The sequence below is a fragment of the Paracoccus methylovorus genome (assembly GCF_016919705.1).
Lineage (GTDB): Bacteria > Pseudomonadota > Alphaproteobacteria > Rhodobacterales > Rhodobacteraceae > Paracoccus > Paracoccus methylovorus.
On the sequence record NZ_CP070368.1, the window covers coordinates 1,786,906 to 1,843,180 of the forward strand.

At 63.3% G+C, this 56,275-nt stretch carries 52 protein-coding genes, 1 tRNA gene, 2 pseudogenes and 1 riboswitch (2 of these 56 running past the window's edge); of the genes and pseudogenes, 21 read left to right on the plus strand and 34 right to left on the minus strand.

All coding sequences use genetic code 11. The features are described from left to right. The 3 genes in view from JWJ88_RS08920 to JWJ88_RS08930 are tightly spaced (at most 60 nt apart) and all read left to right on the plus strand, a layout consistent with a single transcriptional unit that may run on beyond the window. A protein-coding gene (locus JWJ88_RS08920; protein ID WP_205293755.1) for a glutathione S-transferase family protein crosses the window boundary here: on the plus strand, positions 1-570 show its 3' portion. Its footprint begins 63 nt before the window's first position; the window shows 570 of its 633 coding nt (coding positions 64-633); its start codon lies beyond the left edge, outside the window; its stop codon occupies positions 568-570. After that, on the plus strand, positions 570-1,232 hold the full coding sequence (locus JWJ88_RS08925; protein WP_205293756.1) for a glutathione S-transferase family protein: 663 nt from the start codon (positions 570-572) through the stop codon (positions 1,230-1,232). Before JWJ88_RS08920 ends, JWJ88_RS08925 begins: the two co-directional genes overlap by 1 nt. A 60-nt stretch (positions 1,233-1,292) precedes the next feature. Continuing rightward, positions 1,293-4,385, plus strand: a complete 3,093-nt coding sequence (locus JWJ88_RS08930; protein ID WP_205293757.1) for a valine--tRNA ligase — start codon at positions 1,293-1,295, stop codon at positions 4,383-4,385. 63 nt (positions 4,386-4,448) lie between these two features. Here the strand turns inward: JWJ88_RS08930 and JWJ88_RS08935 are convergent, their stop codons facing one another. Together JWJ88_RS08935 and JWJ88_RS08940 are read right to left on the minus strand one after the other, a co-directional pair. Continuing rightward, on the minus strand, positions 4,449-5,141 hold the full coding sequence (locus tag JWJ88_RS08935; RefSeq protein ID WP_205293758.1) for a sirohydrochlorin chelatase: 693 nt from the start codon (positions 5,139-5,141) through the stop codon (positions 4,449-4,451). Then, a complete protein-coding gene (locus tag JWJ88_RS08940) occupies positions 5,134-5,697 on the minus strand; it encodes a DUF4202 domain-containing protein (protein WP_205293759.1) in 564 nt (187 codons plus the stop codon). The genes JWJ88_RS08935 and JWJ88_RS08940 overlap by 8 nt, the downstream gene beginning before the upstream one ends. A 91-nt stretch (positions 5,698-5,788) precedes the next feature. Here JWJ88_RS08940 and JWJ88_RS08945 point away from each other — a divergent pair, with 91 nt between their 5' ends. Beyond that, positions 5,789-6,298, plus strand: coding sequence for an NnrU family protein (locus JWJ88_RS08945; protein WP_205293760.1), 510 nt, complete (start codon positions 5,789-5,791; stop codon positions 6,296-6,298). Here the strand turns inward: JWJ88_RS08945 and JWJ88_RS08950 are convergent. Beyond that, positions 6,282-7,298, minus strand: coding sequence for an NAD(P)/FAD-dependent oxidoreductase (locus tag JWJ88_RS08950; protein ID WP_205293761.1), 1,017 nt, complete (start codon positions 7,296-7,298; stop codon positions 6,282-6,284). The two genes, JWJ88_RS08945 and JWJ88_RS08950, sit on opposite strands and share 17 nt — an antisense overlap. A gap of 49 nt (positions 7,299-7,347) precedes the next feature. Here JWJ88_RS08950 and mnmD point away from each other — a divergent pair, with 49 nt between their 5' ends. Then, positions 7,348-8,004: a tRNA (5-methylaminomethyl-2-thiouridine)(34)-methyltransferase MnmD gene (gene mnmD / locus JWJ88_RS08955; RefSeq protein ID WP_205293762.1), complete on the plus strand. Its 657-nt coding sequence runs from the start codon at positions 7,348-7,350 to the stop codon at positions 8,002-8,004. Here the strand turns inward: mnmD and JWJ88_RS08960 are convergent. Further along, a complete protein-coding gene (locus JWJ88_RS08960) occupies positions 8,001-8,720 on the minus strand; it encodes a rhomboid family intramembrane serine protease (RefSeq protein WP_205293763.1) in 720 nt (239 codons plus the stop codon). The two genes, mnmD and JWJ88_RS08960, sit on opposite strands and share 4 nt — an antisense overlap. 102 nt (positions 8,721-8,822) lie before the next feature. On the opposite strand from JWJ88_RS08960, the gene JWJ88_RS08965 reads away from it, so the two are divergent. After that, complete coding sequence (locus JWJ88_RS08965; RefSeq protein ID WP_205293764.1) at positions 8,823-10,091, plus strand: 4-aminobutyrate--2-oxoglutarate transaminase; 1,269 nt, start codon at positions 8,823-8,825, stop codon at positions 10,089-10,091. 81 nt (positions 10,092-10,172) lie between these two features. Here the strand turns inward: JWJ88_RS08965 and JWJ88_RS08970 are convergent, their stop codons facing one another. The 5 genes from JWJ88_RS08970 to JWJ88_RS08990 all read right to left on the minus strand — a co-directional run bounded on the left by JWJ88_RS08970 (position 10,173) and on the right by JWJ88_RS08990 (position 13,025). Further along, positions 10,173-11,129 carry an acetyl-CoA carboxylase carboxyltransferase subunit alpha gene (locus JWJ88_RS08970; RefSeq protein WP_205293765.1) on the minus strand — a complete coding sequence of 319 codons (957 nt, stop codon included), beginning with the start codon at positions 11,127-11,129 and terminating at the stop codon, positions 10,173-10,175. A gap of 80 nt (positions 11,130-11,209) precedes the next feature. Next, complete coding sequence (locus JWJ88_RS08975; RefSeq protein ID WP_205293766.1) at positions 11,210-11,644, minus strand: molybdenum cofactor biosynthesis protein MoaE; 435 nt, start codon at positions 11,642-11,644, stop codon at positions 11,210-11,212. A 1-nt stretch (position 11,645) separates the two neighbouring features. Beyond that, entirely contained in the window at positions 11,646-11,897 is a 252-nt protein-coding gene (moaD, locus tag JWJ88_RS08980; protein WP_205293767.1) for a molybdopterin converting factor subunit 1, read from the minus strand. Beyond that, the gene (gene pgsA, locus JWJ88_RS08985; protein WP_205293768.1) at positions 11,887-12,516 is read right to left on the minus strand and encodes a CDP-diacylglycerol--glycerol-3-phosphate 3-phosphatidyltransferase; all 630 of its coding nucleotides are present in this window, start codon (positions 12,514-12,516) and stop codon (positions 11,887-11,889) included. The genes moaD and pgsA overlap by 11 nt, the downstream gene beginning before the upstream one ends. A 68-nt stretch (positions 12,517-12,584) precedes the next feature. Beyond that, complete coding sequence (locus JWJ88_RS08990) at positions 12,585-13,025, minus strand: MerR family transcriptional regulator (protein ID WP_205293769.1); 441 nt, start codon at positions 13,023-13,025, stop codon at positions 12,585-12,587. An 85-nt stretch (positions 13,026-13,110) separates the two neighbouring features. On the opposite strand from JWJ88_RS08990, the gene JWJ88_RS08995 reads away from it, so the two are divergent. After that, complete coding sequence (locus JWJ88_RS08995; RefSeq protein ID WP_205293770.1) at positions 13,111-15,309, plus strand: heavy metal translocating P-type ATPase; 2,199 nt, start codon at positions 13,111-13,113, stop codon at positions 15,307-15,309. Between the two features lie 86 nt (positions 15,310-15,395). Here the strand turns inward: JWJ88_RS08995 and JWJ88_RS09000 are convergent, their stop codons facing one another. From JWJ88_RS09000 to JWJ88_RS09050, 11 genes are all read right to left on the minus strand, one after another. After that, positions 15,396-16,751, minus strand: coding sequence for a sigma-54-dependent transcriptional regulator (locus JWJ88_RS09000; RefSeq protein ID WP_205293771.1), 1,356 nt, complete (start codon positions 16,749-16,751; stop codon positions 15,396-15,398). Next, complete coding sequence (locus JWJ88_RS09005; protein WP_205293772.1) at positions 16,748-18,640, minus strand: sensor histidine kinase; 1,893 nt, start codon at positions 18,638-18,640, stop codon at positions 16,748-16,750. The genes JWJ88_RS09000 and JWJ88_RS09005 overlap by 4 nt, the downstream gene beginning before the upstream one ends. Next, complete coding sequence (locus JWJ88_RS09010; protein ID WP_205293773.1) at positions 18,640-19,629, minus strand: indolepyruvate ferredoxin oxidoreductase subunit alpha; 990 nt, start codon at positions 19,627-19,629, stop codon at positions 18,640-18,642. The genes JWJ88_RS09005 and JWJ88_RS09010 overlap by 1 nt, the downstream gene beginning before the upstream one ends. A 17-nt stretch (positions 19,630-19,646) precedes the next feature. Beyond that, the gene (locus JWJ88_RS09015; RefSeq protein WP_205293774.1) at positions 19,647-20,417 is read right to left on the minus strand and encodes a TorD/DmsD family molecular chaperone; all 771 of its coding nucleotides are present in this window, start codon (positions 20,415-20,417) and stop codon (positions 19,647-19,649) included. Between the two features lie 8 nt (positions 20,418-20,425). Next, complete coding sequence (locus JWJ88_RS09020) at positions 20,426-21,097, minus strand: 4Fe-4S dicluster domain-containing protein (RefSeq protein WP_205293775.1); 672 nt, start codon at positions 21,095-21,097, stop codon at positions 20,426-20,428. A gap of 17 nt (positions 21,098-21,114) precedes the next feature. After that, on the minus strand, positions 21,115-23,670 hold the full coding sequence (locus JWJ88_RS09025) for a molybdopterin-dependent oxidoreductase (protein WP_205293776.1): 2,556 nt from the start codon (positions 23,668-23,670) through the stop codon (positions 21,115-21,117). Between the two features lie 11 nt (positions 23,671-23,681). Continuing rightward, complete coding sequence (locus JWJ88_RS09030) at positions 23,682-24,941, minus strand: hypothetical protein (protein WP_205293777.1); 1,260 nt, start codon at positions 24,939-24,941, stop codon at positions 23,682-23,684. A 66-nt stretch (positions 24,942-25,007) separates the two neighbouring features. Then, a complete protein-coding gene (locus JWJ88_RS09035) occupies positions 25,008-25,238 on the minus strand; it encodes a hypothetical protein (protein WP_205293778.1) in 231 nt (76 codons plus the stop codon). 132 nt (positions 25,239-25,370) lie between these two features. Then, a complete protein-coding gene (locus JWJ88_RS09040) occupies positions 25,371-26,153 on the minus strand; it encodes a hypothetical protein (protein ID WP_205293779.1) in 783 nt (260 codons plus the stop codon). 77 nt (positions 26,154-26,230) lie between these two features. Beyond that, complete coding sequence (locus JWJ88_RS09045) at positions 26,231-26,539, minus strand: hypothetical protein (RefSeq protein WP_205293780.1); 309 nt, start codon at positions 26,537-26,539, stop codon at positions 26,231-26,233. 228 nt (positions 26,540-26,767) lie between these two features. Then, the gene (locus JWJ88_RS09050; RefSeq protein ID WP_205293781.1) at positions 26,768-27,358 is read right to left on the minus strand and encodes an alpha-hydroxy acid oxidase; all 591 of its coding nucleotides are present in this window, start codon (positions 27,356-27,358) and stop codon (positions 26,768-26,770) included. On the opposite strand from JWJ88_RS09050, the gene JWJ88_RS09055 reads away from it, so the two are divergent. Beyond that, positions 27,357-27,665: a dihydrodipicolinate synthase family protein gene (locus tag JWJ88_RS09055; RefSeq protein WP_205293782.1), complete on the plus strand. Its 309-nt coding sequence runs from the start codon at positions 27,357-27,359 to the stop codon at positions 27,663-27,665. The genes JWJ88_RS09050 and JWJ88_RS09055 overlap by 2 nt on opposite strands. Then, on the plus strand, positions 27,637-28,956 hold the full coding sequence (locus JWJ88_RS09060; protein ID WP_205293783.1) for an NAD(P)/FAD-dependent oxidoreductase: 1,320 nt from the start codon (positions 27,637-27,639) through the stop codon (positions 28,954-28,956). Before JWJ88_RS09055 ends, JWJ88_RS09060 begins: the two co-directional genes overlap by 29 nt. A 66-nt stretch (positions 28,957-29,022) precedes the next feature. Here JWJ88_RS09060 and JWJ88_RS09065 read toward each other — a convergent pair whose 3' ends face one another. Both JWJ88_RS09065 and JWJ88_RS09070 read right to left on the minus strand, forming a co-directional pair. After that, positions 29,023-29,790, minus strand: a complete 768-nt coding sequence (locus tag JWJ88_RS09065; RefSeq protein ID WP_205293784.1) for an SDR family oxidoreductase — start codon at positions 29,788-29,790, stop codon at positions 29,023-29,025. Continuing rightward, entirely contained in the window at positions 29,791-30,489 is a 699-nt protein-coding gene (locus JWJ88_RS09070; protein ID WP_205293785.1) for a GntR family transcriptional regulator, read from the minus strand. Positions 30,490-30,616: 127 nt separating this feature from the next. On the opposite strand from JWJ88_RS09070, the gene JWJ88_RS09075 reads away from it, so the two are divergent. The 7 genes from JWJ88_RS09075 to JWJ88_RS09105 all read left to right on the plus strand — a co-directional run bounded on the left by JWJ88_RS09075 (position 30,617) and on the right by JWJ88_RS09105 (position 39,315). Then, positions 30,617-31,861, plus strand: coding sequence for an ABC transporter substrate-binding protein (locus JWJ88_RS09075; protein WP_205293786.1), 1,245 nt, complete (start codon positions 30,617-30,619; stop codon positions 31,859-31,861). Between the two features lie 97 nt (positions 31,862-31,958). Then, positions 31,959-32,834 (plus strand): branched-chain amino acid ABC transporter permease, encoded by an 876-nt coding sequence (locus JWJ88_RS09080; RefSeq protein WP_205293787.1) that lies wholly within the window; start codon positions 31,959-31,961, stop codon positions 32,832-32,834. Positions 32,835-32,850: 16 nt separating this feature from the next. Beyond that, positions 32,851-35,343 (plus strand): branched-chain amino acid ABC transporter ATP-binding protein/permease, encoded by a 2,493-nt coding sequence (locus JWJ88_RS09085; RefSeq protein ID WP_240200141.1) that lies wholly within the window; start codon positions 32,851-32,853, stop codon positions 35,341-35,343. 11 nt (positions 35,344-35,354) lie between these two features. Then, a complete protein-coding gene (locus JWJ88_RS09090) occupies positions 35,355-36,302 on the plus strand; it encodes a 3-hydroxyacyl-CoA dehydrogenase (protein WP_205293789.1) in 948 nt (315 codons plus the stop codon). Between the two features lie 3 nt (positions 36,303-36,305). Then, on the plus strand, positions 36,306-37,238 hold the full coding sequence (locus tag JWJ88_RS09095; RefSeq protein WP_205293790.1) for a BKACE family enzyme: 933 nt from the start codon (positions 36,306-36,308) through the stop codon (positions 37,236-37,238). Between the two features lie 11 nt (positions 37,239-37,249). Continuing rightward, complete coding sequence (gene hisD / locus JWJ88_RS09100; RefSeq protein WP_205293791.1) at positions 37,250-38,560, plus strand: histidinol dehydrogenase; 1,311 nt, start codon at positions 37,250-37,252, stop codon at positions 38,558-38,560. Next, positions 38,557-39,315, plus strand: coding sequence for an SDR family NAD(P)-dependent oxidoreductase (locus JWJ88_RS09105; RefSeq protein WP_205293792.1), 759 nt, complete (start codon positions 38,557-38,559; stop codon positions 39,313-39,315). The genes hisD and JWJ88_RS09105 overlap by 4 nt, the downstream gene beginning before the upstream one ends. A 368-nt stretch (positions 39,316-39,683) precedes the next feature. Here JWJ88_RS09105 and JWJ88_RS09110 read toward each other — a convergent pair whose 3' ends face one another. After that, positions 39,684-40,133: a cell wall hydrolase gene (locus JWJ88_RS09110; protein ID WP_240200223.1), complete on the minus strand. Its 450-nt coding sequence runs from the start codon at positions 40,131-40,133 to the stop codon at positions 39,684-39,686. 743 nt (positions 40,134-40,876) lie between these two features. Here JWJ88_RS09110 and JWJ88_RS22145 point away from each other — a divergent pair. From JWJ88_RS22145 to JWJ88_RS09135, 4 genes and pseudogenes are all read left to right on the plus strand, one after another. Next, positions 40,877-41,332 (plus strand): annotated as a pseudogene (locus tag JWJ88_RS22145) (SUMF1/EgtB/PvdO family nonheme iron enzyme); the annotation flags it as partial. A 10-nt stretch (positions 41,333-41,342) separates the two neighbouring features. Beyond that, on the plus strand, positions 41,343-41,570 hold the full coding sequence (locus JWJ88_RS22150) for an SUMF1/EgtB/PvdO family nonheme iron enzyme (protein ID WP_407673845.1): 228 nt from the start codon (positions 41,343-41,345) through the stop codon (positions 41,568-41,570). A 347-nt stretch (positions 41,571-41,917) separates the two neighbouring features. Then, positions 41,918-42,109 (plus strand): hypothetical protein, encoded by a 192-nt coding sequence (locus JWJ88_RS09130; RefSeq protein ID WP_205293796.1) that lies wholly within the window; start codon positions 41,918-41,920, stop codon positions 42,107-42,109. Between the two features lie 170 nt (positions 42,110-42,279). Then, positions 42,280-43,752, plus strand: a complete 1,473-nt coding sequence (locus JWJ88_RS09135; RefSeq protein WP_205293797.1) for a hypothetical protein — start codon at positions 42,280-42,282, stop codon at positions 43,750-43,752. A 490-nt stretch (positions 43,753-44,242) separates the two neighbouring features. Here the strand turns inward: JWJ88_RS09135 and JWJ88_RS09140 are convergent. The 11 genes and pseudogenes from JWJ88_RS09140 to JWJ88_RS09190 all read right to left on the minus strand — a co-directional run. Continuing rightward, a pseudogene (locus JWJ88_RS09140) lies at positions 44,243-45,033 on the minus strand (transposase); the annotation flags it as partial. A gap of 317 nt (positions 45,034-45,350) precedes the next feature. Next, positions 45,351-45,426, minus strand: a tRNA-Ala gene (locus JWJ88_RS09145). Positions 45,427-45,555: 129 nt separating this feature from the next. Then, a complete protein-coding gene (gene gcvP, locus JWJ88_RS09150; protein WP_205293798.1) occupies positions 45,556-48,384 on the minus strand; it encodes an aminomethyl-transferring glycine dehydrogenase in 2,829 nt (942 codons plus the stop codon). A gap of 218 nt (positions 48,385-48,602) precedes the next feature. Beyond that, positions 48,603-48,959 (minus strand): glycine cleavage system protein GcvH, encoded by a 357-nt coding sequence (gcvH, locus tag JWJ88_RS09155; RefSeq protein WP_205293799.1) that lies wholly within the window; start codon positions 48,957-48,959, stop codon positions 48,603-48,605. A gap of 10 nt (positions 48,960-48,969) precedes the next feature. Further along, positions 48,970-50,082: a glycine cleavage system aminomethyltransferase GcvT gene (gcvT, locus tag JWJ88_RS09160; RefSeq protein ID WP_205293800.1), complete on the minus strand. Its 1,113-nt coding sequence runs from the start codon at positions 50,080-50,082 to the stop codon at positions 48,970-48,972. A gap of 132 nt (positions 50,083-50,214) precedes the next feature. Further along, positions 50,215-50,304: riboswitch (glycine riboswitch) on the minus strand. A 56-nt stretch (positions 50,305-50,360) separates the two neighbouring features. After that, entirely contained in the window at positions 50,361-51,143 is a 783-nt protein-coding gene (locus JWJ88_RS09165; protein WP_205293801.1) for an SDR family oxidoreductase, read from the minus strand. Positions 51,144-51,201: 58 nt separating this feature from the next. Further along, on the minus strand, positions 51,202-51,540 hold the full coding sequence (locus JWJ88_RS09170; RefSeq protein WP_205293802.1) for a hypothetical protein: 339 nt from the start codon (positions 51,538-51,540) through the stop codon (positions 51,202-51,204). Next, positions 51,537-52,151: a hypothetical protein gene (locus JWJ88_RS09175; RefSeq protein WP_205293803.1), complete on the minus strand. Its 615-nt coding sequence runs from the start codon at positions 52,149-52,151 to the stop codon at positions 51,537-51,539. The genes JWJ88_RS09170 and JWJ88_RS09175 overlap by 4 nt, the downstream gene beginning before the upstream one ends. Before the next feature lie 84 nt (positions 52,152-52,235). Further along, a complete protein-coding gene (locus JWJ88_RS09180) occupies positions 52,236-53,561 on the minus strand; it encodes an ATP-binding response regulator (protein WP_205293804.1) in 1,326 nt (441 codons plus the stop codon). 3 nt (positions 53,562-53,564) lie between these two features. After that, positions 53,565-54,758 carry an FIST N-terminal domain-containing protein gene (locus JWJ88_RS09185; RefSeq protein ID WP_205293805.1) on the minus strand — a complete coding sequence of 398 codons (1,194 nt, stop codon included), beginning with the start codon at positions 54,756-54,758 and terminating at the stop codon, positions 53,565-53,567. Next, positions 54,755-55,465 (minus strand): response regulator, encoded by a 711-nt coding sequence (locus tag JWJ88_RS09190; RefSeq protein ID WP_205293806.1) that lies wholly within the window; start codon positions 55,463-55,465, stop codon positions 54,755-54,757. The genes JWJ88_RS09185 and JWJ88_RS09190 overlap by 4 nt, the downstream gene beginning before the upstream one ends. Before the next feature lie 187 nt (positions 55,466-55,652). Here JWJ88_RS09190 and JWJ88_RS09195 point away from each other — a divergent pair, with 187 nt between their 5' ends. Next, on the plus strand, positions 55,653-56,275 hold the 5' portion of the coding sequence (locus JWJ88_RS09195; protein WP_205293807.1) for an ABC transporter substrate-binding protein. Its footprint extends 367 nt past the window's final position; 623 of the gene's 990 nt are visible here — the first part of the coding sequence; its start codon is at positions 55,653-55,655; its stop codon lies off the right edge, out of view.

Sequence of the window (56,275 nt, forward strand, 5' to 3'; positions counted from 1 at the left end):
CTGCGCATCCGCTGGGCCTGCGAAGAGGCCGGCCTGCCCTATGACGTAGAAACCACCAGCGTGCGCGAAAAAACTCCGCAGCATTTCGCGCGCCAGCCCTTTGGTCAGGTGCCGATCCTGCGCGACGACGCGCTGTCACTTTTCGAAAGCGGCGCAATCCTGCTTTATCTGGGCGAACGCTCCGAGGTGCTGATGCCGCTCGACACCGCCGCCCGTGCCGATACTCAGCAATGGCTGATCGCCGCCCTCAATACGCTTGAGCCGGTGGTGATGGACATGGCGTTGGTGCGATTTTTCGACCACGACGCGCGGACGGAAGAACTGGCCCTGCCGCGCCTGCATGTGCGGCTAAAGCAGCTCGCCCCCCTGCTGAAGGCGCGAGACTTCATCGCCGCCGGGCGCTTTACCATCGCTGATATCATGCTGGCGGATGTGCTGCGGATCGTGGACCGCATGGGGGAACTGGCGTCTTATCCAGCACTTGCCGATTACATGAACCGCATGACCGCGCGTCCGGCGTTCCGACGCGCACATACTGCGCAGGTCCACCATTTCGCTCAGGCCGTGTGATGTTGACGCTTTATTATCACCCGCTGGCCGCCTTCTGCTGGAAACCGCTGGTGGCGCTTTACGAGGCTGGCACGCCATTTACTGCGCATATGGTCGACCTGTCCAAGCCCGAGGACGCAGCGGCGCTGGAAAGCCTTTGGCCCATGCGGCTGTTTCCGGTGCTCAAGGATGGCGAGACCGTGTTGCCTGAAAGCTCGATCATCGTCGAATATCTGGACCTGCATCGCCCCGGCCCCCGGCGCATGGTCCCTGCGGATCCCCATGCGGCGCTGCAAGTGCGGTTGTGGGACCGATTTTTCGACATGCATGTGCAGGCCGCGATGCAAGAGATCGTGTGGGACGCGTTGCGCCCCGAACCTCGCCGCGACCCGCAAACGGTGGCCGAGCAAAAGGCAAAACTTGACCGCGCCTATGCCACGGCCGACCGGCATCTGGCCGGCCGCGATTGGGTGGCGGGCGATTTCTCGATGGCCGACTGTGCGGCCATGCCGGCGCTGTTTTATGCCGGCGCTATCCATCCCTTCGATGCCCATCCGGCGCTTTCGGCCTATTTCGCGCGGCTGATGGACCGCCCCTCGGTCAGCCGGGTGATCGATGGCGCGCAACCGTGGTTCCAGTATTTTCCCTTTCACGACCGGATTCCGGCACGGTTCCTGACCTAGCGCCTCTTGGCCTTTTGCCCGCGCTTCGCTATCCCCTTTTCGATTCAAGGGGTGAGCGACATGGCCATGGACAAGAATTTCGACGCGCAAACCGCCGAGGCGCGGATCGCGCGGGAATGGGCGGCAAAGAATGCCTTCGCCGCGGGCGCCAACGCGAAACCGGGGGCGGAAAGCTTTTCGGTCGTGATCCCGCCTCCCAACGTGACCGGCAGCCTGCATATCGGCCACGCGCTGAACAACACGCTTCAGGACATCCTTGTTCGCTGGCACCGGATGCGCGGTTTCGACACGCTTTGGCAGCCGGGTCAGGACCACGCCGGCATCGCCACCCAGATGGTGGTCGAACGCCAGATGGCCCTGCGACAAGAGCCCGGCCGCCGCGATATCGGACGCGAGGCGTTCCTGCAAAAGGTCTGGGCCTGGAAACAGGAATCGGGCGACACCATCATCGAGCAGCTAAAACGGCTTGGCGCGTCGTGCGATTGGTCGCGCAATGCCTTTACCATGTCCGGCGCCCCCGGCGCGCCTGCAGGCGAAGAGGGCAATTTCCACGATGCCGTCATCAAGGTTTTCGTGGACATGTATGACAAGGGGCTGATCTATCGCGGCAAGCGGCTGGTCAACTGGGACCCGCATTTCGAAACCGCGATCAGCGATCTGGAGGTCGAGAACCGCGAGGTTCCCGGCCATATGTGGCATTTCAAATACCCGCTCGCGGGCGGCGAAACCTATGAATATGTCGAGCGTGACGAGAACGGCAACGTCACCCTGCGCGAAACCCGCGACTATGTCAGCATCGCCACCACCCGGCCCGAAACCATGCTGGGCGACGGCGCGGTGGCGGTGCATCCCGACGATGCGCGCTATGCCCCCATCGTCGGCAAGCTGTGCGAGATCCCCGTCGGTCCCAAGCAGCACCGTCGCCTGATCCCGATCATCACCGACGAATATCCCGATCCCGATTTCGGCTCGGGCGCGGTCAAGATCACTGGCGCGCATGACTTCAACGACTACGCGGTCGCCATGCGCAACGACATCCCGCTGTATGTGTTGATGGACGGCAAGGGTCGGATGCGCACGGACGGCCTGTCCTATGAGGAAAGCGCCGGCATCGCCACCGCCGCCGCGCGGGGCGAGGATGTGGACGATGTGTCGAACGTGAACCTCGTCCCCGAGGAACTGCGCGGCCTTGACCGTTACGAGGCACGCCAGCGCGTGATCGAGGCGATCACCGACGAAGGGCTGGCCGTCACCTATCTGCACAAATCCATCGACAAGGAAACCGGCGCCGAGCATCTGGAGCGTCGGCCGCTGGTCGACAACAAGCCGATCATGCAGCCTTTCGGCGACCGCTCGGGCGTGGTCATCGAGCCGATGCTGACCAACCAGTGGTTCGTCGACACGGCCAGCATCGTCGGCCCGGCGCTGGAAGCCGTGCGGTCGGGCCAGACCAGAATCCTGCCTGAACAGCATGAAAAGGTGTATTTCCACTGGCTGGAGAACATCGAGCCCTGGACCATCAGCCGCCAGCTTTGGTGGGGCCACCAGATCCCGGTCTGGTACGGGCTGGACCTGCGGCTGGAAGGTCAGGTCGAGGACGACCACGACGGCGTGCTGGACGAGGTCGAAATCTTCGCCCTGCTGGAAGAGGGGCTCGTGCATCGCGACGAGATCCATTACGCGGCCTCGGGTTTTGCCGAGGTGGCCGAAAGGTTCCGCGACTCGATCGCCGAACTGCCGCAGCCGCTGGAGATCGCCCGCATCATCGAGGTCGCGGATCGCGAGGCCGCCATCGACGCCTTCGCGCAGGGGCTGGCCGATTACAACCTGACGCAGGACCCGACCAAGCTGGTCTATCCGGTCTGGCGCGATCAGGATGTGTTGGACACCTGGTTTTCCTCGGGGCTGTGGCCCATCGGCACGCTGGGGTGGCCCGAGGATACGCCGGAACTGCGCAAATATTTCCCGACCGATGTGCTGGTGACCGGCTTTGACATCATCTTCTTCTGGGTCGCCCGGATGATGATGATGCAACTGGCGGTGGTCGATCAGGTGCCTTTCCGCACCGTCTATGTCCATGGTCTGGTGCGCGACGAAAAAGGCGCCAAGATGTCGAAGTCGAAAGGCAACGTCATCGACCCGCTGGTGCTGATCGACGAATTTGGCGCCGATGCGTTGCGCTTTACCCTGACGTCGATGGCCGCCATGGGGCGCGACCCCAAGCTGGGTCCGAAACATGTAGAGGCGAACCGCAACTTCGTCACCAAGATCTGGAACGCCACCCGCTTTGCCGAGATGAACGGTGTGAAGGGCGGCGTGACCCGGCCCGAACCGCGCCATGTCGTCAACCGCTGGATCATCGGCGAGGTCGCCCGCATCCGCCAGTCGACGGATGAGGCTCTGCAGGGCTTCCGCTTCAACGACGCCGCGACCGGGCTTTACGCCTTTGTCTGGGGCAAGGTCTGCGACTGGTATGTCGAATTCTCGAAACCACTGTTCGACGGCGAGTTCGGGGACGAGACCCGCGCCACCATGGGCTGGGTTCTGGACCAGTGCTACGCCCTGCTGCATCCCATCATGCCCTTTGTCACCGAAGAGCTTTGGGCGCTGACCGGCGAACGCGACGGGATGCTGGTGCATGGCGATTGGCCGGACTGCGGGGTCGAATTGATCGACGCCGAGGCAGACCGGCAGATGAACTGGGTGATCCAGCTTATCGAGAGCATCCGCTCGGCCCGCGCCCAGATCGGTGTGCCGGCCGGCGCCCGTCCTGACCTGATCGTGACCGAGGCCGATGCCGCGGCCCGCGCGGCACTGGCCGCCAACGGACCGCTGATCGAGCGGCTCGCGCGGGTCAATCCGCCCAAGGATGGCGCTGCGGGGCCGGGCATGATCTCGGTCGCAGCACTGGGGGCAAGCTTTGCCTTGCCGGTAGGCGAGATGATCGACGTGGCCGCAGAGACCGCGCGGCTGGAGAAATCGGCGGCCAAGGCCGAGAAGGACGCACAAGGCCTGCGGGGGCGGCTGGCCAACCCGAAGTTCGTCGAAAACGCCGAAGCCGAGGTTATCGAGGAGACGCGCGGCAAGCTTGCCGCGTTGGAGGACGACCTGACCCGGATCCGGGCAGCGCTGGCGCAATTGGCCGCGATGTGACCCCCGGCTTGTGCGGCCCGCGCTTATGGCGCGGCCGCATGGGTATTTGAACAACGAAGAAGGTCAGGGCCGCTCGGACAGGGCGGCCTTGATGCTTTCGGCGATCATCTGGGGCACCTGCGCAGCAAGGCCGACCGGGGGCAGGACAAGGCCGGGAAAGCCCGCTTGCGACAAGGCGGCGGGCAGGTCGTCAGTAACGTGTTCGGCCTGTGTGGCAAAAAGCGGCAGGCAGACCGCCTGCGTCGGTAAGCCGCGGGCGGCGTCGGTGATGAAGGGCGTCTCTTCGATGAAGCCGCAGGTCGTGGCGGCGACATGCGGGGCAAGGTTGGCTGCCATCTGCCGCGCTGCCCGGGCCGGGGCGGGCGAGCGGCCGGAGCCATGGGCAGCGATGAAAAGATGGGTTTGCGCAAGTTGCCAGCCCTGCGTCCCGGCAGCCTGGGTGATGAGGTCAAGGCAGAGCGCGGGCAGGCCCGGATCGCTGCCAAAAGGCGGCAGAACATATGCACCGGGCGCACCGGCCAGCGTCAGGCGGCGCGGCAGTTCGACCTGCGTGAACCAGCCGGTCGCCATGAACATCGGATAGATCAGGGTTTCGTCATCAGCCCGATCCAGTGCGCCGGGCATGGCGAGAGTCGCGCCCCCGACCGCCACCTGGGGTGCGAGGGCGGCGACGCTGGCTGCCAGCGACTCGATGAGCTGTTGCTGCGGAGCGGGGTCGCCGGGCTGGCCATGGGCGACGATCAGCGCCTTACGCACGGAAAGGTGCGGCGAAAGCTTCGGGAATCGCGAATTCCTCCAGCGCCCGGGCACGGGACATGGCGGACATCTTGCGTGCGGTCTTTTCCACGATGCGCTGCAGCTCGTCCGGATCGCGCCCTTCGGCGAAGGGACCCATATACCAGCGGATGAAGGTGAAGCAGGCCACATCCTCGAGCGCCTGCACCTCTTCGTCGCGTTTGATGCCTTGCTTGGTCAGCATCTTTTCCGCATGGGCAATGTCCTCGTCGCCATAACCGGCGTCACGCATGATGCCACTGATGCGAGCGGCGTGGCGGCGACCCTGCTCGGTCCGCCATGCCAGATAGCCGGCGCGGTCCATGGGATAGGCGTTGCGCGGCAGCAGGAAACGCTCGATATGCTGGCCGCGGCAGGCGATGCGCAGCGGCTCTGAGGCGTCGGGATAAAGCGCCTGCTGCTCGGCCGTCATGCGCTGGCCGTAGAGCAGCGCCTCGGGCTGGTCGTCGGCGCTCAGTTGCGGATCGGCGGAATTGGCCTTGTCGATGGCGTCGAAAGCTTTCTGAAGGCTGGTCATGCTGTCCTCGTATTTTGGGCCATCATGCCGCAGCGGCGCGTGGCGTCAACGCGGATTGCCGTCGCTGGCGCGCGAGGCTAGGGTTTCGCCCATGGAATGGGGTGAATTCGCATTGGCGCTGGCGGTCTTTCTGGGCTCGCATGTGATCCCGGCACGGCTGCGCGGGCCGCTGGTCGCACGGCTTGGGAAACGCGCCTATATCGCGGGCTACAGCCTGCTGTCGCTGGGGTTGCTTTACTGGCTGATTCTGGCGGCAGGGCGGGCACCCTTTGTCGAAATATGGCCGCAAGAGCCGTGGATGCGCTGGCTGGTCAATCTGGTGATGCCGGTCGCAGTGCTGGCGGCACTGACGGGCGGCATGGCGGGACTGATGGCCGCATTCGCGCTGTGGGGTGCGGCGCATCTGATCGCCAATGGCGATCTGGCGCATGTGATCCTGTTCGGGTTGCTGCTGATCTACGCCTGTTTCGGCCTGGCGATCAGCCTGCGGCGCGGCATCACGCTGCGGCCGACATGGCAGCGCATTGCCGTCGCCGTGCTGATCTGGGCGGCGCTTTTGCATCTGCACCCGTCCATGATCGGCGTCAGTCCCCTGCCCTGAGTTCAGGGCGGAACCCATCCGGAATACGGTCGTGGCCTTCGACGATCAGATCGGCCAGCATGACGGCAACCGCCGGCGCCATGGCCAGCCCGATCTTGAAGCCGCCGTTGGCTACGTAATGACCGGGACGTCCCGGCCATGCCCCGACCAGCGGCGCGCGAGACAGCGCGCGCGGCCGAAAACCGGCCCAACGGTCGATCACCGGCGCATCGCCCAGCACCGGGCACATCGCGCGTGCCTTTTCAATCAGCGCCTCAAGCTGGCCATCCGTGGCAAGATCGGTCGCATCGCGTTCCGAGGTCGAACCGATGGCCACCGTCCCATCGGCATGGGGCACGATATGCAGGCCATCGGCAAAGACCTGCTGCTCGGCGGACAGGTCCAACGCAAGCAGCGCCGACTGCCCCTTGACGCCATTGCCGCCAAAGGGCGCAAGCCCCGCAACACCCGTCGCCCAGATCGCAGGGGCGTCGGGGGCGGCCTGCCCCTCGATGATCTCGCCACCCTGGGCGCGGATCGCGGCGGCCAGCGCGGCACACGCACGGCGCGGACTGACACGGGCGGTCAGCCGGTCCACCAGCCACAGCCCCGAGGGTGAGGCAGGCACCAGCGCCCCCAGCGGTGCATCGGTCAGCTCCAACCCTGCCCAGTCAGGCCAGTTCGTCCGCGCTGCCTCGACACGCTCGGCCATGCGGGCCTCGGCCCCCTCGGGGACGGGCTGCAGGCGGCCAAGCCGGATATAACCGGGATCGGCCCCGCCCGCCGCCTTGACCCCGGCCCACCAATCCGCGGCCGCAATCAGGGCGTCCAGCTGCACCTGTTTCTTGGCGTTCCAGTTTTCCGGTGAATGCGGCGCCAGCGCACCGACATGGCCGCCCGAGGTCCCGGACCCGATCCGCTCTGCCTCGAACAGGCGCACCTTTTGGCCGCGCCGCGTCAGTTCCCATGCGCAGGCAAGGCCAAAGATCCCGCCGCCCGCCACCGTGATTTCGCTTGCCATTCGATCCCTTTCGCCGCATCTGCCGCTGGAAAAAGAGGAGTTAGCGCGGATGCAGCGGCCTGACCAGAGCAGCGCCGATCTGGACTGGCGCGAGGGGGCGGTTCCCGTCTCGCGCAGGTTCGACGATCCCTATTTCAGCCTGAACGGCGGGCTGGATGAAACGCGCCATGTCTTTCTGGCGGGCAACGATCTACCGCAGCGGCTGCGTCCCGGTTTTCATGTCGCGGAACTGGGGTTTGGCACGGGTTTGAACCTGCTGGCGCTAGCCCGGATCGCAACCGTCCCGGTCCGCTTTACCAGCTTCGAGGCCTTCCCGATGAGCGTTGAAGAGCTTGCCCACGCCCATGCGGCATTCCCCGAACTTGCACCGCTGGCCACCCAGTTGCGCGACGGATGGTCGCAGGGACGCTTTACCGTGGGCACGGTCGAGGTTCAGGTCCTGCAGGCCGACGCCCGTCAGGCGCTGCCCACATGGACCGGCCGCGCCGACGCGTGGTTCCTGGACGGGTTTTCCCCGGCCAAGAACCCCGAACTCTGGGGCGAGGCGCTGATGGCGCAGGTGGCCGCCCATACCGCACCGGACGGCACTTTCGCCACCTATACCGCCGCAGGCCATGTGCGCCGGGCGCTGGCAGCGGCCGGTTTTACCGTCACGCGCGCGCCCGGCTTTGCCGGCAAGCGGCACATGAGCCGCGGCAGGCTCTAACGGCGCACACGCGGAATGCGCGAGGGGGCAAGGTCGACCGGCGCATGCGGCGGGCGCCCCTGACTGCGCAGCCAAAAGGCCGACCCGCCCCGGCGCAGGAACAACGGCAACGTCAACACAACCCCGGCGGCGAAACCGGCGGCATGGGCGACATAGGCCACACCGTCATCGACCATGATGGCGCTGGACAGCAGTTGAATGCCGAACCAGACCAGCAAAAGCACCCATGCCGGAATGGTAAAGCGGCGGATGATGATAATGATGATCGCGATCACATCGACGCGCGCGCGCGGGAACATCAGCAGGTAGCCCCCCATCACCCCGGCGATGGCGCCCGAGGCCCCGACCATGGGGATCTGTCCCATCGGATCGGCAAGGATCTGTCCGGTAGCTGCCGCAAGCCCGCAGGCAAGGTAAAAGACCAGAAAGCCGAAATGGCCCATCTGGTCCTCAAGGTTGTCGCCAAAGACCCACAGAAACAGCATGTTGCCGGCGATATGCATGATCCCGGCATGCAGGAACATATGCGTCCCCAACCCCCACAGCCATTCGCCATGCGTGATCGCCACCGGATAAAGAGCCAGTCGATACCACAGCCCCATCTGCCCGCCCGCCCAGGGGACGGTCAGCAGGAACATCGCCAGGTTCAGGACGATCAGCGCATGGGTGACATATGGCGTGCGCTCAGACGGATTATGGTCACGGATCGGGAACATGGCCGCAGCCTGAAGCATCGGGCGGGGGTGCGCAAGCGGGCCTGTTCGGATCGCCGGGTCGCGTATAGCATCGGCTCCGAATCGCATCGAGAAGAGGGCCAGATGACCAGCCTGACCGACCGCAAGAATGCCGCCATTTCGCGCGGCGTGGGCATGACCACGCAGATCTATGCCGAACGCGCCGAGAACGCCGAGATCTGGGACAAGGATGGCAACCGCTATATCGACTTCGCCGCCGGCATCGCCGTGGTCAACACCGGCCACCGCCACCCCCGGGTGGTCGAGGCGGTGCGCGCCCAGCTCGACCGGTTCACCCACACCTGCCACCAGGTGGTGCCCTACGAAAACTATGTCGCGCTGGCCGAGCGGCTGAATGCGCTCGTCCCCGGCGACGGGCCCAGAAAGACCGCCTTCTATACCACAGGGGCCGAAGCGGTGGAAAACGCGGTCAAGATCGCCCGCCACTACACTGGGCGCGCGGGTATCGTCGCTTTTGCCGGGGGCTTTCACGGCCGGACCTTCCTGGGCATGTCGCTGACCGGCAAGGTCCAGCCCTACAAGGCCGGCTTTGGCCCGATGATGAACGATATCTGGCACCTGCCCTTCCCGAACGAACTTCACGGCACCAGCCAGGACGAGGCGCTGGCCGCGCTTGACCGACTGTTCAAGGCTGATATCGACCCCTCGCGCGTCGCCGCCATCATCGTCGAGCCGGTGCAGGGCGAAGGCGGCTTTTACGAAGCGCCCGCCGGCTTCATCCAGCGCCTGCGCCAGATCTGCGACCAGTATTCAATCCTCTTGATCGCCGACGAGGTGCAGACCGGCTTCGCCCGCACCGGCAAGCTCTTCGCGATGGAGCACCATGGCGTCGCCGCGGATCTTACCACCATGGCCAAGGGGCTTGGCGGCGGCCTGCCGATCAGCGCGGTGACCGGCCGTGCGGATGTCATGGACAGCCCCGCGCCGGGCGGGCTGGGCGGCACCTATGCCGGGAACCCACTGGCGGTCGCCGCCGCCCACGCAGTGCTGGACGTGATCGAGGACGAAGGGCTTTGCGAACGCGCGACCCGTCTTGGCCAGCGGCTGAAACAGCGCCTTGCCGGCATCGCGGAAACCGTTCCCGAGATCGTGGATATCCGCGGCCCCGGCTTCATGAATGCGGTCGAATTCAACGTCGCGGGTACCGACAAGCCGAACCCCGATCTGGCCAACCGCGTCCGGGAAGAGGCGCTCAACCGCAACCTGATCCTGCTGACCTGCGGCGTGCATGGCAACGTGATCCGCTTCCTCGCGCCACTGACCATCCAGGACGAGGTCTTTGACGAAGCTCTGGGCATTCTGGAAACCGCCATCCACGCCGCCCGTGCCTGAAATGCCAAGGTCCGACCCCAAGGCCGGACCTTTCGGATTTCTTCGTTGCCCAAATACCCATGCGACCGGGCAATGGGTAGCCTAGGCCAGCATTTTCGAACCCATGGCCAAAAACTTCTGCCGGCGATCCTTGATCAGTTCCGCCGGCTTCTTGCCCTCAAGCTCGCCCAGCATGACGGTGACCGCCTCACCCACGGCCTCGATCGCCTCCGCAGGCGCGCGTTGCGCGCCGCCCACCGGCTCGGTGATGATGCGGTCGATCACTTCCAGCTTTTTCAGATCCTGCGCGGTCAGCTTCAGCGCATGGGCGGCCTCGCGCATCTTCTCGGCATCCTTCCACAGGATCGAGGCGCAGCCCTCGGGCGAGATTACCGAATAGATCGAATGTTCCAGCATGGCGATGCGATTGGCAGTGGCAAAGGCCACGGCACCACCGGACCCTCCTTCGCCGATCACGACCGAGACCAGCGGGACACCGATCTGCAGACATTTCTCGGTCGAGCGGGCGATGGCTTCGGACTGGCCCCGTTCCTCGGCCCCCTTGCCCGGATATGCGCCGGGAGTATCTACCAGCGTGATTACCGGCAGGCGAAAGCGGTCGGCCATATCCATCAGCCGGATGGCCTTGCGATACCCCTCGGGCCGGGCCATGCCGAAATTGTGAAAGATCCGCGATTTTGTGTCGTTACCCTTTTCATGGCCGATGACGACACAGGGCTTGTCCTTGAATCGCGCAAGCCCACCCATGACCGCGTGATCCTCGCCAAAGGCGCGGTCGCCGGCCAGCGGCGTGTATTCGGTGAAAAGCTGCTCGATATAGTCGCGGCAATGCGGGCGTTCCGGGTGGCGGGCGACCTGCGTTTTGCGCCAGGGATCAAGCTGCTTGTAAAGATCGCGCAGCATTTCCTCGGCCTTGCGGTCCAGCGCCGTCGCCTCTTTCTCCAGATCGACGCCTTCGCCCTTTCGGGCCAGGGCCCGCAGTTCCTCGGCCTTGCCCTCAAGATCGGCAAGGGGCTTTTCGAACTCCAGGTAAGTCATGCAGGGCTCCGCGCTGTCATCCGGTCGGGTCAGGTCCGCGCCCTATATGATCGCCGAAGCCGGGGATTGCAACTTTTGCCTTACCACCGCGACAGCGCGTCCTCGTCCTCGGTCCGTGCCTCAACCCAGACGCCGGGGCCTTCCGGTCCGATCTCGCGCTTCCAGAACGGCGCGCGGGATTTCAGCCAGTCCATCAGATATTCCGCCGCCTGAAAGGCCGCTATGCGGTGACGCGCGGCAGTGGCGACCATCATGATCGGCTGGCCCACTTCCAGCCGGCCATGGCGATGTATGATGCGCCAGTCATCCAGCTCGAAACGCTCGGCCGCCTGCGCGCCATAGGCGGACAGCGCCTTTTCGGTCATGCCGGGATAGTGCTCGATCTCCAGCGCCACCAACCGGCCGCCCTCATCGCGCACCAGTCCGGAAAAGGTGACGACGGCCCCCGAACCCGCGCCGAAGCCCGCCAGTTCGGCGGCAAGGTCGAAAGGCGCGCTTTGAACCCGGGCGGCCATCTCAGCCCCCGGTCATGGGCGGGAAAAACGCGACCTCGCGCACCCCGGCCAATGGCGCATCCAGATCGGCCAGTTCCTGATCGAGTGCGACACGCACCGCCGACAGATCCGACAGCGCATGCGCATGCCATTCGTCCATTCCGGCCAGTTCCGCAACCAGATCGCGCACGGTGGCGGCCTCGGTCTCGATCCGCTCGCGCGGCTGGCCGATGCGTTCGCGCAGCCAGGCAAAGTAAAGCACGTCAAGCGCCATGGTCATCCCTCAGGAAAGGCCGGGCCTTGGCGAAGTAATCCCAGCCGGTGATCGCCGTCAGCACCGCCGCGATCCAGATCAGAATCAACCCGACCTGCGTCGCCAGATCCGACCAGTCGTCGGACCAGGGCAGGCTGGTTTCGCCGACCAGCGGCGGGCGGCCGGTTTCATAATAGTTCAGGCCGGTGCCCAGGAAAAGCACGGCGATGGCGACCATCTGCGCCGTGGTCTTCCACTTGGCCAGTTTGGTGACCTGAAGCAGCCTTGCCTTATCGCCCAGGAATTCGCGCAGACCGGACACGAAGACCTCGCGGAACAGGATCACGGTCGCAGGCAGGATCAGCCACGGGTTCATGCCGGAATAGCCGGTGATGACGACCACGGCGATGATGACCATGGCCTTGTCGGCGATCGGGTCCATGGCGGCGCCAAAGCGGCTTTCCTGCCCCCACGCGCGGGCCAGATAGCCGTCGAACCAATCGGTTATCGCGGCAATCATGAACAGCGCCAAAGCCGCGAAATCGGCAAAGGGCCGGCTGAGGAAAAAGAACATCAGCGGAACCAGCGGCGCGGCCGCAAGTCGCAGAACGGTCAGGAGATTGGGCAAGGTCCAGCGCATGGCGTCAATCTAGGACGTCGGCGCGCCGGGGGGAAGGGGCGACCGAAGCCAACGGCCAAAGCACGCCCCTAGACCGCCTGACCGGCCGCCTGCGCATCATGGTCATGGGCGCAAAGCGCATGATTGCCGAGCACCTCGATAACCCGGCATTCCGCGATGGTGTCGCTGGCGCAATGATCCAGCATACGCTGCAATTCGTCGCGCAGCACCGTCAGGCGGGCGATCCGGGCCTGGATCTCGGCAAGCTGGCGCCGGGCGATATCGTCGGCAGCAGTGCAGGGTTGGTTCGGGCGATCCGACAGGCTTAGAAGTTCACGGATCGCCTCCAGCGGAAAGCCCAGATCGCGGGCGTGACGGATAAATGCCAGCCGTTCCAGCGTGCTTTGCGCGTAAAGCCGCTGGTTGCCTGCCGTGCGTTCGGGCTCGGGCATCAGGCCGATCTGTTCGTAATAGCGAATCGTCGGCACCTTGACGCCGGTGGCCTTGGCCAGCTTGCCGATGGGGAACATAAAAAACCTCTTGAAGCTCTAGTCGCTATAGGAATTAGGTTCCGAATCACCAAAGACAAGGCCCGCCGAGGGCAGGAGAAGGGTGATGAACACAGAACAGGCGCAACGGCACGAATGGACGGTGACGGGCATGGATTGCGCGTCCTGCAGCGCCAAAGTGACGCGGGCCGTCGAGCGGCTGCCCGGCGTCGGCGACGTCAGCGTCGCGCTGATGGCCGAGCGGCTGTCGCTGACGCTGAAACCCGGCACCACCGCCAGCGAAGAGATCGAGGGCATCGTCCGAAAGCTGGGCTACGACATCATGCCCAAGGGACAAAAGCCATCCGCCGGGAATACTGCGGTCCCCCAATCCGCCGCCACACATAATCATGACCACGATCATCGCCACCACCATGGCGACGCCAGACATGACGAACGCTGGTATCGGTCGGGCAAGGGCCGGCTGGTGATCCTGACCGGCGCGTTGCTGGTGGTGGCATGGGGGTTTGAGCTGCTGACCTCGGCCGAGGCGGGCTATTGGGCGTTTCTCGCGGCCTGCCTGATCGGGGTGGTCCCGGTCGCAAGACGCGCCTGGGCCGCGCTGCGCATGGGCCAGCCCTTTACCATCGAGGCGCTGATGACCATTGCCGCACTTGGCGCGCTTATCATCGGCGCGGCGCAAGAAGCGGCCTTGGTGGTCTTTCTGTTCGCCGTGGGCGAGGTGCTGGAAGGCGTCGCCGCCGGCAAGGCCCGCGACGGCATCCGGGCCTTGGCTGACCTAGTGCCCAAAACCGCGCTGCTGGATGACGGCGGCACCATCCGCGAAGTCCCCGCCAGCCTGCTGGAGATCGGCCAGACGGTGCTGGTCCGGCCCGGCGACCGCATCCCCGCCGATGGCGATATCGTCGAGGGCATCAGCGGCATCGACGAAAGCCCCGTGACCGGCGAAAGCGTGCCGCAAAGCAAGGGACCGGGCGAGCCGGTCTTTGCCGGCTCGATCAATACCGAGGCCGCTCTGCGCATCCGCGTGACCCGGCAGCCCTCGGACAACACCATCGCCCGCATCGTCCGACTGGTCGAGGAAGCCGAAGAAGCTCGCGCCCCGACCGAGCGTTTCATCGACCGTTTCAGCCGCTGGTACATGCCCGCCGTGGTCGCGGGGGCCGCGCTGGTCATGCTGGTGCCACCGCTGGGGTTCGGCGCCGACTGGGATACGTGGATCTATCGCGGGCTGGCCCTGCTGCTGATCGGCTGTCCCTGCGCGCTGGTGATCTCGGTTCCTGCCTCGATCGCCTCGGCGCTGTCATCGGGCGCGCGGCACGGCCTGCTGATGAAGGGCGGCGCAGTGATCGAGGCGGCGGCGAATGTTCGCCACGTGGCGCTGGACAAGACCGGCACGCTGACCCATGGCCAGCCGGCCGTGACCTGCCTGCTGCCCGTGCCCGACGTTACCGAAGCCCGGCTGCTTGCCACCGCGGCCGGGGTCGAGGCCGGGTCCAGCCATCCGCTGGCCCAGGCTATCCTGCGCCGCGCCGCCGAGGCGGGTATTGCGCCTCTACCTGCCCGCGACGCCCGCGCCCTGCCCGGCAAGGGGGTCGAGGCGGTGTTGGGCGAATCCCGTGTCTGGGTCGCCTCACCCCGCCATGCCGCCGCACTGGGCGGGCTTCACGACGAGGCCGCGGCAGTGGCACTGGAGGCAAAGGGCATGACGGTGGTGGCCGTCCTTGACGAACGCCAGCCCCTTGGCCTGATCGCCATGCGCGACGAGCCGCGCCCGGACGCTGCCGAAGCCATGCGCCAACTGACAGCCATGGGCGTGACACCCCTTATGCTGACCGGCGATAACCCCCGCACCGCTCAGGCCATCGCCGGCACGCTCGGAATCGACTTCAGGGCCGGGATGCTGCCCGAAGACAAGCTGGCCGCAATCCGCGAAATGGCCGCCAAGGGGGGCGTGATGATGATCGGCGACGGCATCAACGACGCCCCTGCGCTGAAGCAGGCAAGCGTCGGCGTCGCCATGGGATCGGGCACGGATGTCGCGCTGGAAACCGCGGATGCGGCTATTCTGCGCAACCGGGTCGGCGACGTGCCGGCGCTCATCCGGCTGGCGCGCGTCACGATGGGCAACATCCGGCAGAACATCACCATCGCGCTGGGGCTGAAGGCGGTGTTTCTGGTGACCTCGGTGCTGGGGATCACCGGCCTGTGGATCGCGATCCTTGCCGATACCGGGGCCACGGTGCTGGTCACGCTGAATGCGCTGCGCCTGCTGGGACATGACCCCAATGCCTCTGCCCGGTGACATGCGCAGCAGCCTTTCCGTGCGATCATGCCGTCAAGGACACAGGCGGGGCTGTTTGCCCCGCTTGCCAAAGCGTGATCCTTGGGTCAGTCCGCATCGCCCTTCGTGATCCCGGGCAGGAGCCGATAGAGGTTTCGTTCGGAAATCCCCAGTGTTTCTGCCATTTCCCGACGATTGCCGCCCGTGGTTTCCAGCAGCAGGCGCAGATATGCATCGCGCAGGCTCTCCAGCGTGGGGGCTTGTGGGAAACGCAGCACCACCTGCCCGTCCTTGACGGCGACCGCCCCGGTATCCAGACCCAGATGCGCGGGCTCGATCCCGTCGGCGCCGGCAGAAAGGATCAGCGAGCGTTCGATCGCATTGGACAGTTCCCGAAGGTTGCCGGGCCAGCTATGGGCAAGCATCGCCTTTTTCGCAGCATCCGAGAAATGTTTCGGCGTATTGCGCTGAAAGCTGCGGTTTTCCAGGATCTCCTGTGCCAGCAGCAGGATGTCCTCGGGCCTTTCGGCAAGAGACGGCAGGCGGATGGTAAAGGCCAGCATCCGAAACAGCAGTTCGGAGCGTTGCGGCCCGGCCTTTGCGATCTCTTCCGGCGAAAGGGCGCTGCCAAGGATGAAACGCGCCCTGCATGGCAGTTGGGTGGTCGTGCCCACCGGCCGGTAAGAGCCGCTTTCGATCACCCGCAACAGCCTGACCTGCAAATCCAGACTTAGCCGGTCGATGCCTGAAAGATAGATCGTGCCGCTGTCCCCTGCGGCCAGCAGCCCTTCGGTCCGCGCCACTCCCTTTCCTTCGGGGCGGACCAGACCAAAGATTTCCTCGGCATCCAGTCCTCCTTCGCAATCCGCGGAAACGAAGCGGCCGTTCGAACGCGGCGACAGGCTGTGCAGCGCCAGCGCCACGCGTTCCTTGCCCGCCCCCGCCGCACCAAGAACCAGAACCGGCGTTTCGGCCCCGGCAAAAAGCGAAATCAGGCGCTGCACCTCTAGGATCTGGGGGGAGCTTCCGCCGACAGGCTGGTTTTTCCCGGCCAAGGCGCGGCTTTGCCAGAAGGCCAGATCGCGGCGCAGGTCGGCCGCATCGAAAACCCGGCGCAGCGCCAGCTCCAGCGTCTGCGACGTGGCGGGCTTTACAAGGAAATCCAGCGCGCCGGCCCTGACCGCCTGCACGGCCTGATCAATCGTGCCCACCGCGGTCAACACGATGGCGGGGCAGTATTCGCGCAGTTCAGGCAGAAAGCTCATTCCATCGCTGTCGGGCAGGCGCAGATCAAGAATAGCAAGATCGGGCCTGAAATAACCAAGAGTTTCCAGCGCTACGGCACGGGAAAGCGCACCAAGCGCCTCATACCCCAGACGGCCAAGCTGTTCGACCAGAAGCCGGTTTAGGGTCTGATCATCCTCGATCACCAGAATGCGGCGTCTGTCGGGTAACTGTGTCATCGCGAGCCTTCTTCCTGGCGTGCATCTGGATCGGGAAAGCGGATCGTAAACACCGTGCCTTGGCCAAGCGTGCTTTCCACCGCGACGCTTCCGTTCCAGCGCGTGATGATGCTTTGCACGATGGCAAGGCCAAGGCCGCGACCGGACGTGCCATCGGCCCGGCGGGTCCAGAACGGCAGGAAGATGCGCGTAAGATCCGACGGCGCGATACCAATACCTTCGTCGGCAATGACAAGCACGACGTCCCTGCCGTCGGATCGGGCCGTGATATGGACAGTGCCGCCGTCAAGCATGGCATGGAACGCGTTCAGCACAAGGTTCGTCACCAGCATCCGCAGATCGCTTTCCGAGCCAAGGAACCGCAGGCCCGGCTGGATATCGACGACCTCCTTCGCGCCCGCCTGCCTGGCCTGAAAGGACAGGATCGCCAGCGCCTCGGGCACGATCCGGTCGATCTCGACCAGGATCGGCTCTTCAGAAGGCGGCATGCTCAGCAGCATCAGGCTGTTGGTCAGGGTCAGCGTCCGGCGCATTTCTTCGCCGATCATCCTCAGCCGCCCGGCGGCTCCGGGATTGTCGCCCGCGCCCAGATCGCTCTGCGCGGCATCGACCAGCAACGAGATCGAGGACAGCGGGTTGTGGATTTCATGGGCCAGTCCGGCAGCCAGCAGACCGATTTCAGAAAGCCTTTGTTCCTGACTAAGCCGGGCCTGCTGGTCAAGATCACGGATCGCCTCGACGACGCAGGCGGTGCTGCCGCCTTCCCGCACCAGCACAAGCGTCGCGGCAGCAAGTTCTACATGCCGTTCCTCGCCCCCCGGTGCCTTATGGATCTGCCGGCAATTCAGTGGCAACCGCCCGTTTGCCGCCTCGGCCACCGGGCAAATCACCAGCGTATCAGGGCACGGGGAACTACGTTGATGGGAAAGCTTGTAGCAAGGCTGCCCGATGACACCTGCATGAGAAAGCCCCGATTGCGCTACATAGGCCGCATTGGCCATCAGGACGCGATAGTCCGGCCCAATGACGCGAATGCCATCCGGGATCGCGTCGATCACCGATTGCAGTGTTTGCCCCGCGGCATCCAGCCGGCCCATCGCCTCTTGCAGTCGGGCTGCCATCCGGTTGAAGCCTGCGGAAAGCGTCGCGATCTCGTCCTGCCCCGTAACCGGCAGCCTGTGGTCCAGATGGCCTTCGGCAAGGGCGCGGGTTCCGGCCTCGATCCGGGCGACGGGGTTGATGACGGTGCGTCGCAGCACCCACCAGCTTGCGGCAAGGCTGGCAAGGGTGACGGCAAGCCCTGCAAATGCAAGAACCACGGCGGTTTTACGCGATTCCGCCTGAAGCTCGCCTTTGGCAAAGTCGATGACGAGAATGCCGTTGACGGGATGCTCTTCGACAGGGCCGTGACAGGATTGGCAGGCCGCGCGGTTGGGAACGGGCCTGATCGCCCGCAGGATGTCGGGCTGGTCAGGCAGCGCTTTGGCCGAGGGTATGCGGTCGGCAAGCGCGCGGCGAATCTGTTCGGTATCCAGAACTTCGCTGGCCAATGCGGGCGGCGAGGCAAAGCGGACCTCAAGCTCGGGGTTCAATACGCGAACAGCACTTATGTCGGGCTCGTGCCCCAGAGCCGAGATGATCGCGGCAAGTCCAGGCAGGTCGCGCTTGAGCATCGCATTTTCCAGCGTGGCATGGAAAAGCGCCGAAAGCTGGATCGCCGCTCGCTCCTGTTCGGCTGTGATCCGCGTCCGGTAAAGGCCCGAAAGCACAACCAGAAAGATCAGCGACAGGATCAAAAGCACCATGGCCAGCGTGCCGACCATCCGCCGCTGAAGGCCGCCGACCCTTCGGGATATGCCGGTCATCGTCGTGGAAACCTGCCCTGCCATCACTCAAGAACCTGAAACAGCCGTTTGTGATGGCCGGTGCGGTCGCAGACGGGGCAAATTCCGTGCGCCGCATAAGGGCCAAGGGCAGGAACATGCACGTTCACGCCGCAGCCCCTGCAGCGAAAACCGACCAGCGCCACTGGCTGGGGCGCGGCAGACAGATGACCAAGCCGGATCGCATTTTCGCCGCATAAATCACAACATAGCCCGCAGTCGTTACAGGTGGCCGGGTCGACAACATACTGCATTTCGCCGTCCCCCGACTTGACACGGCTCAAGCTTGCGGTCGGACACAGCGAAATACAGGCGTCACAACCGGTGCAGCGGCCCGGATCTATCAAGGGGACGTTGACGTAAAGCGTATCTGGCCCACAGGACAGCGATTGCAGCCGGGCCAGCGGCGGTGCACTCGCCGCCCCCATGGGCAAGGCGGAAAGGCCGAAAAGCCTGCGGCGACCGGCATCGGTCGCAGTACCGGGGCCTATCCGCGTTGTGCGGCGGGGTGGTTCCCCGGCCCGTTCAAGCAGCAGCCCCGGCAGTTTGCGCGACGCCAGCAGGGCATTCAGCGCAGCAACATGGCGGTGAACGGACAGCCCCGCGCCATCGGGACATGCGGCGCAGTCGCCGGTAAGGCAGGTGATCCGCCGCAACCCCTGCAACCAAAGGCGCGTCAATGCCGCAAGACCCAAAGCCTGAAGGCAAAGCGCATCGCCGCCCTTGCCCTGCGCATGACGGGAACAGGCAAGCCACCCCTCGGCCCCCGGTCGTGACAAAGGCTCGGGACACTCGGCACCGTCAAGCGTGACAGCCCCGCTGGGACAGGCGGCACCACAACCCCCGCAGCCGGAACAGGCAGCGGCATCCAGTTCCAGACCATCCTCTCCAGTCGTCAGGGCCTTGCTTGGGCAGGCCTCGACGCAGGCCGAGCAGGTCGAGACGTCAAACCGCGACAACACGCATAATTCAGCGTCGATCTGGGGAATGGCCACGGCCCGGCTTTCTGCGATCACCAGCTTGCAGCAAGACCGGGAACGAAGGGCCGGTCCTCGTCAGCCTCGGCCTGCCGCGCCGCGCGCGCGCCTTCCGTCGTCCAGGCATGGGGCAGGATATCCGGCGCGATCCCGGTTGCGCGGGCCACATCGTCACGCAACGCGAGCAGCAGGGTCCGCGTTACCAATGCCACCCCCGCAAGGAACGGGTGGCGGGCATTGGCAGCGATCTTCACGCAATAATCCGGCACCCAAGGCAAGAGGTGATGGTCAAGGAAGAAAGCCGCGTCCTGCAACGCCGTCAGGGTCCCCACCCCAAGAAGATGGGTGACGAATTGCAGCTCGTGAACGATGTGATCCTCCGACCGCAACCGCCAGTCCGGCACGGACAGCCCGTAATGGGCATAGAAATCACGAACCGCGAACATGGGCTCCTGTCGTTCCAGATGATCCTCGGTCATCCAGACCGATCCGGTGGGTGCCGCGCGAAAGCCATGGGTCAGATAGGCATCGGTGTAATCGGTGGCCAGTTCGTCAAGCACCGCCTCGGGCACGGGCCGCGGCAACCCGGAAAGCACCCGGGCAAAGCTTAGCGTGACGGAAGCATCCTCGCGCCCCTCGGTCAGCACGCCGATCACCGCAGGGAAATCGGCATCAAGCAGGGCGTCGATCAGCGGCTGATCCGGTTCCCGGTCATGCAACCGGATCAGCGGTGCCAGCACCTCGGCCCATAGCGCAAAGCGCCATGCCTCCTCGGAGGCAAGAGCGATCGGGGTTGCAGTGGTCATGTCTGCCATCACTCAACCCGCCCCTTGGAATGCGGCACAAAGCGGATCGACGGGTTGGTCAATTCGGGATCAGCCATGGACCTGACCTGCCGCACCAGACTTTCGCTGGGGCCGACCGCTTTCGTGTCGAAGGTTCCGGCGTCGATCTGATCCAGCGGGCCGACGTCAAGCACGCGCATCATGCAGGCCGAAACGCAATAGGGTTTGCGCCCGACCTCAAGCTCGTCGATGCACATGTTGCACTTCTGGACAATATTCAGCTCGACATTGAACTGCGGCGCCCCATAGGGACAGGCCGCCTCGCATTTGCGGCACCCGATGCAGAGGGTGCTGTCGATATCCACCACCCCGTTATCCTTGCGCTTGTAGATGGCGCCGGTAGGACACGAGGGGATGCAGGCCGGTTCCGCGCAATGGTTGCACGACATGTTGATCTTGAAGGCAAAGACCTCGGGATAGGTGCCGCCCTCGATATACTGGACCCGGCGGAACCGAGGCCCCGCATCAAGGCCGTTCTTGTCCTTGCAGGCGATTTCACAGGCCCGGCAGCCGATGCAATCCACATTGTTGTGGATGAAAGCAAACTGCTGTTCCGGCACGACCGGCACATAGACCTCGCGCTTTTTCTTCAGAACGCTGGCCTTGAGCTTGCCCTTGTCGAGATCAGGATTGGTTGCCATGAGAAGATCCTCTCCTGTCAATAGTCGCGGCGGAAGACATGGCTGCGCGCGGTCGCCAACTGGTCCCAGCCAGGCCGGTGCGCAAGTTCGGATTTCCGCACGTCCACCAGAATCGTGTTGTAGGCAAAGGCCCCGGCGGGCGACGGGTTGTCGAGCGTCAGAAAGTCGGGGTTCCCCGAACGGTCGACGCCGTTTTCATCAAGATCCATCCAGGAGCCTTCGAACAAAACCACGACGCCGGGCATGCAACGTTCCGTCACATGGACCGGGGTCACGACCTTGCCGCGCTCGTTCCATAGTTCGATCGTGTCGCCGGTAACGATGCCAAGCCGTTTTGCATCGGCGGTGTTCATCGTGGTTTCCTGGCTGAAGGTTTCCCGCAGCCACGGAATGTTGTTGAAGATCGAGTGCGTCCGCCAGCGCGGATGCGGCGTGATCATGTGGAACGGGTATTCCTTGGCCTTTTCGTGGTTCAGGCTTTCCCAAGGTTCGATCCATTTCGGGATCGCGGGGATGTGATAGCCCCATTGCGTTCGGGTCCAGTCCTGCACCTGTGCAAGCGTGGTCGAGAATATCTCGATCTTGCCCGAGGGGGTTTCAAAGGGAACGCCCTTCTCGATCTGGTCGCGGAAGGCGACATGCGGCTCTGGCAGGACGAACTTGTAAACGCCGCGTTTTTTGAACTCTTCCCAGCTCCAGGTGACGCCCTGATGGCTCTGGACCTTTTCCCACCACGCCACCAGATACGCCTCGTCCACAGCGTCGGGGTCGTGGAAATAGTCGCGGCTGGCGCGGGGGTTGTATGCCGGGCCAAAACCCAGCCGATAGGCCAGTTCGGTAAAGACCTGAAAGTCGGTCTTCGATTCCCCCAGCGGTTCGATCACCTTGGGCCGGTGGATATAGTAATGCCCCTTATACCAAGGCAGCGCCACGTCATGGCGTTCGAAATGAGTGGCGATAGGCAGCAGGTAGTCGGCCCAGATCCCGGTAGGTGTGATCGTGCTGTCCATGCAGACCAGCAGGCTTTCGCCCTCGCCATAGCTGTCGAGCTTGCGGATCGCCTCGATTTCCTTGTTGATGTTCGTCAACTGGTTGAGCCAGTCCGAGCCCTGCCAGAAAATCCCCCGGATATTCGGTATGACCCCGTCCAGATTGTCCGAACGCGGCCATAGCCCCGCCTCTTCCCGGCTGACGTTAGGATAGTTCAGCACGATATGGGCCCAACGGTCGGACTTGATCGAGGCATACCAGATATTCGAGTTGGCATCGTAGGGATAGGCGATGGATTCGGCATGCCACCCCTTGCCCACGCCCTCGGCGCATCCGCCAAGAATGCCGATATTGCCGGTCATGGCCTGAACCGCCGCAGCCATGCGGTTGTATTGTTCGCCATAGGCGGCGCGACCGGGGGCCCAGCTTGCCTTCAGGGCGGCGGGCTTGGTGTCGGCATACATCTCGGCCAGCTTGATGATGTTTTCGGCCGGCACGCCGCAAATCTCGCTGGCCCATTCCGGGGTTTTCGCAATGCCGTCCGAGGTGCCCTCGATATATTCGCGAAAGCTTTCCTGACCCTTGGCCCATTCAGGCATGGTGCCCGGATCCATGCCCTGCACGAAGCGGTCGATGAACGCCTGATCGTGCCGGTTGGTGGCGAATATGTGATAGGCCATGCCCGCCAGCATCGCGGCATCGGTATTCGGCCTGATGGGAATCCACCACGCATCATAGGCCGAGGCGCTGTCGGTATATTGCGGGTCGATCAGGACGAACTTGCATCCGCGCTGCTTGGCCAGGCGCATGTAATAGAACGTATTGCCGCCATGGAAGGTATAGGCCGGGTTCCAGCCCCACATGATGATCAGCTTGGAATGGGCAAACGCGTCATCTTCGTTGCCATCCTGAATGGTGCCGAAGGTCCAGCGCGAGGACGAGGTCGTACCCTGATAGCTGGGCACCGACCAACTGTTGGTCCGGCAGCCGAACATACCCATGAAGCGACCCAGAAGGCCCTCGATCTGGTCGGATTTGTGCAGGACGCCGTAAGAAGCGCCGGCATAGCTTTGATCCAGAAGCGCGGTCGGCCCATAGGTTTCACGCAGATGGACCATCCGTTCGGAAATTTCGGTAAGGGCCTGCTCCCAGCTTATCCGCTTGAACTTCGCCTCTCCGCGCGCGCCGACCCGTTTCATCGGGTAAAGCAGCCGTTCGGGCGAATATAGCCGCAACCGATAGCTGCGCCCGCGCAGGCAGGCGCGCAATTGCGGCTTTTCCTCGGTATCGGTGCCGTAGGCATCACCCTGATACGATCCGTTGTCGGTGGAAAGCCGGACGATCACATCGCCCTTCTTGTGCGCCACCAGCATGTGACGGCTGCCGCAGTTATGCGCGCAGGAGGTGACGACCGTGGTAAGATCGTCGTCGCGCGGATATGGCTCATAGGCAAAGGCACGGGCCGGAGCCGCCTTGCCGCCAACAAGAGCCGTCGCCGTGGTGGCTGCCGCGCCTTTGAGAAAACCGCGACGCGAGGGGGTCAGAAGATTGGCCAGCCGGTTGAAATCGAAATGCTTGGTCATGGCTGTTTCTTTCATGGCGCGGAGGAAAGCTGATGTTCCGGTTTCGATTCCGTCGGGCGGTCGACAGCCCATTGCGGAATCTCGCTGTCATCCATGTCCGGCCACGGATGGCGGGCGTAAGGATAAGAGGTCCGGTACCAGGCCCGCCCCCCGTGGCAGCCGTAGCAACTGTCCGAAGTGCCGTTGCGGGCGATTTCCTCGATGGCTGCGGCGTTCAGGTAATTCACATTGTGCCGTTCGGTGCGATAGGTCTCGGCATGACAGGACAGGCAGCCGTTCGGCGCCTCTGCGTATTCCAGATCGACCTTCAATTCGTGCCAGTCGCCCTCCATATCCATGATCTCGGCCGGATAAGAACCGTGGCACATCAGGCAGGTCTCGGACGGGTTCACCATCTTGCGCAGGGTGAATTCCGGGGTGACCAGCGCCGAAAAGGCCGCGCGCGTCGGCATCATGTCCGGGCTTTCTTCACGCAAATCGTTGCCTTTGTGGCAAAAATTGCACTCGAGCTTCATGACCTCTTTGGCATAATCGCTTTCAAGATGACGCCAGTGAAAATCGGCCTGCGGCCCGGAATAGGTGTCCAGCGTCTGATACCAGGCAAGGCTTTGCTGTGCCTCAACTCCGGCGAGTGAGGTCTTGCGCGGCTCATGGGTCGCGATTTCCTTGTGGCAGGCCAGGCATTCCGCGCTCGACGCTGTCTCGATCAGCGGCGGATAATGGATCGGGTCGTGCCTTGCGGCTTCGTAATCCAGCGCAGGCAGTTTCGCCTCGATCGCCGCCACCTTTGCCGTGATTTCGGCAATCTCGTCCGCAGTCGGCTCGGGGGCGTCGTGATAGGTTACGTCTTCCGGGTATGGAACGGGCTCGATCTCGATCACCGCATCGTCGTCGAGATCCGCATAGGGACCGTCGACTTCATCGGTTTCGGTGTCAGGTTCCGCCTCGGTTTCCGGGTCGGTTTCCGCTACGGGCTCCGGATCGGTTTCAGCCTTGGCAAGAACAACGGTTTCCGCCGCCGAGGTCCCGTCGTCATTTCCTTCCGCTGGATCGATTGTATTCGCCTTGGCGATCTCGGGTTCTTCTTCGGCTGCGAGGGCCGCAGCAGTGGTTTCCGTTTCAGGGTCGGCGTCCGAAACGGACACCAGCGCCAATACCGGCATTGCGGAGTCGCGATAAGCCAGCACACCAAGGCTGTATATTGCGAGAAAGCTGAGGGCGCCGAAACCCAGCCCAGCCAGAATGCCAAGAAGGTTTATTGACTTGCGCATGGCACAGTCCCTTGAGGTGATGATTAGGAACGAAGAAGTGACGTTCCTGAATTTGGGTTTTGACGTTTACCGACCCGCAGACCGGGCCGTGCAGACCCATGCTGTGCCGTTCCAGTCATAGCGAACGCAGTCGGGTGAAGGCGTCAGGTTCTGCCCCTCGATACGGACCGGATCTTCCGTGCCGCCTGCCCCCTCAATGTTCACCACGGTTTCTTCTGGATTAACTGATCCCGAAGGCACGTCGGTCTCGGAGATGACGGTAGGATTGCCCGCGATTGGGCTTTTGGGGGGCATCATGAAATAGATCCCAGCCGCCACGGCAGCCAAGACGACAACAACGCCAAGTAGTTTTCTGTTCATTTCAACCAGGCCGGTTTCAGGTGAAAAACGCGGGGGCAGCGAACGCCGCCCCCGGGGGACTGGTGACAGTTACTCTTTCGGCGGGGTCCAATCGCCCGACATACCGGACATCCCACCCATGCCAGACATACCGCCCATGCCCGACATGCCGCTCATCCCAGTCTGACCGGCTGCATTCCAGACGTATTGGGTGCAGGCCCAGCCAGAACTGTTCCCAGCCATACCCGACATGCCACTCATACCCGACATGCCGCCCATGCCAGACATTCCGTCCATACCGGACATACCGCCCATACCCGACATGCCACCCATGCCAGACATACCGCCCATACCGGACATGCCATCCATACCCGACATGCCGCCCATACCGGACATACCGCCCATACCCGACATGCCACCCATGCCAGACATACCGCCCATACCGGACATACCGCCCATACCCGACATGCCATCCATACCCGACATGCCGCCCATACCGGACATACCGCCCATACCCGACATGCCATCCATACCCGACATGCCATCCATACCGGACATACCGCCCATACCGGACATGCCACCCATACCGGAGATACCGCCCATGCCAGACATGCCACCCATACCCGACATGCCACCCATACCCGACATGCCACCCATGCCGGACATGCCGCTCATCCCCGTCTGGCCAGCGCCCATCCAAGTGTATTGAGCGCAGGTCCAGCCGCCGCCGTTACCGGCCATCCCCGACATACCGCTCATACCGTCCATGCCGGACATACCACCCATGCCGGACATGGAATCTGCGGACGCGACCGACGCGAAGGCACCGGCGCAGATAATTACGGCCAAGCCACGCTTCATCGATTTATTCATCCATTTTCTCCTTTTTCGTGTCCGGGCCAGCGGGACTTGCCCCTGACCCATTTTTCACCCAGCCCCGCAGGCCGGGATTACTGCCCGTCATGCCAATGACGGATGTCGTAAGGTCCGGTCATCCCGGGCCAAATGAAGGGGGTGAACCAAGCGCCCTGATCTTCCAGAAACCGCAGGCTTGCCGGATAGGGCTGCTCAACGCCGGTAAGGGCGGACCCATACCATTCCGCGGTTTTCTGCATTTCGGTGATCACCGGCGCAGCGGCCGGGCGTTCCCATGGCGTCGTGCCAGCGGTGAAAAACGGCTCTGACTCTGCACGACCGACAAGGCCGCCGAACACGACCAAGCTGGTTGAAACTGCAAGGGCGAGAGTTGCTGAGCGCATGGTTCGATCCTCTAAGACTGGACCCGCATGTCAGGTTGGCGACGGCGGGCCTCTTAGGGGACAGATAGCAGGGGCGCAGAATTTATCTAATAATTTCTTATGGATAAGTCTAAATTTGGCCTTTGAATCCCCGCCATTTTGTCGGCTTGGTCCGGGCCTGCAGGATCGGCACGTTGAAATATTGGGGATTGCGTCTGACATGATGGCAGGGACGATCCCGAAGAGCTGTCATGTGATATTTCGCCACACCCGCCCAAACCCTAAGCTGACAGGAGCGGATTTGGGGACGGAACGGCATGCGATTGCCTGTGCGCCGAGAATCAGGCGGCAATCGGAAAGCTCCACCGACAGCAGCTCGACCATGCGCACAGCACCTTCGGTGCCCGCGGCGGCCAATGCGTAAAGCATCGCCCGGCCAAGCATCACCGCATCCGCCCCCGCAAGAAGCAGTTTCAGGATATCGCTGCCGCGCTGGACGCCGCTGTCGGCCAGCAAAGTATAGTCCGGGCCGACTGCCGCACGGATCAGGGGAAGGATCTCGACCGGAGAGATCGTGCTGTCGAAATTACGCATGCCATGGCTGGGAACGACGACACCATCCACCCCCATGTCCCGTGCGATGACCGCATCCTGCGGGGAAAGAATACCCTTCAGCAGCATCCGTCCAGGCCAGCAATCCCTGACCGCGCGGGTATGATCCCAAGACAGGCCCGGCTGATGACGCATCGTGGCCCCTTTGCGTCCAAGGATCGAGGCTCGCGCAGCGGGGGGATAATGGGCAAAGCGCGGCAACCCGTCCGCCAGAAGGGAACGCCCCATGAGTCAGACCCTTGGTAAAGGTGCAACGGCTCAGATGCCGCAAGCCTGGGTTCGGGTGCAAAGCCTGGCCGAAGCAGGCGATTTTGCCGGTGCGCTTGCCGTTCAGCGTCAGATGATTCCGCTGATGGACGCAATTTTTGCCGAAGAGAACCCCGGCCCCGCACGCGAGGCGTTGCGGCAACTCGGCATGGAAACCGGCAATTCCCGCTTGCCCATCGCCCCGGTCTCGGCCGGGCTTTGCAGCCATATCGCCCAAGTGCTGACCGATCTGCGCGCCGATGGTCACCCGCTGCCGCAACCCGCCTGACCATACCGCCATGGATGAAACCGCCCGCAGCTCGATCTATGCTCAGGACGCCGCAAACCAGTTCCGCTGGCCCGCACTTTCGACAGAGCTGCGGGCACGTATTGCCGTAATTGGCGGTGGCCTCACCGGACTTTCCACGGCGCTGCATCTGGTCGAGGCGGGACAGGACGTGGTCCTGCTTGAAGCGTATCAGCCGGGCTGGGGCGCCTCGGGGCGCAATGGCGGGCAGCTTAATCCGGGGCTGAAATACGACCCTTCCCAGATCATCGGAAAGTTCGGGACCGAAGCCGGGAACCGACTGGTCGAGTTCGGCTGGTCCACCGTCCAGCGGACAGCGGACCTTATCGGACGGCTGGGCATCGACTGCGATCTGCGGCTGAACGGAACCCTGCGGGCAGCGGCACGGGCTGCAGATGTCGCAGCGGTCAGGGCCAGCCAGCAGGATATGGCTGCCCATGGAATGCCTGTCGAATGGGTCGAGGCGGACGCCATGACACGGCTGACCGGGCATGGCCGCTATCACGGCGGCTTTCTGGACAAGCGCGGAGGTGATCTGGACCCGCTGCGCCTGTGCCATGGCTTGGCCGGCGCAGCGCATGCCGCAGGCGCCAGGATCCACGGCGACAGCCGCGCGATTTCTCTTGGCCGCGACCAAGGCCGCTGGCGAATCACGACCAACACGGGCGCGGTGATCGCTGACCGGGTCCTGATCTGCTGCAACGGCTATGCGGACGGGCTGGTGCCGGGGTTGAAGCGGGCGATGGTGCCTGTCTTCAGTTCGGTTCTCGCCACGCCGCCCCTGCCTGATGCACTTGCCGCGCAGATCATGCCCGGCCGTCAGGTTCTTTATGAATCAGGGTTGGTTACGGTCTATTATCGCGTTGATGCGCGCAACCGCCCGATCCTCGGTGGACGCGGCCCGATGCGGCCGGTGGCGTCACCCGAACGGCTGGGACACATCGCGGATGACGCGCGGCGGCTTTGGCCGGGGTTGGCGGATGTCGGCTGGCAGACCGCATGGAACGGACGCGTCGCGATAACAACAGACCATCTTCCGCATTTTCACGATCTTGGCGATGGGCTGCTTGCGATTTACGGCTACAATGGCCGGGGTGTCGCATTGGCCACCGCAATGGGGGAACCACTCGCCTCGTGCTTGGCGGGCAAGATTGCGTCCGCCGAGCTGCCCATCCCGCCTACTGCGCTAAGTTCGATCCGCTTTCACGCATTTTGGCCTATCGGCGTGCATGCAACGATTGCCTGGTCAAGGCTTCGAAAAGCCCTGACCTAAGGACAGCGATCCCGGATACGCAAACAGAGGACTATGGCTGCGATCCGAAATCCTGTTCCATCCACCTTACGCCAGCATCCGGGTATCGCCGCATACCGAGATTGCCTGTCCCGACACAAACCGCCCCAGCGGTGACGCGAGATACAGTATTTGGGCGGCAATCGCCTCGGACGGGACATATTCCTTGATCGAGGTATAGCGGAACGCCTCGGCCTCGACCTCGGCAAAGCTTTGGCCGCGCTGCTGCGCCTTGGCCTCCAGCACGCGACGCTGACGGTCGCCCGCGACAAGCCCCGGCAAGATCGCGTTCACGCGAATGCCGGACTCGCCTAACTCGATCGCAAGGGATTTCGTCAGCCCGATGACCCCCCATTTCGCAGCGGCATAAGGCGTGCGCAGGGCAAAGCCGACCCGGCCTGCAATCGAGGACATATTCGTAATCGACGGATTTACGCTTTCCCGCAGCGCCGCGACCGACCGGGAAACGGTCAGGAACTGGCTGGTCAGCACGATATCCAGCGTCTTGCGCCAATCGGTCGTCTCGATATCTTCGATGCGCGCCGTCGGACCTGCGATACCGGCATTGTTCACAAGGCAATCAAGCCCGCCCAGTTCGGCGATTGCCCAATCCGTGAATGCGGTAAGCGCGCGTTCATCCGAGACATCGACGCGCTTGCGCAGCACGGTGTCCGGTAGGGTTGCCAGCGCGTTTTCGTCGATGTCGCAGGTGGCCACGGTCATGCCCGCATCCAACATGGCATCGACTATGGCACGGCCGATCCCGGCCGCACCGGCCGTAACGATAGCGCGCTGGCGCTTGAGCTGCAGGTCCATTCAGGGTCTCTCTTGTTGAAATGCTGGCAGGTGTTCAAGGATGATGCCTGACGCGGTGGTGATGTCGGTTCGGATGGCGTCTGCCGCAGCCTCGCGATCACGGGTTTGCAGCGCATCGACAAGAAGGGTATGCGATTCGACCGAATGGCTGGCGCGCTCGAACGAGTTGTGGCCGCCAAGGTCGAGCGAGATCATCGGACCCGCGCGCAGCCAAGCCATCCCGATCAGTTGGCGAAGACTGCGGGATTGCGCCGCGTCGTACAGGGTGAAGTGCAGCTTCCTGTTCAGGATCAGGGCATTGGCCCGTTGCTCGGACGCCAGCGCACTTCCGAATTCCTCGTGCAGACGGGTGATTTTTCCCGCCGTTTCGTCGGTCATGTTGTCGACGGCCAGACGGGTGGCCTCTGATTCCAGAAGCACGCGGGTGCGGGTCAGGTCGCGAAAGTCCTCCTCGGTCATGTGGGGGACGATCACCGCCTTGTTGCGCTGGATCGCCAGCGCCCCCTGCGCGATCAGGCGCCCGATCGCTTCGCGCACGGGCATGGTCGACACGCCCAGATGATCGCCCAGTTCCCGGATCGAAGTGCGGCTGTCGGGTTTCAATGTCCCATCCAGCAGCATTTCGGCAATCGCATCATAGACTTGCCCGGTCAGGGACGCCGCTTTTAACGGTGCATGAGGGGTTAAGAGATCGCTCATTAATTTTCCAGCCCGTTGACAGGTCGCGTTTTCAGCTCCAGTATGATCTGAGATCACACTGAATCAGCGCGAAAGTCAAGGCACCGAGGAGGGCAGACTGCTCCGCGCACTCAAGGGAGGAATGGGAATGACAAAGTTGATAGGTCGCCGTCAGTTGCTGAGAACGGGTGCAGCCGCGGGTTTCGCAACCTTGGCAATGCCCGCGCTGCTGCGCGCGGCCAATGATCCGATCGTGTTCGGACACCTGACGCCACGCACCGGTTTTCTGGGGCCGATGGGCGAATATGCTGTCATGGCGGTCGATCTGGCCGTGGAGGAAATTAACGCAGCCGGAGGCATCGACGGTCGGCCCCTTCAGGTAATCAAGGAGGATTCGGTCAATCCGCAGACCGCCACCACCAAGGCCGAGCGGCTTGTCGAACGCAAGGATCTGGCCCTGATTCTGGGCGAGATCTCGTCCGCCTCGGCGCTGTCGATTGCACAGGTCACGGCCCGCGCGAACAAGATCTTCATCAATACCGGCGCAAACTCGGACACGCTGCGCGGCAGCGACTGCAAGCGGACAATGTTCCACACCGAAGCGCAGAACGTGATGTATGTGAACGCCGAGGGGCAGTATTTCCTTCAGAACGATCTGGTGAAGGGCAAGCGCTGGTTCCTCCTCAGCTCGGACTATGCATTTGGTCACGACCTGCGCAAAGGGGCGCTTGCGTTCCTTGAGCGTCATGGCGGCGAGGTCGCTGGGGACGAATTGATCCCGACCGACGCCACCGATTTTTCGTCCCATCTGCTGACCATCCGCAGCGCTAAGCCGGATCTGATCGTCGTCAACCTGGCGGGCACGTCGAACGCCAGCTTCCTCAAGCAATATGGCGAATTCGGTCTGGACATTCCCCTTGGCGGTTTCGATTACAACAGCTCCATCGCATGGGCGACCGGCGCGCAGGACTTCAAGGGAACCTGGCCCTGCGTCTGGACGCATCAGGTCCAGACCGAGGGTTCGCAGGCCTTCGCCAAGGCGTTCATGGACAAATACGGCAAGCCCGCGGAAAACCAAGCCTACAGCGATTATATCGCTGTCCGGATCGCTGCCGAGGCGATTGCAAAGACAGGCGGCACCGACACCGACGCTCTGGTCGCATATCTGGAAGACCCCACCACCGAATTCGACATTCTGAAGGAACGCAAGGGTCGCTTCGATCCCGCAACCCACCAGTTGTTGCAAGAGGTTTACGCGGTCACCGCACTCGATCCGTCCGAGGTGACGAACGAGTGGGACATCTTCAAGACCTCTGCCGCCCTGCCCGCCGGCGATATCCCGCTGGAAGAGCTGATCAAGGGCGCAGTCGGCGGCGCCTGCTCATTCTCGTGACCTGACGGACGCGCCGATCGGTGCGTCCCATACAGTCCCCAAGGGCGCGCAGCCTCTGCTGCGCCCCCATCACTTTGCATGGACTCGAGGACGCCTCATGGTTCTGGTTTTTCTCTCGCAGTTGCTGAACGGGCTGCTTGATGGGTTCTATTACATGCTCATCGCGCTTGGCCTGTCCCTGATCTTTTCGCTTGGCGGCATCGTTAACCTGGCGCATGGCGCGTTCTTCACGCTTGGCGCATATCTTGCGCTGGTTCTGACGCCCCACATCGGGTTCTTCGGGGCGCTGATCGTCGGCCCGCTGATCGCAGCCGTGCTGGCCATCCTGATGGAGCGGTTCCTGTTCACGAGGTTTTACCGCGAGGACCCACTTTATTCGCTGCTGCTGACCTTTGGCATCGCCATGATCATCGAACAGAGCCTGCGCTGGTATTTCGGCGCAACGCCTCGGGCCTACTCGATGCCGACCGAACTGCGCGGGCAGGTTTTCATGGGCGACTTCGTGTATTCGCGCTACCGGATGTTTCTGATCGCGGTGGCCGTCGTCGTCGTCTCGGCCGTCTGGGTGCTGCTGAACCGCACCGCCTTTGGCCGGATCGTGCGGGCAGGCATCCAGAACCCCGACATCCTCGGCACCCTTGGGATTTCCTTGCGGCCCTATCTGTCGGCAGTCGTCGCCATCGCCATCGCCATCGCCGCCATTGCAGGCGTCCTGATGGCACCGCTGCAGCCCATCCATCCGATGATGGGGGTCGAGGTCGGAACCGCCGCCTTCGTCGTCGTGGTCATCGGCGGCCTCGGTTCGTTCTGGGGCGTGGTCATTGCGGCGCTGCTGGTCGGTCTGGTCAAGGGCGCGATGATCGGCCTTGGCCTGTCGCAATACTCGATGCTGGCAATTTACCTGCTGATGTTCGTCGTTCTGCTGCTGCGCCCGCGTGGCCTGCTTGGCGAACGCATCACTCGCTTTGAATAGGTATCAGATGCACTCCATGAAAAATCTGGTGATCGTGGCGGCAAGCCTGATCCTGCTGCCTATCCTGTTGCAAATGCTGGGATTGGGCGCGAACTCGGCCGTCGAGGTGGTGATCTATGCACTTGCCGCGATGGGGCTTAACATCCTGATCGGCTATACCGGCCTTGTCTCTTTCGGGCATGGGGTCTGGTTCGGCTTCGCGGCCTATGTCGCGGGTCTGACCGCGCTGCGGTTCAGCAATGCCAGCATGACCATCGCAATCCTCGCCGCCGTCGTCGCAACTGCGCTGGTGGCTGCTTGCATCGGCTTTCTGGTCCTGCGCCGGCGCGGCGTCTATTTCTCGCTGATGACGCTGGCACTGTCCGCAATGGGCTTTCAGCTTGCCTTCCGCTGGACCGAGGTGACGGGCGGCGAAAACGGCCTTGGCGGGATCGAGCGCGCGCGCATTCTGGACAACAACCTGAACTTCTACGTCTTCGTCGCAATCCTGGCATTCGCCGTTATCGCGGTGCTGATGCGCGTGCTGCATTCGCCATTTGGTTCGGTTCTCGTCTCGATCCGCGAGAACGAGGGACGCACCCGGGCACTTGGATACGAAGTGCAAACCTACAAGCTGAAGGCTTTCGTGCTTTCGGCGGCAATCACCGGCCTCGCAGGCGCGCTGCTGCTTTACAAAAACCGCATGACCTCGGCCGAGCCGATGTCGATCATCTTTTCGGGCGAGCTTCTGGCGATGGTCGTCATCGGCGGGATGCGCAACTTTTTCGGACCGCTGCTGGGGGCGCTGTTCTATATCCTCTTCCGCGAATACCTGTCGATGTATACCGAGAACTGGCTGTTCTGGTTCGGCCTGATCTTCGTGGGCTTCGTGATCTTCGCACGGCAGGGCCTGATCGGCATCGGCGGGCAGATCCGCCGGGCGCTGGTGCCCGAAAAGGTCACCGGCGCCGCGATGGCCGACCGCAAAACGGAAAAGCACCCCTTGCCCTCGGCGATCACCTCGCGCGATGGCGGTGGCGGGGATGTGCTGGTCGCGGATAGCATTTCCAAGAACTTCGCCGCGTTGAAGGCGGTCGACGGCGTGTCCCTTCGCGTCAAGGACCAGACGCTGCATGCGCTTCTGGGTCCCAACGGGGCGGGCAAGACCACGGCCTTCAACCTTCTGTCGGGGATTATCCCGACCAGCGGCGGCAAGGTTTCGCTGCTGGGTCAGGACATCTCGGGGCAATCGGCCGACAGGATCTCGAACCTTGGGTTGGGCCGGTCGTTCCAGATCACCAACCTGTTTCCCGACCTGACCGTGCGCGAGAACGTCCGCCTTGCCGTGCAGGCCCGCCATTCCAGCAAGACCTCGATGCTGCAAAGCACCGAAAACGTGCCCGAGGTCCGTGCGAAGGTCGACGAGATGGTGAAATGGGTCGGCCTGTCCGGGATGGAGGAAGCGCGCGCGGGTTCGCTGTCCTATGGCGGGCAGCGGTTGCTGGACCTAGGCCTTGCACTGGCAACCGAGCCGCGCATCCTTTTGGCGGACGAACCGCTTGCCGGTCTTTCGGTGGCCGAGCGTGAGCGCGTGGGCCTGCTGATCAAGGATGTCTCGCGCCACGTGCCGGTTCTGCTGGTCGAACACGACATCGACCGGGTGTTTGAACTGGCGGATCATGTCACCGTCATGGCCGACGGCAAGGTGCTGGTCGATGGCACCGTCGAGGATGCGAAAAACTCCAAGCAGGTGCGCGACATCTATATCGGGTCGGGCACCAGCGAGGTTGCGGCCTCGGCGCGGCAAGGGCAGTTCGTGGATGAACAGATCCTCGCGCTGGACAAGGTGAACCTGCACTATGGCAAAAGCCATATTCTGCAGGACGTCACCTTCGACCTGCACAAGGGCGAGATCCTGGCGCTGTTGGGTCGCAACGGGGCGGGAAAATCCTCGGTCCTGAAGGCGATTACCGGCATCGTTCCCCCGTCCTCGGGCTCGGTGCAGCTGATGAACCACGAGCTTGCGGGCAACACCAGCGCGCAGATCGCGCGGCTGGGGATCGGCTATGTGCCGCAGGGGCGCGGGCTGTTCGCCGGCATGACCGTGCGCGAAAACCTGGAACTCGGCCGTATCCGTCGCCAGACCGGCGAGGGCACGCATTGGTCGCTGGACGAACTGCTGGAATATTTCCCGCGCCTGCGCGAGCGGCTGGACACCCCCGCCGACAGCCTGTCGGGCGGCGAACAGCAAATGGCCGCCGTGGCCCGCGCGCTGTCGGGCGACATCCGCGTGCTTTTGCTGGACGAACCTTTCGAGGGTCTGGCGCCGGCCATCGTAGAGCAGTTGTTCCGCACTTTCGACAAGCTGAGAGATCGTCTGTCGATCGTCATCGTTGACCACAACCTAGATCTGGCGCTGTCGCTTTCGGACCGCACCATCGTTCTGGAGCGCGGCCGCGTGCTGCATGAAATCGAATCCCGCCGCATCGCCGAAGATATCGAATTGCGTCGCGAAATGCTGTGGATGTGAGGAAGCTGGAAATGTCGCATATTGCCATCGTCGGCGCAGGGCTGATCGGTCGCGCCTGGGCCTTTGTTTTTGCCCGGGCGGGATTCCAGGTTCGCGTCTGGGACATGAACCAGACGGTGCTGGACAACCTTGACGCCGATATCGCGGCCATGATCGCGCAGACAGAACCCTTTGGACAGGCCGGCGCCGACCCCCGCGCCACCGCCGCAAACATCAAGGGCGTCGCCACGCTGGAACAGGCGCTGGACGGTGCGATCCTTGTGCAGGAAAGCGGCCCGGAAGTCCTGTCGATCAAGCGCGAACTTTTCGCGCGTCTGGATGCGATCGCGGGGGCGCAAACGATCCTGGCCTCCAGCTCTTCGGCACTGTTGGCCTCCAGCTTTGCCGAAGGGTTGCCCGGCGCCTCGCGCTGTCTTGTCGGTCATCCCGTCAATCCGCCCCATCTTGTGCCGGTGGTCGAGATTTCGCCCGCCCCCTTCACCGCGCCCGAGGTGACCCAGCGTGCCCGCCAGATCTATGCGCAGGCTGGGCAGGTCCCGGTCATGCTGAAGCGCGAGATCGACGGGTTCATCCTGAACCGCCTTCAGGCCGTTGTGCTGGCGGAAAGCCTGCGCCTGATCGAACAGGGCTATGTCGATGTGCAGGGCCTCGACGACACGATCCGGCACGGTCTTGGCCGTCGCTGGGCTTTCATGGGGCCGATGGAAACGATCAACCTCAACGCACCCGGCGGCGCCGTCGATTATCTTGGTCGCTATGGCCCGATGATGGCGGGCCTGGCCGAAACCTCGGCGCGGGACGAGGCGTTCACGCCCACTGCCGCCCAAGCCGTAGGTGCGGCGTTCAGCGCGATTTCGACCCCCGACACCGTTCGCGCCCGTCAGGACTGGCGCGACAGCGAACTTGCCGCGCTGGCACAGCATCTTTCGTCGCGCGCCGCCCAGAACAATCAGGAGTGAACCATGAACCTTCAGGGTAAAGTCATCATCACCTGCGCCGTGACCGGCGCGATCCACACCCCGTCGATGTCCGAACATCTGCCGGTCTCTGCCTCGGAAATCGCCGATGCGGCCGTCGGCGCGATCGAGGCGGGGGCGGCGGTCGTCCACCTGCATGCGCGCGACGAAACCGACGGTCGCCCCGACCAGAGCATCGAGGCTTTCCGGCCCTTCCTTGGGGTCATCAAGCAGGCTTCGAACGCCGTCATCAACATCACCACCGGCGGCGCGCCGACCATGTCCGTGGCCGAACGCATCCAACCCGCGAAACATTATCAGCCCGAGCTTGCCTCGCTGAACATGGGCACCATGAACTTCGGCCTGTTCCCCATGCTCAACCGCTATGAGGCGCAACTGAAGCACCAGTGGGAACGCGACTATCTGGGCAACAAAAGCATCATCTTCCGCAACACCTTTGGCGATGTGGAAGAGATCATGACGACGCTTGGCGCGAACGGCACCCGGTTCGAGTTCGAATGCTACGACACCTCGCATCTTTATAATCTCAAGCATTTCTTCGACAACGGCCTCGTCAAGGGCCCGCTGTTCATCCAGACGGTGTTCGGCCTGATGGGTGGTATCGGCGCCCATCCCGACGACGTGCTGCACATGAAGCGCACCGCGGATCGGCTTTTCGGCGACAATTACCGCTGGTCCGTGCTTGGTGCCGGACGCAACCAGTTGAATATCGCGGCAATGGCCGCGGCGATGGGCGGTCATGTCCGTGTCGGGCTTGAGGACAACCTGTGGGCCGGCAAGGGACGGCTGGCGGAAAGCAACGCCCAGCAGGTCCGCGCCGCGCGCCAGATCATCGAAGGGTTGGGCCTTGCGGTCGCGACCCCGGATGAGGCGCGCGAACTCCTGGCGCTGAAAGGCGCCGACCGGGTCAACATCTGAAGGCACGAGCGATGGCAATCACCTATCTGAAACGCGGCCGCAGCGACAGCGCGCGGGCCGAAGACGACCGCCAGACCCGCGAGACGGTCGAGGCCGCACTGGCCGATATCGCCGCGCGCGGCGATGCGGCCGTGCGCGACATGGCCGCGAAATTCGACGGCTACACCCCGGAAAGCTTTCGCCTGTCCCCTGAACAGATCCAGGAACTGATCGCGACACTGACCCCGCGCGAGATCGAGGATATCAAGTTCGCGCAAGCGCAGGTTCGCAACTTTGCGCAGGTGCAGCGCGACTCGATGCGGGATGTCGAGGTCGAGACGTTGCCGGGCGTCATCCTTGGCCACAAGCACATCCCGGTGCAGGCGGTGGGCTGCTATGTCCCGGGCGGCAAGTTCCCGATGGTCGCCTCGGCGCATATGTCGGTGCTGACGGCAGCCGTCGCCGGTGTCCCGCGCATCATCGCCGCAACCCCGCCCTTTCAGGGCAAACCCAACGCTGCGGTGATCGCCGCCATGCACTTCGCCGGTGCACATGAGATCTATGTGTTTGGCGGCATCCAGGCGATCGGCGCCATGGCCCTTGGCACCGAAACCATCGCGCCCGTCGATATGCTGGTCGGCCCCGGCAACGCCTTCGTCGCCGAGGCCAAACGTCAACTGTTCGGGCGCGTCGGCATCGACCTGTTTGCCGGCCCGACGGAAACCATGGTCATTGCCGATGACACCGTGGATGGCGAGCTTTGCGCAACCGACCTGCTGGGACAGGCCGAGCATGGCTACAACTCGCCCGCCGTGCTTTTGACCAACTCTGCCCAACTTGCCCAAGCGACCGCAGCAGAGATCGAGCGGCTGCTTGCGATCCTGCCGACCGCCGGAACCGCCCGCAAGTCGTGGGAAGATTACGGCGAAATCATCCTCTGCGACACGCATGAGGAAATGCTGCAAGTCGCAAACGACATCGCCTCGGAACATGTTCAGGTCATGACGGACCGGGACGATTGGTATCTTGAAAACATGACCAGCTATGGCGCGCTGTTTCTTGGCCCACGCACCCATGTTGCGAATGGCGACAAGGTGATCGGGACCAACCACACACTGCCGACCCGCAAGGCCGGGCGCTATACCGGCGGTTTGTGGGTCGGGAAGTTCATCAAGACACATACCTATCAGCGCGTGCTGACCGACGAGGCGGCCGCCGATATCGGCCGTTATTGCTCGCGCCTGTGCCTGCTGGAAGGTTTTGTCGGCCATGCCGAGCAAGCCAATATCCGCGTTCGCCGCTATGGCGGCCAAAACATCGCTTATGGGGAGGCCGCCGAATGACTCCAATGCCCAGTTTTTCCTTGTCGGGCCGCACGGCGCTGATTACCGGCGCGGGTCGCGGGATCGGCAAGGCCATCGCCGATGTCTATGCACAAGCCGGCGCCGAGGTGGTCCTTTGTGCCCGCAGCATGGACGAAATCGCCGCCGTCGAGGCGGAACTGACCGGCGCGGGGCTGAAAGCGCGGGCGATTTCCTGTGACGTGACCGATGTCGCGGCCTTTCGGGCGCTGGTCGATGGGCTGGATCAGCTTGACATATTCGTCAACAACGCCGGGACCAACAAGCCGCAACCCCAGATGGAGGTGACCGAGGAGGACTTCGATCGTATCACCGGCCTGAACCTGCGTGCGGCGTTTTTCGCCCTTCAGGCTGTGACACGGCGCATGAAAGAATTGGGCCGGGGCGGCAGCATCATCAACATGTCTTCGCAAATGGGCCATATCGGCGCCGAGAACCGCTCGGTCTATTGCGCGACGAAATGGGGCATCGAAGGGCTGACCAAGGCGACGGCCATCGAAGTCGCGCCCCTTGGGATCCGCATCAATACGATCTGCCCCACCTTCATCGAGACGCCGCTGACCAAGCCCTATTTCGAAGATCCGGCCTTTGGCGAACATTGCAAGCGCATGATCAAGATCGGGCGTCTGGGCCAGGTGGACGACATCGTCGGTGCCGCACTTTACCTTTCCTCGGACGCCTCGTCGTTGATGACCGGCAGCTCTATCCTGCTGGATGGAGGCTGGACGGCCGAATAATCCCACACGCAAAGCGGGCTTTTCCCAAGCGCCGGGAGTCGCCCGCTTTCCCCACCAGCCTGCGGGCATATGCCATGACCTGCCCCGGCAAATCGCATCCGGCTTGACGCAACATCGCTGTTTCATAGAGTCAGGCTGCGCAATGCAGGCCCCCGATCTGCTCATCCCAGCCTGGTCGAGCTGTACAAGCAGGGACGTTTCCCCTTTGACAAGCTGATCACATTTTATGACTTCGACCAGATCGACCAAGCCCTTGAAGACAGCGAAAAGGGACGGACGATCAAGGCGGTCCTACGCTTCGCCTAAGGGGCGTCAACTTTCCACACGGCCACCGTGATCCCGCTTGGGCCATCACGGTGGTCCGCTGTCTACCGGCCGGTAATTCCCTCGATAGCTCGCGGAGGAACTGGCTGGGTCACAAGGTAGTTCTTGCGTTTCTCGTAAAAGGCGTTTCCGCCCGTCACCAGAACATAGTGCATGTTGTCATAGGAGAACCTGTATCCTGCAGTATGAAAGAACGTCGCGTTCCCGATCAGGGGATGACGCTCACCGCGCAAGACGCTTTTTGCGGCCTCGCGGATCAGCGGCGACCCTTTCGTATCCATCCGGCGGGTCATGATGCCTTGGGCGAACTGCCCTTTCTGTCCGACAACGCCACAGACCGTGTTGGGATATTGGTCGGATCGGACGCGGTTCATGACCACGCTGCCGACAGCAATCATGCCGTCCCTGCTGGAGCGATTGGATTCGAAATACATCGCCCGCTCCATGCACTCCAATTCGCTGTGCCGACGGGTCAACGAACAGCCTGCCAACATCAGGGACGCCGCGGCGAAAAGGACGGCGAACCGCCACTTCGGGGACGGAATTTTCATTGTCTGCTCTTCCTGCTGCTCGGATAGGTTTGTTGTCGTTGAAGGAATGCTTAACAGGAGGCTGAGCGCCGCATCAACACCGTGCCCGCATGTACGCACCCCTGCGCCCCGCAAGGCACAACCCCAACCGGGCCGGAACCCGCCGGCGGCTAACGCAGCGAAATGTTGCTTCCCAAAGACTGGGCTGGCAGGCTCGTGCCATATTCCCGACAGGCAATCGGGTTCAGAACAGCACCGGTATCAGATTCTTCAGGCAAAAAAGCTTACGATCTATGATCCTTCCCAGAAGTCCGGATTGTCCCCCTCGACCGTCAGTGCCGTCCTGAATGGCAGTTGGAAGCCCCGCCGCATCAGCGAAAAGACCACCCAGATCATACGATCTCTGGCCTTGGATCTGGATTATTCGGCAAATCGGCAGGCCAAGGGATTGCGCAACGCCAAGTCGGGGGTGATCGGGCTTTGCTGCCGCTCTATGACAACCGCTTCTTCTCGAACGTGGCGCAGATCTTCGAGGCCAAGGCGCGGGCGAACGGGTTGACGCCTCTTGTGTCCTCTACCGGCGGGACCCGGTGATCGAGCAGCGGACGCTTGAGGATCTGGCCTCTTATGCGCTGGATGGCCTGCTAATCTGCGGCACGACAAACCCCGATGCTTGGCACGGTTCTGCCGCAAAACCAGCCTGCCCCATGGCATCATCGACCTGCCCGGGCGGGGAAGTCACTCCGTCGTCTCGGACAATTACAACGGCGCCAAGGGCACGCAGCGACATCCTCCGCCGAAGCGTCCCCGCCGCCCCTTGGTGTGGCGCTCTGAAATGTGCGAACTGGAGACTTCCCAAAGGCGCAGGATCATCGCTTGAGGGCCGTGGCGATCATCCGGTGGTCCATGTGTCGTGGAACGATGCGCAGGCCTATGCCGCGTAGGTGGGCAGGCGTCTTCCCAGCGAAGCCGAATGGGAAAAGGCGGCGCGCGGCGGTCTGAAGGGTAAACGGTTCCCATGGGGCGATGATCTGACCCCCGACGGAAAGCATCGGTGCAATATCTGGCAAGGGGATTTCCCGACCCTGAATTCCGCCGAAGACGGCTACCTGATCACAGCACCCGTAAAAAGCTACGCACCCAATGGCTATGGGCTATGGAACGCTGTGGGGAATGTGTGGGAATGGACCGCCGACAGTTGGCGTGCGAACCCGCAAGAAAACGGTTGCCCGGGGACCGGGCATCAGTCGGTGGGGCCGGCAAAAGGTCATCAAGGGCGGCTCATGCCTTTGCCAAGATTCCTGGTGCAACCGGTACAGGGTCGCAGCGCAAACCTTTAACGAACCCGACGCCTCGACCGCTCACATGGGATTCAGGCTGGTGTGGTCCGCCGTTGCCTGACCTGTCTGGTGGAACCTGGAGTTCACGCCAGCTTTTTCAGTTTTCTGGGCTGGGGTGATACTGCCAATGCCTCATTGGGGTATGCGCCCGGTCCCATACCCTTTTTATCAGCTGTCATGCCCAAGGCCACGATCCCTTGCCGCTGTGACCTTGCCTGCCTCTGACCGCTATCTGGGAAATGGAGAAAAAATCGGACAGTCGACCGTCCGGTCATGGACAAAAGCGGGCTGATGTCCGATCCATGGCGACATAGGCACTGGCTGGATCTCATCACCTGTCCAGGGGTTGAGTGCGATACCTGCGGCGGTAAGAGTTTGTCTTTGAGGGCTTTCGGATTGATTGGACGCATGTCGGACAAGGATTTTATCTGGAGTGAGATCCCGAAATTGCGGGCAAGAATCAAGGAAACCATGCTGACCCGCGAACGCGAGGCGCTGGACGAAGGGCGCACCCACCGGGACGCGTGGAAGCAGCAAGCTACCGCGCTTTGGGCCGCGCCGCCGATGCGCCGGACGTGCTGGCTGTGGAGTCGTTCATGAAGAAAGCTAAGAGCAGAAGGCTGAGGATATGGAGTCGCATCACGTCGATGCCTTCTGCATGGGCAGCGGCCGGGAAGGTAAGTTTGATTTCCTCTGCCCGCAGTGCGAGGTGGTCTATCCTGAGCGCATGCCGGGCACTTGCAGCACCGCGATCTGCAGGAACATACCGGATGCGGCTGGGGAAGCTTATTGCCGCTCAAAGGACGGACAGCACGGCTGGGATTCCCTGCGCGATGATAGACCTTGCATATCGGATCTTGCCGGGGTTCGGTGTCTTTGGTCCCACCGCGCATCTGCACAAAAGCTTCTTGGTCGAAACCAATCTGCGCCGGATCGAACTCTATCTCGATGTGCCAGAGCCACGGTCCTATACATTTCCACAGCTGACCTTGGTGGGACGGAAAGGCAAACAGATTCCTCTGCGAGAGATCGTGGATACTGTCGCGCTGACCTCTCAACCCGACGCCTCCTCGTCGGATCAGTTGCGCAATAGTCTTCTTACCGGGAAAGGCATTCAAGCGGTCAAAGAGATGCGCCCGAGCCTGACGATTCAGCTGAAGAAAGCCGTCTATATTTCTGAACTGCGTCTGGCCAACCGTCGCAATCATCCCGGTCGCGCCAGTCGCCATCTGGCCTTGCGTGGCTATGCAAACGGCCAATTGGTATTTGCTGCGCGCAATTTCGACCCCAAGCAGTTGTTGGACGCCCTGAACGCCATCTGCATCCAGATCGGTGTCCCGCTGCCTTCAGGGCAAGTGACCCAAGCAGAACTTCAGAATTTGGTCGAGCGCATTCGGGCAGCCATCATTGCCAGGCTGGACCAGCCCGGCATCCGTTTCGACCCAATCACTTTGCTCTCGTTCCTGCCGCTTTATGGTCATAAAGGACCGCTCTCTCACTATGAGATCCGTATTGCAGCCGAGGCGATGATCCAGATATTGGGCAACGATCGGCGCGCCCGGACAATCGCGTTTGACCCATTGGGTATTTTGCTGTCCTCGTCGCAAAAGTTGCAGACTGTTATGGTCGAGGTGAACCGCCTTCTCACTCAGAGGACGCAGCAGCCAATCACCATCGTGGCCAGCAAGCATTTCATTCAAGAGCCAAGGCTTGTACGCGAAAAAGCGCGTTACCTGAAAATGCTGGACGCGGTTTTCCCGATCCTTCGCGACTGCGGCGTGACGCCGGTTCTGTGCTACGGCAGCCTTTTGGGTGCAGTTCGGGAAAACAGCTTTCTGGCGCATGATGATGATGTGGACATTCTCTATCACGATGGCTCGACCAGCCGAGAAGAAATGCTGAAAAGGCGCTATGACCTTGCCAAGGCGCTGACCGCGCGCGGCTATATCTGCGAGCTCAGCGATAAGGCGATCAATTTCCTGATCCGAGGCCCTCATGGCCCCGTTGATCTTTTCCCGTGCTGGGAAAGTGAAGGCCAGATCAACGTGTTAATGGGGTATGAGATGTTTCGCCCTGTTGACCGCGAGGTCGTTTTGCCGACCAGCACAGTGCATCTGCATGACAAGCCTTACCCCTCGCCCGCGCAGCCAGAGAAATTTCTTCAGGCCCGTTATGGCAAGGGCTGGCGGGTCAGTGATCCCTATTACGAATGGCCTTGGCCCATCACACACGAAACGACATAATCGCCAAGCGAGACAGGAAAAGAGAGTTTTGCTTCCTGCGCCCGGTGTAGGCATGAGACATGAGGCGAAAATAGCCTCTATTGGACCGATCAATCACCGACTCGAAGAGAATGAGTTAGCTTAATCACGATCTGTAAAACAGCAGCTCTTCACCTTGGGACTTACAAGGCCGGATCCGGGTCGATCCAGACTTTCTTTATACCAATCGCACAAAGCTCAAAGAGCACACGATGTGTATCCCAATGTCGGTATCATCAAAGTGATGCGATTGGCCACCGTGGCGGCGCCGTGGCCGTCCGAAACTGACCCGCCATGGGTCCTTCATCCAGCCTCGACCCCTTTCGGTCATTTACGCCGGTTGGCGTGGGTTGAGCAATCGCCCGGCGCACGGAGCTTCCATCTCGCGCAGTGGGTCGGGGTCAGGTGCAGGGCTAACCCGGTGGGCGTCTGGTAGCCCAAGTGGGGTCGCTCAGTGTTGTCATCGGCCGCCCATGGCCGGCCAGCCCCTCCACTCGATCAACAACGTCAGCTTTCGCGCGACACGGTGGCCGGAGATGGATGTGTCCGGGATCGCTCCCAAACACTCGCAGGTGACGTCATCGACTACGTTCAGGATCCGGAACCGCCGCCGACAGGCAAACTGGTCATGCACGAAATCCAGTGACCAGCTTGCGTTAGCGCGGGCCTCCATCAGGATCGAGACACGGGTGCCGAGGGCTTTGCGGCGAGCTTTGCGCTTGCACACCGTCAGCCCCTCCCCGCGATACAAACGATATATCCGGTTGATCCCGGACGGCTCGCCTTTCCGACACAGCAGGATGAACAGCCGCCGATATCCGAACCGGCGCCGTTCATTGGCAAGATCACGAAGCCGACCACAGAGCGCCGTTTCCGGCGGGCGTTGCGACTGGTAACGCACCATCTTCCGATCCGCACCGGCAATCCGGCGCACCCGTCATTCCGACAGCGCGAACAGGGCCTTCAGATGCGCGACCGCTTCGCACTTTACGGCCGGCGTTACCAGTTTTTTGACAGCGGCTCCTTCATCGCCGCCCGATCCAGCATCCGCTCGGCCAAGAGCTTCTTCAGCTTGAGGTTCTTGTCCTCCAGCGTCCGCAGCCTCTTGGCCTCAGATACCGTGATCCCACAATATTTCGCGTTCCAAGCATAAAACGTGCCTTCCGACATCTTGTGCTTGCGGCACAGACGGGCGCACTTCGCCCCCGCCTCATGCGCCTGCGGAATGCTGATGAGCTGTTCCTCGGTCAGTCGTGCCTTCACTTTTGAAGATGGTCTGCTCCGCTATATCACCAGCGTACCAAGCCAGTCACCGTCTCCAAGGAAGGATACGGATCGCGAGTCCGATCAACCTCCCAAAATCTTGATCCTGAAGATTTGCAACCGGTTGCACCATCATGGATGTAATCCACTTCCGGCACGCGCATTTTTATGAAGGCATCACCCAGTCTAGCGGGGAACCATCTCTGCCCCGCCAAGATCAGAAACACGGCCCGCTTCGTCTTGATAATGGGACAAGTGCGGGACGGGATAAGTCGCCTACAGAAAATATTGCAAAAACATTATTTTATGAGAAAACTTGGTGGAGCCGAGGGGAATCGAACCCCTGACCTCATCATTGCGAACGATGCGCTCTACCAACTGAGCTACGGCCCCATCGGCGTGCTATCTCGCGCACCTGTTCTGTCTTGTCAAGGGGCCCAGCGGCCCCCATCCACAGCTTTCTGCATGCCATTTATCGCACCCCAATAACCCCGCCGAAACATCGGCGGGGCAAGGCGCGGCTTACTCGGCCGCCTCGGCATAGTCCTCCAGCGGCGGGCAGGTGCAGATCAGGTTGCGGTCCCCATAGGCGTTGTCCACACGCCCGACCGGAGGCCAGTATTTGTCCACCCGGAAGGCACCCGGCGGAAAGCACCCCTGCTCGCGCGAATAGCCGCGGTCCCAATCGGCAACCAGATCCTCGACCGTATGCGGCGCATGGCGCAGCGGGCTGGCCTCGGCGCCGATCCTGCCTTCGGCAATCTCGGTGATCTCGTCCCGGATGGCGAGGAAGGCGATGATCAGGCGATCTATTTCCGCCTTTGTCTCTGATTCGGTCGGCTCGACCATCAGGGTGCCGGCCACGGGCCAGCTCATGGTCGGTGCGTGGAAGCCGTTGTCGATCAACCGTTTGGCAATATCGTCCACAGTCACGCCATGCTCCTGGAAGGGCCGGGTATCCAGGATGCATTCATGTGCGACGCGCCCGCGATTGCCCATGAACAGGACCGGATAGGCCCCGGCCAGACGGCTTGCGATATAGTTCGCGTTCAGGATCGCAACACGGGTCGCTTGCGTCAGCCCCGCACCGCCCATCATCAGGATATAGGCCCAGGAGATCAGCAGGATCGAGGCCGAGCCCCAAGGTGCCGCGGAAACCGCGCCGGCCCCTTCGCGTGGATCGGCAGGCAGGAAGGGCGCCAGATGCGCCTTGACCCCGATCGGTCCCATGCCGGGACCGCCGCCGCCATGCGGGATGGCGAAGGTTTTGTGCAGGTTCAGGTGGCTGACGTCGCCGCCGATCTCACCCGGCTGCACCAGCCCGACCAGCGCGTTCATGTTGGCGCCGTCGATATAGACCTGCCCGCCATGTTCGTGGGTAATGCGGCAGACATCGCGAACCGTGTCCTCGAACACGCCATGGGTCGAGGGATAGGTGATCATCACCGCAGCCAGCTTGTCGCCGGCCTTGGCCGCCTTATCGGCAAAGTCCTCAAGGTCGATATCGCCGTTCGGCGCCGATTTCACCACCACGACCTTCATGCCTGCCATCTGCGCGCTGGCCGGGTTGGTGCCGTGGGCGCTGACGGGGATCAGGCAGATGTCGCGATCCTCGCCCCGCGACTTGTGATAGGCGGCGATGGTCAAAAGCCCGGCATATTCCCCCTGCGCGCCGCTGTTGGGCTGCAACGAGAACGCATCATAGCCGGTGATCGCGCAAAGCTTGTCGGTCAGGTCGGCGAAAACCTCGTGGTAGCCGGCGGCTTGATCCTCGGGCGCAAAGGGATGCAGCGCACCGAATTCCGGCCAAGTGATCGGCATCATCTCGGCCGCCGCGTTCAGCTTCATCGTGCAAGAGCCCAGCGGGATCATGGCCCGGTCCAGCGCCAGATCGCGATCCGACAAGCGGCGCATATAGCGCATCATCTCGGATTCCGCCCGGTTCATATGAAAGACCGGATGGGTCAGATAGTCGCTTTCGCGGATCAGCGCCTCGGGGATTGCCGGGGCAACAGCGGGTTCGGCTGTGTCAGAGATGCCGAATGCGTCCAGCACCCGCGTAATCACATCCGCATCCGTGGTCTCGTCGACCGAGATGCCGACCCGGTCGCGCCCGACCTTGCGCAGATTGACGCCGCGGTGCCGGGCAGCGGCCATAATACCAGCTTGACCTACGCCGACGCGCACGGTGATCGTGTCGAAGAATGCGGCGGTTTCCACCTCGGCCCCGGCGGCGCGCAGGGCGTCTGCCAGCGTGGCCGCGTTCAGATGCACCCGCTGGGCAATCGCGCGCAACCCCACGGGCCCATGGAACACCGCATAAAAGCTCGCCATCACCGCCAGCAGCGCCTGCGCGGTGCAGACGTTCGAGGTCGCCTTCTCACGCCGGATATGTTGCTCTCGGGTTTGCAACGACAGGCGGTAGGCCCGGTTACCCTTGGCATCGATGGAAACGCCGACGATCCGCCCCGGCATGGCGCGTTTCATCTCATCACGGCAGGCCATGAAGCCGGCATGCGGGCCGCCATAGCCCATCGGCACACCAAACCGCTGCGCCGAGCCGATGGCGATATCGGCGCCCATCGCCCCCGGCTCTTTCAGCACGCAAAGCGCCAGCAGGTCGGTTGCCATGATCGCCACCGCGCCCTGCGCATGCAGCGCCGCGATTTCGTTCGAATAGTCGCGGATCTCGCCGAAAGTGCCGGGATACTGGAAGATCGCCCCGAACACCTGCGTGGGATCGCATTCCTTGCCGCGAATGATCTCGATCCCCAGGGGCTCGGCGCGGGTCTCGATCACCGCGACGGTCTGCGGATGCATGTTGTCGCTGACGAAGAACGCTTTGGTCTTGGACTTGGCCACGCGCTGCGCCATGGCCATGGCCTCGGCCGCCGCCGTCGCCTCGTCCAGCAGACTGGCATTGGCCACCGGCAACCCGGTCAGATCGGCAACCATGGTCTGGAAGTTCAGCAAGGCCTCAAGCCGCCCCTGGGCGATCTCGGGCTGATAGGGGGTATAGGCGGTATACCAGGCGGGGTTTTCCAGAATGTTGCGCTGGATCGCAGGGGGCGTCACGGTGCCGTAATAGCCCTGCCCGATCAAGCTGGTCATGACGCGGTTCTTCGCGGCGACCTCGCGCATGCGCTGCAACAACGCGGCTTCGGAAAGGGCCGGCCAGTCCAGAGGTTGCGACTGCCGAATGCTCGCCGGCACGGTCTGGCCGATCAGATCATCCAGCGTCCCCGCCCCCACAACCTTCAGCATCGCCTCCATCTCTGCCGGAGAAGGCCCGATGTGACGGCGATTGGCAAAATCGTCGGGATTATAGTCGGTCGCGGTCCATTTACCCATCACTGGCCTCGATGCATCATGATTTCTGTCTCGGACGCGCAAGGCAAAACCGCCGCGCACCGCGTTCTTCTCCGGCCGGCCACAGTCGAAAGGCCCGGATCAGCCCCTCGCGCAACCGCTCCGCTTCCCCTTCCGGACTTCTTCGTTGTCCAAATACCCTCGGGGGGTCCGGGGGGCGAAGCACCCCCGGCGTCCGCCGGGCCAAAGGCCCGGCAGTATCAACCAATCAGCGCGTTATAGGCCGCCTCGTCCATGAAACCGGACAAATCGACCGAGGACGCCTTGATGCGAAAGAACCATGCCGCCATCGGATCCTCGTTCACCGCGCCAGGGCTGTCGGGCAGCGCCTCGTTGACCGCGGTGATCACCCCGGCGATCGGTGCGGTGATGTCCGAGGCAGCCTTGACCGATTCGATCACCACGATCTCCTCGCCCTGCTCGACTTCGCGGCCCACCTCGGGCAGCTCGATGAATACGACATCGCCCAATTGCTCGCTGGCATGGGCGGTAATGCCGACGACGATCTCGTCGCCGTCCTGTTTCAGCCATTCGTGGTCTTCGGTGTATCTCAGCATGCCTGGCCTCTCAGCGCCTGTAGCTTGGTTGATGGAAAGGAAGCGGGGTAATCGTCACGGGCAGGCGCTTGCCGCGCAATTCGGCCCAGACCGTCGCACCGGGGGTCAGCCCCGCCGGCAGGATCGCCATGGCGACCGGCCCGCCGACCGAGGGGCCGAACCCGCCCGAGCAGACGGTGCCCAAAGCCGCGCCACCCTCGGGTGCGTCGAAAATCGCCACGCCCTCGCGGATCGGTGCACGACCCTCGGGGCGCAGACCCAAGCGGCTGCGAGCGGAGCCTTCGGCCAGTTCCGGCAAAATGACTTCCGCGCCGGGAAAACCGCCTGCCCGCACGCCGCCCATGCGGCGCGCTTTCGGGATGGACCAGCCCAACCCGGCCTCGCCCGGATGCGTCGAGGCATCCATGTCATGACCGTAAAGCGGCATGCCAGCCTCCAGCCGCAGGCTGTCGCGGGCGCCCAGCCCGATGGGCGCGACCTCCGGCTGGACCAGCAGCGCCTCGGCAAAGGCCACCACCTGCGCCTCGGGGATCGAGATCTCGAACCCATCCTCGCCGGTATAGCCCGAGCGGCTGACCCACAGCGTTGCGCCTTGCCAGTCGAACTCGGCCACGTCCATGAATTTCATTGCCGGGGCACCGGGGACCAGCCGCGCCAGCACGGCTTCGGCCTCGGGGCCTTGCAGGGCCAGCAGGCCGCGATCCGTCACCGGTTCGACCGAAATGCCTGCGCGTTCCAACTGGCGCAGATGCGCGATGTCCTGCTCGGCACAGGCGGCGTTCACCACCAGAAACAGATGGTCACCCTTGTTGGCGATCATCAGGTCGTCAAGGATGCCGCCCTCGGCATTGGTGAACAGCCCGTAACGCTGGCGTCCCTGGGCCAGCCCAAGGATATCGGCGGACACAAGCGTCTCCAGCGCCTCGGCCACGTCCGGCCCGCGCAGGATGACCTGCCCCATGTGGCTGACATCGAACAGCCCGGCGTGGGCGCGGGTATGCAGATGCTCGTTCAGCACGCCCATCGGATATTGCACCGGCATGTCCCAGCCGGCAAAGGGCACCATCTTCGCGCCGCGCGCGACGTGCAGGTCATAAAGCTTCGTGCGCCGAAACTCGGCCATAGGCATCCCCCTTGTCTGCGGACGGACCAATCCGGCCGCTGCGATGCCCCCCTCTGTCCCTGCCCCGAAACGGGGCGCCTGAGATCGTTATCCCTTCGGCGGGCAGCGGGTGCCGCCTCTCTCCAGAGCGTTCAGCGGAAAACGGTCCCTTTGCCTGAGAGATTCCCGGGGCGGTTGCTCCTTCGGCCCTGGCGCGAGGCCAGTTTCTCCCGATTTCCGCCTTTCGTCGTAGCCGGGCGGCAACATTCTGGCAAGACCCTTCTGCCGCCCGCGCATTCTCAGATCGAGACGTTCAGCGCCCCGCCGTCCAGCAACAGGTTCTGGCCGATGATAAAGCGCGCCTGCTGGCTGCAAAGGAACGCACAGGCGGCGCCGAAATCCTCGGGCCGGCCATAGCTGCGGGTCGGGATGGTCGCCTCGCGCCGGCGGCGGGCTTCGTCGAGATCGATGCCCTCGGCCTTGGCCACCCCCGAATCAAGGCTGTCGGCGCGGGCAGTGGCATGGATGCCGGGCAGCAGGTTGTTCACCACCACCCCTTGCGGCGCCACCTGCCGCGACATGCCGGCGACAAAGCCGGTCAGCCCGGCCCGCGCCGTGTTCGAAAGTCCCAGCACCGCGATGGGCGAGCGCACCGATTGCGAGGTGATGTTCACGACCCTGCCCCAGCCGCACTGCGTCATGCCCGGCACCAGCGCCTGCATCAGCGCGATGGCGGTCAGCATGTTGGCGTCGATGGCCTTGATGAAATCGTCGCGCGACCAGTCGGTCCATGTTCCGGGCGGCGGGCCACCAGCATTGTTGACCAGAATATCCGCCTGCCCCCCCAAGGCCTCCAGCACGGCGGCGCGACCGTCTTCGGTGGTGATGTCGGCAGCAACCGGCGTGACCAAGACACCGTGTTTCGCCGCGATCTCTTCGGCGGTGGCCTTCAGCGTCTCGGCGCCGCGGGCATTGATGACCAGATCGACCCCGGCCTCGGCCAGCGCTTCGGCGCAGGCCCGGCCCAGACCTTTCGATGCGGCGCAGACAAGACCCTTCTTGCCCCTGATGCCCAGATCCATAGCTTCCTCCTGTTCAGCATTGCCGCCAAGGAAGCGCGCCCCACCCGGTTTGTCCAGTTCAGAAGCAGAGGATTTCGGCCTCGGCCTCGGCGCGGCGGAAATTGGCGACCATGTCGTTGACGGCGATACCCTGCCGAAAGATGCCCGCGCGTTCACCCGGTGTCTGGCGCATGGCCAGCACCGTCTCGGCGCGCACATAATCGTCATAGGACAGGATCTCGGCGATCTGGTCGATGGCGCAACTGCATCGGTCCAGCATCTCGCGGGTCTGGCCGTTCGTCGCCATGCAGACGAACACGTAATCGGCCCGCGCGCTGGTCGGATAGTCATTCACCGCCTGCGCCCCGGCCATACCGGCCGTAAGCAACAGAGCTGCCGTCAAGATTGCCCGGATCATTTCAACACCATTTCGCTGTGATAAGCCGGCCGCCCGTCTGACAGCGGGCCGGTTTCGGCCAGCATCCGTCGGATCGGCCGTTTGGGATCGCCCAAGGTAAAGCGCAGTTCCAGCGTGTCAAAGCCGGCCATGCGCTTGCTGTTCTCGTCGTCCTTGAAGGGCGCGAAGACCGCGATGCTCTCTTCGCCCTCGCGCTGGACCTCGCCGCCACGAAACAGCGCCTCCTTGAGCCGGTTGCGGATATAGAACGGGCTGCCCCCGGTCAGCGCCGCCATGTTCAGCGCCGTAGTCTCCAGAAAAAAGGTCAATGCCGGATCGCCGCCAGAAACCGGAAAAGGGCCGACCTTGCGATCGATGCGCTCGGTCTTTTCGGTCAGTTCCAGCATCGTCTTGCCGTCCTTGGGATCGGTAATCTCGGCCAGCGAGATCGAGCCCTTGCCAAGCGGCGCAAACCCCGGAACCGCAGGGCCGGTCTGTTCGATGGTCCAGACCAACGGCCCCTGCGACAGATCCCACGGGCCGCGTTCGGCAAAGACCAGATCCCCCGCCTCTCCCGCATATAGCGGCGAGGCAAGCAGTCCGATCAACGCGAGGCTGCGCAAGAGTTTCATTCTTGTCGTTCCTTCCCTGTTTGCGACCCTGCCTCTGCGGCAAGCGGGACGAAAGCCCGCCGCCCATTGTTTCGTGCTTTGGTCTTAGGCCAGCATATGTTGCAACATGGCTTGCAGATCCTCGGGGTGAATGGGCTTTTCCAGCACCGGAACCCCCATCGCCTGACAGGCGCCGCCCAGTTCCGGCGCGCGCCGGGCCGAAACCACGATGGCCGGCACGGGCTGACCCGCCGCCTCGCGCAGTGCCGCGATGGCCTGCAGGCCGGTATCGCCATTGTCGAGGTTGTAATCGGCGATTACCACGTCGGGCGGCTCATCGCCCATCTGCGCCAAGGCCTCAGCGATGCCACCCGAGACGCGGGCCACCATGCCCAGCCCGTCCTGCAACACCAGTTGCAAAGCGCGGCGCATGGCATCGTCGTTTTCGACCACCAGCACCACCCTGCCGCGCAGATGCGGGCAATGGCCGGCCCATTCGGGACAGGGGGGTTTGTCGCCGGGCACCACCAGCGGCAGGCTGACGCGGAACACCGTGCCGCGCCCCGGCTCGCTGTCCATGGCGATGGGGTGGCCCAGCTTGGCGCAGGCGCGGCGCACGATGGAAAGCCCCAGCCCCATGCCGGGGGCGCCGCCCTCGCGCCCGATGCGCTGGAATTCGTCGAAAATGCGAGCGCGGTCGGGCGCAGCGATGCCGATGCCGGTGTCATAGATCTCCAGCCATACCCGCTCGCCGCGCTTGCGCACGCCGATCAGCACGCCGCCGCGATCGGTGTATTTGATCGCATTGGAAACGAGGTTCTGCGCGATCCGGCGCAAAAATGTCGGATCGCTTTCCACCACCGCCGAGGTCGGCGCAAACTCCAGCCGCAGCCCCTTGGCCTCGGCCATGGGGGCATATTCGACGGCAAGGCGGCGGAACATGTCGCCCAGATCGACGTGCTTGCGCTGAAACTCGATACGCTGGCTGTCCAGACGCGAGATATCCAGCACGGCATGCATCAGCTCTTCGACCGACTCGAATGCGCCCGACAGGCGGCCGGTCAGTTCCTGCTGCAACCCGTCCATTTCGGTGTCCTTCAGCGCCGACAGGAACAGCTTGGCGGCGGAAAGCGGCTGCAACAGATCATGGCTTGCCGCGCGCAGAAACCGGGTCTTGGAGCGGTTGGCCTCTTCCGCTGATGCGCGGGCGACGGCCAGTTCCCGGTTGCGTTCGGACAGGTCGGCCAGCGCCTGTTCCAGTTCGCGGGTGCGGGCCTTTACCTCTTGTTCCAGCGCGACGGCGGCCTGGAACATGGACCAGGCCGAGCCGCGGCTTTCCTCAAGCCGGTCGATGCGCTCGACCAGCACATCGGTGATGCGCGTCAGCTTTTCAACCCGCCGTGCGAGGGGATCGTCGTCACGAAGAAACATGGCTCAGCCCGGCTCTGGCGGCATCAGGGCCATGCCGACAAAGGTCTGGTTCACATGCATGCCGCTGTGCTGTTCGCCATAGGTGTTGAAGCCGGCGACGCGATAGCGGGTCAACAGTTCCGACATCTGCCTGTCCATGCCCGCCCGCTCCAGCGCCAGCCGCCGCAACACGCAGTCAAAACCCAGCACCATCAGCGGCGGGCGCGGCAACGCGTCCAGCACATCGGCAAAGCCGCGCGTCATGTCCATGGCGCGGCCCAGCGTCAGGATGTTACCGGCCTCGATCCCCGACAAAAGCTGCAGGCCGCCCTGCGGCGTGATGGCGCGTATGGCACGCACATGATGTCGCCGTCCGGTGCGCAGCAGCAAGGGGTGGCGGGCAAATTCCGTCGGCGTCAGCGCCTCGACGGCAAGCCCGGCCAGCCGGGCGTATTCCTGCGCCGCCGGTTCGCCGTTCAGTTCCAGGATCAGGCGGTTATGGCGGTCGGCCGCCGTCACCACCGCGCGCCTGTCGGTCGGGCTGAAATGCGAAAACGACACCTCGGCCGCGGCCAGATCGGTTTCGATCAGCAAAAACAGCGCCGCGCCGGAGTGCGCCTGCCCATCGACCATCTGGCAGGTCGGCCCAAAGCGCATGCCCTCGGCGCTGGAACCGCCGACGACCGGCAAGCCCGGGATCGCCGCATCGAGGGTCGCGGTCAGCACGTCCTCTTGCCGGGCCAGCGCATCGGCCAGCAGCACGCCAAAGCTGGAGCGGCGCAGATCGTGGCGGAAATCCGACTGAAAGCGGCGCAGCGTGGACATCCATTCCGACACCGGCACCAGCGCCTGATCGCGCAGCACGCAGATCCCCACCCGGAAGCTGGCCGAAGGAAAGCCAAGCGCCGTCACCGTCTGGGCACAATAGCCGCGCGGACCGATTTCGCCCACCGACGAACAGCCCACGATACGGCAGCCCTGCCCCAGCGCATCGCGCAGTGCCGCGCCAAGCGCGGGCAACCCCTCGGACGGCATACCGAACAGCAGGACCAGCGCGGGATCAAGGGGCGCCATGGCGCTGGCAATGCGCCGGACAGTATCCGCGCCATCAGCCGGCACGGAAAGCGCGACGGGCGCGGGCGGCATGGCGACCGGCTGCGCCCCGGCCTGTGTCCCGGTCCGCGCGGCGGGCCAGGGTTTGGGCGGGGCGCCGCTCATGTGGGTTCGAACAGCCTGACGCTATTGGCCAGCAGAACCGCCTGTGTCCGGCGGCGGGCGTTGATCTTGGACATGATCGCGGTGATGTGGGTTTTCACCGTCGCCTCGGCGATGGACAGCTCATAGCTGATCTCCTTGTTCGCCTTGCCCTGGCAGATCAGCCGCAGGATCTTCATCTGCTGCGGCGTCAGGGTGGAAAAGCGGCGGGCCAGTTCGATGCGGGCCGCGTCCTCTTCGCCGGCGTGCTCGGGCTGGTAGCTGTCGGGGGTCACCCGCTCGCCCTCCCACATGCGGCGCAGGCTGTCCACCAGCGCCTCGCGACCCAGCGACTTGCTGATATAGCCCTGCGCCCCGGCCGCCATCGCGGTCGAGATCATGGCGTTTTCCAGATCGGCCGAGATCATGGTGATCGGCACGTCCGGTATCTGCCGGCGCAGCGTCACCAACCCCTCGGCGCCCCTTGCATCGGGCAGGTTCAGGTCCAGGATCACCGCATCGGGCGCGCCCTGGCTGCGGATCTGTTCTTGCGCAGCGGCAAGGCTGCGCGCCGTTCGTACATTTCTGAGCCCGAAGCTGATCTTCAGCGTCAGGGCCAGCGCGTCGCACATCAGCGGATGGTCGTCCACGATCAGGATTTCACGGACGCGATCGGCGGAAAGCCTTGGCGATGCGGCGCGGTCTTGCGACCGCGTTTCGGCTGAGGCCATCGTTCTCCTCCCAAAGAAACGACAGGGCCGGGCTTGTCGTGCCGGCCGTTATTCTGTCCATCTTAAGACCGCCGCCCGCCGGCGCAAGCCAATTGGACCGAGGGACCGATTTCAGGCTACGACTTCGGTTGTATTGGTCAAATTATTGGCCCATGGCAGTTTGCCCGGGCCAGAAGGGGAAATTATCATGCCGTTCAGCCGCAGAATCACCTTGTTGGCCGGGACCGCCGCGCTGGTCGGGCTGGCTCTGCCCGCACGCGCCCAGTCCCCAGCCACGCCCCTCACGATTCGCGTCGGCACGCTGGAGAACGGCACCGTCAACTGGGAACTTCAAACGATCCACAACCGCGGATTCGACACCGACAACGGCTTCAAGCTGGTGTCGATGATCCTGGCGGGCAACCCCGCCACCCAGGTCGCCATGCAGGGGGGTGAGGTCGATACCATCGTCTCGGACTGGCTTTGGGTCGCGCAACAGCGGGCGCGCGGGACGGGCTTTCGCTTTCTGCCCTATTCGACGGCCGTGGGCGGCGTGATGGTACGCGGCGACAGCCCGGCCCAGACGCTGGCCGATCTGAGGGGCAAGAAGATCGGCATCGCCGGCGGGCCGGTCGATAAAAGCTGGCTGATCCTGCGCGCATGGTCGCGCGAAAAGCTGGGCGAGGATCTGGCCGATGTCGCCCAGCAGGTCTTTGGCGCACCACCGATGATCCTGAACGCGGCAGAGACCGGTGAGGTCGATGCGGCGATCAACTTCTGGCATTTTCAGGCCAAGATGAAGGCGCGCGGCATGCGCGAACTGATGACGGT

Excerpts from the sequence above, each read along its gene's own strand:
- JWJ88_RS08975 (WP_205293766.1), bottom strand. The coding sequence starts at position 11,644 with ATGGCCGCCCGGGTTCAAAGCGCGCCTTTCGACCTTGCCGCCGAACTG.
- JWJ88_RS09055 (WP_205293782.1), top strand. The coding sequence starts at position 27,357 with ATGAGTCAGACCCTTGGTAAAGGTGCAACGGCTCAGATGCCGCAAGCC.
- JWJ88_RS09030 (WP_205293777.1), bottom strand. The coding sequence starts at position 24,941 with ATGCGCAAGTCAATAAACCTTCTTGGCATTCTGGCTGGGCTGGGTTTC.
- JWJ88_RS08945 (WP_205293760.1), top strand. The coding sequence starts at position 5,789 with ATGGAATGGGGTGAATTCGCATTGGCGCTGGCGGTCTTTCTGGGCTCG.
- JWJ88_RS09175 (WP_205293803.1), bottom strand. The coding sequence starts at position 52,151 with ATGAAACTCTTGCGCAGCCTCGCGTTGATCGGACTGCTTGCCTCGCCG.
- JWJ88_RS09085 (WP_240200141.1), top strand. The coding sequence starts at position 32,851 with ATGAAAAATCTGGTGATCGTGGCGGCAAGCCTGATCCTGCTGCCTATC.
- gcvT (WP_205293800.1), bottom strand. The coding sequence starts at position 50,082 with ATGGCCGAGTTTCGGCGCACGAAGCTTTATGACCTGCACGTCGCGCGC.
- JWJ88_RS09185 (WP_205293805.1), bottom strand. The coding sequence starts at position 54,758 with ATGAGCGGCGCCCCGCCCAAACCCTGGCCCGCCGCGCGGACCGGGACA.
- JWJ88_RS09190 (WP_205293806.1), bottom strand. The coding sequence starts at position 55,465 with ATGGCCTCAGCCGAAACGCGGTCGCAAGACCGCGCCGCATCGCCAAGG.
- JWJ88_RS09165 (WP_205293801.1), bottom strand. The coding sequence starts at position 51,143 with ATGGATCTGGGCATCAGGGGCAAGAAGGGTCTTGTCTGCGCCGCATCG.
- hisD (WP_205293791.1), top strand. The coding sequence starts at position 37,250 with ATGGCAATCACCTATCTGAAACGCGGCCGCAGCGACAGCGCGCGGGCC.
- JWJ88_RS08995 (WP_205293770.1), top strand. The coding sequence starts at position 13,111 with ATGAACACAGAACAGGCGCAACGGCACGAATGGACGGTGACGGGCATG.
- moaD (WP_205293767.1), bottom strand. The coding sequence starts at position 11,897 with ATGGCGCTTGACGTGCTTTACTTTGCCTGGCTGCGCGAACGCATCGGC.
- JWJ88_RS08950 (WP_205293761.1), bottom strand. The coding sequence starts at position 7,298 with ATGGCAAGCGAAATCACGGTGGCGGGCGGCGGGATCTTTGGCCTTGCC.
- JWJ88_RS09095 (WP_205293790.1), top strand. The coding sequence starts at position 36,306 with ATGAACCTTCAGGGTAAAGTCATCATCACCTGCGCCGTGACCGGCGCG.
- JWJ88_RS08960 (WP_205293763.1), bottom strand. The coding sequence starts at position 8,720 with ATGTTCCCGATCCGTGACCATAATCCGTCTGAGCGCACGCCATATGTC.
- JWJ88_RS09135 (WP_205293797.1), top strand. The coding sequence starts at position 42,280 with ATGCGGCTGGGGAAGCTTATTGCCGCTCAAAGGACGGACAGCACGGCT.
- JWJ88_RS22150 (WP_407673845.1), top strand. The coding sequence starts at position 41,343 with ATGTGTGGGAATGGACCGCCGACAGTTGGCGTGCGAACCCGCAAGAAA.
- JWJ88_RS08930 (WP_205293757.1), top strand. The coding sequence starts at position 1,293 with ATGGCCATGGACAAGAATTTCGACGCGCAAACCGCCGAGGCGCGGATC.
- JWJ88_RS08940 (WP_205293759.1), bottom strand. The coding sequence starts at position 5,697 with ATGACCAGCCTTCAGAAAGCTTTCGACGCCATCGACAAGGCCAATTCC.
- JWJ88_RS09110 (WP_240200223.1), bottom strand. The coding sequence starts at position 40,133 with ATGTTGGCAGGCTGTTCGTTGACCCGTCGGCACAGCGAATTGGAGTGC.
- JWJ88_RS09180 (WP_205293804.1), bottom strand. The coding sequence starts at position 53,561 with ATGTTTCTTCGTGACGACGATCCCCTCGCACGGCGGGTTGAAAAGCTG.
- pgsA (WP_205293768.1), bottom strand. The coding sequence starts at position 12,516 with ATGCGCTGGACCTTGCCCAATCTCCTGACCGTTCTGCGACTTGCGGCC.
- JWJ88_RS09000 (WP_205293771.1), bottom strand. The coding sequence starts at position 16,751 with ATGACACAGTTACCCGACAGACGCCGCATTCTGGTGATCGAGGATGAT.
- gcvP (WP_205293798.1), bottom strand. The coding sequence starts at position 48,384 with ATGGGTAAATGGACCGCGACCGACTATAATCCCGACGATTTTGCCAAT.
- JWJ88_RS09105 (WP_205293792.1), top strand. The coding sequence starts at position 38,557 with ATGACTCCAATGCCCAGTTTTTCCTTGTCGGGCCGCACGGCGCTGATT.
- JWJ88_RS09060 (WP_205293783.1), top strand. The coding sequence starts at position 27,637 with ATGGTCACCCGCTGCCGCAACCCGCCTGACCATACCGCCATGGATGAA.
- JWJ88_RS09040 (WP_205293779.1), bottom strand. The coding sequence starts at position 26,153 with ATGAATAAATCGATGAAGCGTGGCTTGGCCGTAATTATCTGCGCCGGT.
- JWJ88_RS09005 (WP_205293772.1), bottom strand. The coding sequence starts at position 18,640 with ATGGCAGGGCAGGTTTCCACGACGATGACCGGCATATCCCGAAGGGTC.
- mnmD (WP_205293762.1), top strand. The coding sequence starts at position 7,348 with ATGCAGCGGCCTGACCAGAGCAGCGCCGATCTGGACTGGCGCGAGGGG.
- JWJ88_RS09015 (WP_205293774.1), bottom strand. The coding sequence starts at position 20,417 with ATGACCACTGCAACCCCGATCGCTCTTGCCTCCGAGGAGGCATGGCGC.
- JWJ88_RS08970 (WP_205293765.1), bottom strand. The coding sequence starts at position 11,129 with ATGACTTACCTGGAGTTCGAAAAGCCCCTTGCCGATCTTGAGGGCAAG.
- JWJ88_RS09080 (WP_205293787.1), top strand. The coding sequence starts at position 31,959 with ATGGTTCTGGTTTTTCTCTCGCAGTTGCTGAACGGGCTGCTTGATGGG.
- JWJ88_RS08965 (WP_205293764.1), top strand. The coding sequence starts at position 8,823 with ATGACCAGCCTGACCGACCGCAAGAATGCCGCCATTTCGCGCGGCGTG.
- JWJ88_RS09025 (WP_205293776.1), bottom strand. The coding sequence starts at position 23,670 with ATGACCAAGCATTTCGATTTCAACCGGCTGGCCAATCTTCTGACCCCC.
- JWJ88_RS09170 (WP_205293802.1), bottom strand. The coding sequence starts at position 51,540 with ATGATCCGGGCAATCTTGACGGCAGCTCTGTTGCTTACGGCCGGTATG.
- JWJ88_RS08925 (WP_205293756.1), top strand. The coding sequence starts at position 570 with ATGTTGACGCTTTATTATCACCCGCTGGCCGCCTTCTGCTGGAAACCG.
- JWJ88_RS09050 (WP_205293781.1), bottom strand. The coding sequence starts at position 27,358 with ATGGGGCGTTCCCTTCTGGCGGACGGGTTGCCGCGCTTTGCCCATTAT.
- JWJ88_RS09065 (WP_205293784.1), bottom strand. The coding sequence starts at position 29,790 with ATGGACCTGCAGCTCAAGCGCCAGCGCGCTATCGTTACGGCCGGTGCG.
- JWJ88_RS09020 (WP_205293775.1), bottom strand. The coding sequence starts at position 21,097 with ATGGCAACCAATCCTGATCTCGACAAGGGCAAGCTCAAGGCCAGCGTT.
- JWJ88_RS09130 (WP_205293796.1), top strand. The coding sequence starts at position 41,918 with ATGTCGGACAAGGATTTTATCTGGAGTGAGATCCCGAAATTGCGGGCA.
- JWJ88_RS09035 (WP_205293778.1), bottom strand. The coding sequence starts at position 25,238 with ATGATGCCCCCCAAAAGCCCAATCGCGGGCAATCCTACCGTCATCTCC.
- JWJ88_RS09090 (WP_205293789.1), top strand. The coding sequence starts at position 35,355 with ATGTCGCATATTGCCATCGTCGGCGCAGGGCTGATCGGTCGCGCCTGG.
- JWJ88_RS08990 (WP_205293769.1), bottom strand. The coding sequence starts at position 13,025 with ATGTTCCCCATCGGCAAGCTGGCCAAGGCCACCGGCGTCAAGGTGCCG.
- gcvH (WP_205293799.1), bottom strand. The coding sequence starts at position 48,959 with ATGCTGAGATACACCGAAGACCACGAATGGCTGAAACAGGACGGCGAC.
- JWJ88_RS09075 (WP_205293786.1), top strand. The coding sequence starts at position 30,617 with ATGACAAAGTTGATAGGTCGCCGTCAGTTGCTGAGAACGGGTGCAGCC.
- JWJ88_RS09070 (WP_205293785.1), bottom strand. The coding sequence starts at position 30,489 with ATGAGCGATCTCTTAACCCCTCATGCACCGTTAAAAGCGGCGTCCCTG.
- JWJ88_RS09045 (WP_205293780.1), bottom strand. The coding sequence starts at position 26,539 with ATGCGCTCAGCAACTCTCGCCCTTGCAGTTTCAACCAGCTTGGTCGTG.